Origin of the sequence: Vibrio hepatarius (assembly GCF_011806575.1) — a bacterium.
In the GTDB taxonomy this organism is placed as follows: domain Bacteria; phylum Pseudomonadota; class Gammaproteobacteria; order Enterobacterales; family Vibrionaceae; genus Vibrio; species Vibrio hepatarius_A.
The window spans coordinates 1-55,916 of record NZ_JAATOO010000028.1 but is presented as its reverse complement, the minus strand read 5'-3'; the positions used below and the strand labels follow the sequence as shown (position 1 = coordinate 55,916).

General features: G+C 44.7%; 60 protein-coding genes. 24 read left to right on the top strand and 36 right to left on the bottom strand.

Annotated features, from left to right (window positions below):
• Positions 1-867 precede the first annotated feature (867 nt).
• From HCZ42_RS18475 to HCZ42_RS18385, 17 genes are all read right to left on the bottom strand, one after another.
• Positions 868-1,350 (bottom strand): MazG-related protein, encoded by a 483-nt coding sequence (locus HCZ42_RS18475; protein ID WP_167422222.1) that lies wholly within the window; start codon positions 1,348-1,350, stop codon positions 868-870.
• Positions 1,351-1,706: 356 nt separating this feature from the next.
• Entirely contained in the window at positions 1,707-1,943 is a 237-nt protein-coding gene (locus HCZ42_RS21905) for a hypothetical protein (protein ID WP_254868989.1), read from the bottom strand.
• Between the two features lie 171 nt (positions 1,944-2,114).
• A complete protein-coding gene (locus HCZ42_RS18465; protein ID WP_167422221.1) occupies positions 2,115-2,483 on the bottom strand; it encodes a VOC family protein in 369 nt (122 codons plus the stop codon).
• Positions 2,484-2,639: 156 nt separating this feature from the next.
• On the bottom strand, positions 2,640-3,005 hold the full coding sequence (locus HCZ42_RS18460; protein ID WP_029807180.1) for a DUF6404 family protein: 366 nt from the start codon (positions 3,003-3,005) through the stop codon (positions 2,640-2,642).
• Positions 3,006-3,197: 192 nt separating this feature from the next.
• Positions 3,198-3,605, bottom strand: coding sequence for a bleomycin resistance protein (locus HCZ42_RS18455; RefSeq protein WP_046265392.1), 408 nt, complete (start codon positions 3,603-3,605; stop codon positions 3,198-3,200).
• Between the two features lie 121 nt (positions 3,606-3,726).
• The gene (locus HCZ42_RS18450) at positions 3,727-4,080 is read right to left on the bottom strand and encodes a DUF1428 domain-containing protein (protein WP_167422220.1); all 354 of its coding nucleotides are present in this window, start codon (positions 4,078-4,080) and stop codon (positions 3,727-3,729) included.
• A 185-nt stretch (positions 4,081-4,265) separates the two neighbouring features.
• Complete coding sequence (locus HCZ42_RS18445; protein WP_167422219.1) at positions 4,266-5,003, bottom strand: HNH endonuclease; 738 nt, start codon at positions 5,001-5,003, stop codon at positions 4,266-4,268.
• A 116-nt stretch (positions 5,004-5,119) separates the two neighbouring features.
• The gene (locus HCZ42_RS18440; RefSeq protein WP_167422218.1) at positions 5,120-6,169 is read right to left on the bottom strand and encodes a hypothetical protein; all 1,050 of its coding nucleotides are present in this window, start codon (positions 6,167-6,169) and stop codon (positions 5,120-5,122) included.
• 693 nt (positions 6,170-6,862) lie between these two features.
• Positions 6,863-7,261, bottom strand: a complete 399-nt coding sequence (locus HCZ42_RS18430; protein WP_167422217.1) for a hypothetical protein — start codon at positions 7,259-7,261, stop codon at positions 6,863-6,865.
• A 146-nt stretch (positions 7,262-7,407) separates the two neighbouring features.
• Entirely contained in the window at positions 7,408-7,869 is a 462-nt protein-coding gene (locus HCZ42_RS18425) for a HEAT repeat domain-containing protein (RefSeq protein WP_167422216.1), read from the bottom strand.
• 259 nt (positions 7,870-8,128) lie between these two features.
• Entirely contained in the window at positions 8,129-8,338 is a 210-nt protein-coding gene (locus HCZ42_RS18420; RefSeq protein ID WP_167422215.1) for a hypothetical protein, read from the bottom strand.
• A gap of 653 nt (positions 8,339-8,991) precedes the next feature.
• Positions 8,992-9,414 carry a GNAT family N-acetyltransferase gene (locus HCZ42_RS18415; protein ID WP_167422214.1) on the bottom strand — a complete coding sequence of 141 codons (423 nt, stop codon included), beginning with the start codon at positions 9,412-9,414 and terminating at the stop codon, positions 8,992-8,994.
• 632 nt (positions 9,415-10,046) lie between these two features.
• A complete protein-coding gene (locus HCZ42_RS18405; protein ID WP_167422213.1) occupies positions 10,047-10,769 on the bottom strand; it encodes a hypothetical protein in 723 nt (240 codons plus the stop codon).
• A 3-nt stretch (positions 10,770-10,772) separates the two neighbouring features.
• On the bottom strand, positions 10,773-11,135 hold the full coding sequence (locus tag HCZ42_RS18400) for a hypothetical protein (protein ID WP_167422212.1): 363 nt from the start codon (positions 11,133-11,135) through the stop codon (positions 10,773-10,775).
• A 184-nt stretch (positions 11,136-11,319) separates the two neighbouring features.
• Positions 11,320-11,874 (bottom strand): hypothetical protein, encoded by a 555-nt coding sequence (locus HCZ42_RS18395; RefSeq protein WP_217702301.1) that lies wholly within the window; start codon positions 11,872-11,874, stop codon positions 11,320-11,322.
• 163 nt (positions 11,875-12,037) lie between these two features.
• Entirely contained in the window at positions 12,038-12,397 is a 360-nt protein-coding gene (locus tag HCZ42_RS18390) for a VOC family protein (protein ID WP_167422211.1), read from the bottom strand.
• Positions 12,398-12,551: 154 nt separating this feature from the next.
• Positions 12,552-13,007, bottom strand: coding sequence for a DUF6998 domain-containing protein (locus HCZ42_RS18385; protein ID WP_069507772.1), 456 nt, complete (start codon positions 13,005-13,007; stop codon positions 12,552-12,554).
• 249 nt (positions 13,008-13,256) lie between these two features.
• Here HCZ42_RS18385 and HCZ42_RS18380 point away from each other — a divergent pair, with 249 nt between their 5' ends.
• Complete coding sequence (locus HCZ42_RS18380; RefSeq protein WP_167422210.1) at positions 13,257-14,219, top strand: integron integrase; 963 nt, start codon at positions 13,257-13,259, stop codon at positions 14,217-14,219.
• A 58-nt stretch (positions 14,220-14,277) separates the two neighbouring features.
• On the opposite strand, the gene rplT is transcribed toward HCZ42_RS18380, so the two are convergent.
• The 6 genes from rplT to HCZ42_RS18350 all read right to left on the bottom strand — a co-directional run bounded on the left by rplT (position 14,278) and on the right by HCZ42_RS18350 (position 19,775).
• Positions 14,278-14,631, bottom strand: coding sequence for a 50S ribosomal protein L20 (gene rplT / locus HCZ42_RS18375; protein ID WP_004401084.1), 354 nt, complete (start codon positions 14,629-14,631; stop codon positions 14,278-14,280).
• 41 nt (positions 14,632-14,672) lie between these two features.
• Complete coding sequence (rpmI, locus tag HCZ42_RS18370) at positions 14,673-14,867, bottom strand: 50S ribosomal protein L35 (protein ID WP_005377932.1); 195 nt, start codon at positions 14,865-14,867, stop codon at positions 14,673-14,675.
• A 109-nt stretch (positions 14,868-14,976) separates the two neighbouring features.
• Positions 14,977-15,528 carry a translation initiation factor IF-3 gene (infC, locus tag HCZ42_RS18365; RefSeq protein ID WP_167422223.1) on the bottom strand — a complete coding sequence of 184 codons (552 nt, stop codon included), beginning with the start codon at positions 15,526-15,528 and terminating at the stop codon, positions 14,977-14,979.
• Positions 15,529-15,531: 3 nt separating this feature from the next.
• Positions 15,532-17,460, bottom strand: a complete 1,929-nt coding sequence (thrS, locus tag HCZ42_RS18360; RefSeq protein ID WP_167422209.1) for a threonine--tRNA ligase — start codon at positions 17,458-17,460, stop codon at positions 15,532-15,534.
• 222 nt (positions 17,461-17,682) lie between these two features.
• Entirely contained in the window at positions 17,683-19,173 is a 1,491-nt protein-coding gene (locus HCZ42_RS18355) for an NAD(P)H-hydrate dehydratase (RefSeq protein WP_167422208.1), read from the bottom strand.
• A 143-nt stretch (positions 19,174-19,316) separates the two neighbouring features.
• Positions 19,317-19,775: a TetR/AcrR family transcriptional regulator gene (locus HCZ42_RS18350; RefSeq protein WP_167422207.1), complete on the bottom strand. Its 459-nt coding sequence runs from the start codon at positions 19,773-19,775 to the stop codon at positions 19,317-19,319.
• Positions 19,776-20,268: 493 nt separating this feature from the next.
• Here HCZ42_RS18350 and HCZ42_RS18345 point away from each other — a divergent pair, with 493 nt between their 5' ends.
• The gene (locus HCZ42_RS18345; protein WP_167422206.1) at positions 20,269-20,559 is read left to right on the top strand and encodes a YfcZ/YiiS family protein; all 291 of its coding nucleotides are present in this window, start codon (positions 20,269-20,271) and stop codon (positions 20,557-20,559) included.
• Positions 20,560-20,695: 136 nt separating this feature from the next.
• Positions 20,696-21,295 (top strand): hypothetical protein, encoded by a 600-nt coding sequence (locus HCZ42_RS18340; RefSeq protein ID WP_167422205.1) that lies wholly within the window; start codon positions 20,696-20,698, stop codon positions 21,293-21,295.
• A 49-nt stretch (positions 21,296-21,344) separates the two neighbouring features.
• Here the strand turns inward: HCZ42_RS18340 and HCZ42_RS18335 are convergent, their stop codons facing one another.
• Complete coding sequence (locus HCZ42_RS18335) at positions 21,345-22,445, bottom strand: 1-acyl-sn-glycerol-3-phosphate acyltransferase (protein ID WP_167422204.1); 1,101 nt, start codon at positions 22,443-22,445, stop codon at positions 21,345-21,347.
• Between the two features lie 176 nt (positions 22,446-22,621).
• Here HCZ42_RS18335 and HCZ42_RS18330 point away from each other — a divergent pair, with 176 nt between their 5' ends.
• Positions 22,622-23,227: an AraC family transcriptional regulator gene (locus HCZ42_RS18330; RefSeq protein WP_167422203.1), complete on the top strand. Its 606-nt coding sequence runs from the start codon at positions 22,622-22,624 to the stop codon at positions 23,225-23,227.
• Between the two features lie 56 nt (positions 23,228-23,283).
• Here HCZ42_RS18330 and HCZ42_RS18325 read toward each other — a convergent pair whose 3' ends face one another.
• Positions 23,284-24,639: an alpha-amylase family protein gene (locus HCZ42_RS18325; protein WP_167422202.1), complete on the bottom strand. Its 1,356-nt coding sequence runs from the start codon at positions 24,637-24,639 to the stop codon at positions 23,284-23,286.
• A gap of 211 nt (positions 24,640-24,850) precedes the next feature.
• Between HCZ42_RS18325 and HCZ42_RS18320 the strand changes: the two genes are divergently transcribed.
• Positions 24,851-25,498 carry a DsbA family oxidoreductase gene (locus tag HCZ42_RS18320; protein ID WP_167422201.1) on the top strand — a complete coding sequence of 216 codons (648 nt, stop codon included), beginning with the start codon at positions 24,851-24,853 and terminating at the stop codon, positions 25,496-25,498.
• A gap of 26 nt (positions 25,499-25,524) precedes the next feature.
• Here the strand turns inward: HCZ42_RS18320 and HCZ42_RS18315 are convergent, their stop codons facing one another.
• Entirely contained in the window at positions 25,525-26,433 is a 909-nt protein-coding gene (locus HCZ42_RS18315) for a DUF808 domain-containing protein (RefSeq protein ID WP_167422200.1), read from the bottom strand.
• A gap of 179 nt (positions 26,434-26,612) precedes the next feature.
• Between HCZ42_RS18315 and HCZ42_RS18310 the strand changes: the two genes are divergently transcribed.
• Complete coding sequence (locus tag HCZ42_RS18310; protein WP_167422199.1) at positions 26,613-27,527, top strand: M14 family metallopeptidase; 915 nt, start codon at positions 26,613-26,615, stop codon at positions 27,525-27,527.
• Here the strand turns inward: HCZ42_RS18310 and HCZ42_RS18305 are convergent.
• A complete protein-coding gene (locus HCZ42_RS18305; protein ID WP_167422198.1) occupies positions 27,522-28,310 on the bottom strand; it encodes an AraC family transcriptional regulator in 789 nt (262 codons plus the stop codon). The genes HCZ42_RS18310 and HCZ42_RS18305 overlap by 6 nt on opposite strands.
• A 100-nt stretch (positions 28,311-28,410) precedes the next feature.
• Here HCZ42_RS18305 and HCZ42_RS18300 point away from each other — a divergent pair, with 100 nt between their 5' ends.
• Positions 28,411-29,310: a DMT family transporter gene (locus HCZ42_RS18300; RefSeq protein ID WP_167422197.1), complete on the top strand. Its 900-nt coding sequence runs from the start codon at positions 28,411-28,413 to the stop codon at positions 29,308-29,310.
• Between the two features lie 173 nt (positions 29,311-29,483).
• Positions 29,484-30,398: a sensor domain-containing diguanylate cyclase gene (locus HCZ42_RS18295; RefSeq protein ID WP_167422196.1), complete on the top strand. Its 915-nt coding sequence runs from the start codon at positions 29,484-29,486 to the stop codon at positions 30,396-30,398.
• Between the two features lie 35 nt (positions 30,399-30,433).
• On the opposite strand, the gene HCZ42_RS18290 is transcribed toward HCZ42_RS18295, so the two are convergent.
• Complete coding sequence (locus HCZ42_RS18290) at positions 30,434-32,251, bottom strand: hybrid-cluster NAD(P)-dependent oxidoreductase (RefSeq protein WP_167422195.1); 1,818 nt, start codon at positions 32,249-32,251, stop codon at positions 30,434-30,436.
• A gap of 224 nt (positions 32,252-32,475) precedes the next feature.
• Here HCZ42_RS18290 and HCZ42_RS18285 point away from each other — a divergent pair, with 224 nt between their 5' ends.
• From HCZ42_RS18285 to HCZ42_RS18265, 5 genes are all read left to right on the top strand, one after another.
• On the top strand, positions 32,476-32,634 hold the full coding sequence (locus tag HCZ42_RS18285; RefSeq protein ID WP_072161425.1) for a YqaE/Pmp3 family membrane protein: 159 nt from the start codon (positions 32,476-32,478) through the stop codon (positions 32,632-32,634).
• 161 nt (positions 32,635-32,795) lie between these two features.
• On the top strand, positions 32,796-33,824 hold the full coding sequence (gene pyrC / locus HCZ42_RS18280) for a dihydroorotase (protein ID WP_167422194.1): 1,029 nt from the start codon (positions 32,796-32,798) through the stop codon (positions 33,822-33,824).
• Positions 33,825-34,301: 477 nt separating this feature from the next.
• Positions 34,302-35,660 carry a diguanylate cyclase gene (locus tag HCZ42_RS18275; RefSeq protein WP_167422193.1) on the top strand — a complete coding sequence of 453 codons (1,359 nt, stop codon included), beginning with the start codon at positions 34,302-34,304 and terminating at the stop codon, positions 35,658-35,660.
• On the top strand, positions 35,647-36,963 hold the full coding sequence (locus tag HCZ42_RS18270; protein WP_167422192.1) for a glycosyltransferase family 2 protein: 1,317 nt from the start codon (positions 35,647-35,649) through the stop codon (positions 36,961-36,963). Before HCZ42_RS18275 ends, HCZ42_RS18270 begins: the two co-directional genes overlap by 14 nt.
• A 1-nt stretch (position 36,964) precedes the next feature.
• Entirely contained in the window at positions 36,965-38,008 is a 1,044-nt protein-coding gene (locus HCZ42_RS18265; protein WP_167422191.1) for an HlyD family secretion protein, read from the top strand.
• A gap of 244 nt (positions 38,009-38,252) precedes the next feature.
• On the opposite strand, the gene HCZ42_RS18260 is transcribed toward HCZ42_RS18265, so the two are convergent.
• Complete coding sequence (locus HCZ42_RS18260) at positions 38,253-38,453, bottom strand: restriction endonuclease subunit S (RefSeq protein ID WP_167422190.1); 201 nt, start codon at positions 38,451-38,453, stop codon at positions 38,253-38,255.
• A 306-nt stretch (positions 38,454-38,759) separates the two neighbouring features.
• On the opposite strand from HCZ42_RS18260, the gene HCZ42_RS18255 reads away from it, so the two are divergent.
• The 6 genes from HCZ42_RS18255 to HCZ42_RS18230 are packed head-to-tail and all read left to right on the top strand — an operon-like array spanning position 38,760 to position 45,553.
• Positions 38,760-39,716: an AAA family ATPase gene (locus HCZ42_RS18255; protein WP_167422189.1), complete on the top strand. Its 957-nt coding sequence runs from the start codon at positions 38,760-38,762 to the stop codon at positions 39,714-39,716.
• Between the two features lie 10 nt (positions 39,717-39,726).
• Positions 39,727-40,647 carry a DUF58 domain-containing protein gene (locus HCZ42_RS18250; RefSeq protein ID WP_167422188.1) on the top strand — a complete coding sequence of 307 codons (921 nt, stop codon included), beginning with the start codon at positions 39,727-39,729 and terminating at the stop codon, positions 40,645-40,647.
• A complete protein-coding gene (locus tag HCZ42_RS18245) occupies positions 40,648-41,112 on the top strand; it encodes a DUF4381 domain-containing protein (RefSeq protein ID WP_167422187.1) in 465 nt (154 codons plus the stop codon). It abuts the gene before it with no gap.
• Between the two features lies 1 nt (position 41,113).
• Positions 41,114-42,082 carry a vWA domain-containing protein gene (locus HCZ42_RS18240; protein ID WP_167422186.1) on the top strand — a complete coding sequence of 323 codons (969 nt, stop codon included), beginning with the start codon at positions 41,114-41,116 and terminating at the stop codon, positions 42,080-42,082.
• Positions 42,075-43,919, top strand: a complete 1,845-nt coding sequence (locus HCZ42_RS18235; protein ID WP_167422185.1) for a vWA domain-containing protein — start codon at positions 42,075-42,077, stop codon at positions 43,917-43,919. Before HCZ42_RS18240 ends, HCZ42_RS18235 begins: the two co-directional genes overlap by 8 nt.
• Positions 43,913-45,553: a BatD family protein gene (locus HCZ42_RS18230; RefSeq protein WP_167422184.1), complete on the top strand. Its 1,641-nt coding sequence runs from the start codon at positions 43,913-43,915 to the stop codon at positions 45,551-45,553. Before HCZ42_RS18235 ends, HCZ42_RS18230 begins: the two co-directional genes overlap by 7 nt.
• Positions 45,554-45,596: 43 nt before the next feature.
• On the opposite strand, the gene HCZ42_RS18225 is transcribed toward HCZ42_RS18230, so the two are convergent.
• Positions 45,597-47,720 (bottom strand): sensor domain-containing diguanylate cyclase, encoded by a 2,124-nt coding sequence (locus tag HCZ42_RS18225; RefSeq protein WP_167422183.1) that lies wholly within the window; start codon positions 47,718-47,720, stop codon positions 45,597-45,599.
• 289 nt (positions 47,721-48,009) lie between these two features.
• On the opposite strand from HCZ42_RS18225, the gene HCZ42_RS18220 reads away from it, so the two are divergent.
• Positions 48,010-48,489, top strand: coding sequence for a L,D-transpeptidase family protein (locus HCZ42_RS18220; protein ID WP_167422182.1), 480 nt, complete (start codon positions 48,010-48,012; stop codon positions 48,487-48,489).
• A gap of 20 nt (positions 48,490-48,509) precedes the next feature.
• Here HCZ42_RS18220 and yddG read toward each other — a convergent pair whose 3' ends face one another.
• The 6 genes from yddG to HCZ42_RS18190 form a co-directional block, all read right to left on the bottom strand.
• A complete protein-coding gene (gene yddG, locus HCZ42_RS18215) occupies positions 48,510-49,391 on the bottom strand; it encodes an aromatic amino acid DMT transporter YddG (protein ID WP_167422181.1) in 882 nt (293 codons plus the stop codon).
• Between the two features lie 122 nt (positions 49,392-49,513).
• Positions 49,514-49,912, bottom strand: a complete 399-nt coding sequence (locus HCZ42_RS18210) for an OsmC family protein (RefSeq protein ID WP_167422180.1) — start codon at positions 49,910-49,912, stop codon at positions 49,514-49,516.
• A gap of 12 nt (positions 49,913-49,924) precedes the next feature.
• Complete coding sequence (locus HCZ42_RS18205) at positions 49,925-50,902, bottom strand: Gfo/Idh/MocA family protein (protein ID WP_167422179.1); 978 nt, start codon at positions 50,900-50,902, stop codon at positions 49,925-49,927.
• A gap of 82 nt (positions 50,903-50,984) precedes the next feature.
• Positions 50,985-51,599: a LysE family translocator gene (locus tag HCZ42_RS18200; RefSeq protein WP_167422178.1), complete on the bottom strand. Its 615-nt coding sequence runs from the start codon at positions 51,597-51,599 to the stop codon at positions 50,985-50,987.
• 89 nt (positions 51,600-51,688) lie between these two features.
• Positions 51,689-52,612 carry a LysR family transcriptional regulator gene (locus tag HCZ42_RS18195; RefSeq protein WP_167422177.1) on the bottom strand — a complete coding sequence of 308 codons (924 nt, stop codon included), beginning with the start codon at positions 52,610-52,612 and terminating at the stop codon, positions 51,689-51,691.
• Positions 52,602-53,051, bottom strand: coding sequence for an Lrp/AsnC family transcriptional regulator (locus HCZ42_RS18190; RefSeq protein ID WP_167422176.1), 450 nt, complete (start codon positions 53,049-53,051; stop codon positions 52,602-52,604). The genes HCZ42_RS18195 and HCZ42_RS18190 overlap by 11 nt, the downstream gene beginning before the upstream one ends.
• A 265-nt stretch (positions 53,052-53,316) precedes the next feature.
• Here HCZ42_RS18190 and HCZ42_RS18185 point away from each other — a divergent pair, with 265 nt between their 5' ends.
• The 4 genes from HCZ42_RS18185 to HCZ42_RS18175 all read left to right on the top strand — a co-directional run.
• Positions 53,317-54,366, top strand: coding sequence for an ethylbenzene dehydrogenase-related protein (locus HCZ42_RS18185; protein ID WP_167422175.1), 1,050 nt, complete (start codon positions 53,317-53,319; stop codon positions 54,364-54,366).
• Positions 54,367-54,420: 54 nt separating this feature from the next.
• On the top strand, positions 54,421-55,020 hold the full coding sequence (locus tag HCZ42_RS22200) for a cytochrome C (RefSeq protein ID WP_439849005.1): 600 nt from the start codon (positions 54,421-54,423) through the stop codon (positions 55,018-55,020).
• Positions 55,017-55,457: a cytochrome c3 family protein gene (locus HCZ42_RS18180; RefSeq protein WP_167422174.1), complete on the top strand. Its 441-nt coding sequence runs from the start codon at positions 55,017-55,019 to the stop codon at positions 55,455-55,457. Before HCZ42_RS22200 ends, HCZ42_RS18180 begins: the two co-directional genes overlap by 4 nt.
• Positions 55,458-55,604: 147 nt before the next feature.
• The coding region (locus tag HCZ42_RS18175; protein ID WP_167422173.1) for an amino acid permease at positions 55,605-55,916 on the top strand (312 nt) is incomplete at its 3' end.

Sequence of the window (55,916 nt, the reverse complement as noted above, 5' to 3'; positions counted from 1 at the left end):
AGCTCATTTGAGAATGACAATATTGCAAAGCTGACTTTCAACAAGTAAATCGGTTTCTGAAATAGAAAGACCGAACCGCACAAAAAACCAAAGCACGATTTTCACAAGCCCAAATAACTAGAAATTGAAATAAGAAAACCTAGCCAAAAACACACGGACATTAGCCCTAAACATTCTGATTTAGCTGCGCTTTTCTCGTTGGCAACTAACGCCCAGTTAAGGGGTGAAGCACGCAATGACCAAGCCCCCGCATTGCACTTCAACACCAAAACCACCGTATACCAAAAATGCCACGCGTGCTGAATCCCACTTGAACTGTTTGTTAGCACGCTGCCCTTAAAGCCTTTGGTACACGCCAAGATATTGAAATATAGCACGAAACTCATGACTTAAAACACTGAAACCAAACAGACAGCTGCCAAACTGAAAACTAACTTTAAGCGCAAGTTGGCAAGAAGAAAAACATGCAAAACTGCCCGATTTTAGCAGTATTAAAATTTGCAAAGGATTCGATCATCGGACTTCAACAACCACGACAAATAGCCAAATTTAAGGCAAGAAATCAACCGCATCAAAGAAACCGAGCCAGTGAAATAGCCCGAAAGTTAGAAACCGTAAACGGTGAAATCCAAGCGAAAACTATACATCTAGTGCCACCGGAGCGAACGTGAGAGGCACATTTGATCAGGTGTAAATCTAGGAAAGAAACCAATAACATCAAAACTTTTGACCTTTGATTCCAACCCAGTGCTAACGCCCAATTAAGGTGTGAAGCACGCAATACCTATGCTGCTGCATGGTACTTCAACACAGAAACCACCGCATACCAAAAATGCCACGCGTGCTGAATCACTCTTAAATTGTTTGTTATGGCGCTCCACTCAACGTTAGCTCTTGTATGTCAATTTGGTCTACTTCCCTACCCAATATCCGCTTGTACTCGACTAAACGATGAACTGGGATAACTGGCAACTCGATACCTTGATAATCTTTAATAACTGATTCTGAAAAGTAGATTTCAAGCTGGTGCCAAGAGCCATCTTGATGTGATTGTATCTTAGTATGTTCAGACAAACCGATTTCAATTTTTTGATTTTGGTAAACCAATTGGAAATACTCTAGGTCCCAACCATATTCGGCATAATGAGTTAACGGTTTGGATATGTATTTTGCTACATGCGATAGCACTTTGTCTGCGTCTGAGTTTCGAATATAAAGATCTATATCTGCGATTTCCCGACTTCCACCATGAATAGTTGCCGCTAATCCACCTACTATTTGATACTCCACAACCTCTGCATCCAAGATCTCTTTGAGCCACTGTAAGGCTACTTTAACTTTATCACTCATCTAGTTCCCTTAGCTGAATTTTGCCCTGCGCCATAACGCCGCGTTAAGGGGCGACAACGCTGCCACCCAAACTCAAACATTGTGCCATAAACACAGAAGCCAAACTTTGAACTAAAGTCGCCAAGCGTTGGGAGTCCCTCTTAAACGCTTTGTTAAGCTACTTTACCCAAATGAGCGGAATCCGAACACGAACACAGAGATCGCCCAAAATGCATACCCCATTAGAAACATGGGTGTGGACCTGTAGATTGACTTTAAGCCGAGTAAGTTATTGTTTATCTCTTCAAGTTCGTGAAGCCTTGCTTTTTTAGAGTCACCTTCCAAAATAAACCCTTCAATATCATTGCGGATATCTTTTACATTCTGGCAAACGTGGTGTCGTACTTTTGGTCCTTCGCAACTTTTGCAGAAAAGAATACCAATACAAGTAAAATGGCTAGCATTTGGACATATTTCTGATCAACACTCCAACACCCTAGAGTCGCAACAAACAGCCATATAGCCTCTAAGTTTAAAATATTGTAACGCGATGATATTTGCGACTTTAAATCCTCAATCCTTTTTATAAACTCCCGCCTCACATCTTCTGGCATTTATTCTTTCCTCAAATTTTCAATAAGTTGCTTAACGCCGCGTTAAGGGGCGATAACGCGATACCACCTAAGCTTAAACATTGTGTCATAAACACTTAAGCTGAACTTTGAGCTAGAACCGCCAAGCGTTAGGAGTCCCTCTTAAACGCTTTGTTATATGCGTACTCGAAGTTACATTGAAACTGCTTCGATTTTGTTTCCATCTAAGTCACGAACAAATGCTGCATAGTAAGTTTCACCATACTCAGGTCTTAGGCCTGGCTTACCTGCACATGAACCACCCAATTCAATGGCTGTAGAATAAAACTGGTCAACAGCTTCTTTTGAAGGCGCATTGAAAGCAATATGAGCACCATTACTTGATTTAGCTTTTCCTTCACAAGGGCTTCCGACCCAAAATTCAAAGTTTTCACCATAAGCCGCTGCGATATTTTCTATATAGTGAGCACGTTTAATAAACAACGTAGAAAGAACTGAGTCATAAAAACCAACCGCTTTTGCCACATCAGAAACGCCAACTGAGACGTGATTTAAAATCATTTTTAAGTCCTTTTATTGTTTGAAACTTGAAAGCATATAACGCCGCGTTAAGTAGTGAGCAACGCTAACCACCCAACCTAAAACCTCACACCGTAGACACAAATGCTGAGTCGAAGTGAAACCGCCAAGCGTTGTGAATCTGCCTTAAACGCTTTGTTATGGTGCTGACTCGTAGTTTGCCTTACACCATTCCCCCCAACCAAGAGGACCAAGTTTTTTCTTGGCTTTGTGTACACGCCAAGCCGTAACGAGCCCCATACTCAAACCAAAAGCAATTGATAAAATGACATAGATTGGCCATCCCTCTGGGCGTAAATGCCAAACTATAAACCACATAAATCCCCCCCAAATCACGCTCTCATATAATGCATCAAGAACAAACAGTTTTATTGGCGATTGAAAGACCAGAGGTTTACCTTTGGACTTAAAAAGCTTTGCCCAAAGAAAAGGCCAAGGATAGACTAGATCTGTGGGGACTCCTTTTTCAATAAGGTGCTGCCGAATGAAAACGACTTTGTCCACGTTAACCTCCCTGTAATTCATTTCTGACTAGATGACTGTGGTTCTATGGCTGCGCCATAACGCCGCATTAAGGGGTGAACAACGCAGGCCACCCAAACTAAACCATTGTGCCATAAACACTTCAACTGAACTTTGAACTGAAACCGCCAAGCGTTGAGAATCCCTCTTAAATGCTTTGTTATGTGAATTTTGTCAACGGACGTCCTGACAAAACCTAAACAAGTACCCGTCTGGTGATTGCACGATAAACTGCTTTTGAACGACGGACTTAGTACCACATTCATACGATTTAGATTCGAGCGCTAGATAAATTGACTCATTAGATTTCGAGCACACTTCACGATATAAGCGTTCAATGTCATTAACGTCCCACTGAAAGTTCATACCACGGCCCAGCGGGAATTCTGGGTTACCAGTGATCCACTTACGGCTTTGACTGGATAAACCTTCTAACATTAAATCGACACCATCGAGTGTTAAATATACAAACTGTTCTTCTGGCCTTTCGTATTTGATGGCAAAACCAAGAATATCTGTGAAGAAAGTCTTACTTACATTTATATCGAAACAATACAATTCTGGAACTACTCGTAATGTCATGATTTTCCCTATTCACATAACGCCGCATTAAGGTGTGAGCGGCGCTTGCCTATACTTTGAGCGAAGCGAAAACGGCAAGCGTTGCGAATCACTCTTAAATGCTTTGTTATGTGCGTATCCGCTATTTGTCCAAAATGACATCAAAGCCACCATAGATAATCCGCTTACCATCAAATGGCATGGGATTATTTTCCGGGTTCATTCGAGGGTCTTCCTCTATTTGGGGCCAAGCAGAGTCTCGTACTTCTTTTGAAGGCCAAACAACCCATGAGAACACCACAGTTTCATTCACTTCAGCTTTTACTGCCATTGGAAAAGAGGTAGTTTCACCATCAGGCACTTCATTCCCCCATGCTTCTACAACTTGTAACGCACCGTAATCTTTAAACATTTCGGCTGCAATTTCGATGTGAGCCAGATATTCCATTTTATTCGCAGTTGGGACTGCGGCTACAAATCCATCGACAAATGACATAAGTAATCTCCTTTATATGGAGTATTGATCTTAGTACAGCCGCGCAAAAGCACATAACGCTGCATTAAGGTGTGAGCAACGCTATCACAAAACCTCACCATGCCACCGTAAACACAAAACCCAACGATGGAATGAAAAATGCCAAGCGTTGGGAATCACTCTTAAATGCTTTGTTAGCTTTTTGTTCAACTTTCCTTTTGTAAACCTACTGCCACAAGTTCATCGTATATCGTACATACTCTCCGAGCTTGTAAATCTAGAGCACCAACTTCTTCATCGAAATGGTCTGATGAATACTCACTAGGAACTTCGTAGTGACGGTTATGAATGTCACCACCTCTAGCAGGGTATGTCTTCTGTGCAACAACTCGTGACAAGCTCTCAAATTCACTAATTAATGCCTCTAATAGTTTATTTAATTCGCTATCAGCAAAGCGTAAGGGCGAATGTTCTAAAGATTCTGAAAAGTAATGAATATAATCGTTGTACCTTTTTTCATGAGGGGTTGCGAAACTGTAGTTTTTCAGAAAATATATAATATTCCCTGTCATTTCTAAGTTCATAACTTTATCCAATAAGGCTTGATCTCTCTTAGAAATTCCCTGCTGCCCAATATGTTTGACAGGTGTTCCCTTCGCAGTCCAAATAGGATTATCACGTAAAAAACTATAAAATTCGTCTCGACGCTGTTTTAGTTCTTTGTGCGTATACTTTGAACCCTTAGGATGATTTTTGTCATAACTTCGCATGTCCCCATGACAGTCAAAGCATAAAGGGATCGCATTATCAAACGTATCAGTTCCCCCTTCACTTCTTTGAACGATATGATGCACTTCCATCTTGATATCTTTGAATAGATAACATAAGCAGCAATGCCTCCGACAAGCTACTAAAGCTTCCTCTTTAACCTGTTTCCAACCCACAAAAAACTCCTAATTATCCTTTAAAAGCTAACGCCGCATTAAGGTGTGAGCGGCGCTTGGCTATTCTTGAGCGAAGCGAAACTGCCAAGCGTTGCGAATCACTCTTAAATGCTTTGTTAAACGGCAAGATCGTACTCACTAATTCCCAACTGATTGAGCAGTTTACACCTCGGGTCACCGAACTGCTTTGACACAACCCTGATATACTCAGCTAACTTCCTATCTTCTTCATCAACACCAGGCCACATGAAAGGAATAGCCTGATTAGTTAAGCTTTCAATGAACGTCAAATGGGTCAACGCTAAAAATAGTCGAACAAAGTTAGCGGGTTCATTGAAATCGTTTTGCAACAAATGAACAATTAAATGGCGGTTGAACCCTTGAGTGGACCCTTTGCTAGGCACATATAAAGTATCTCTGAAAAAGATCCTAAAAGAATTAATTACATCACACTGTGGATTCATATGAGTGAAGAAGTCGATTTCTACAGTGGTCACCCCATTGCAACCCGGATACCAGATATAACGTTCTAACTGCTTGCGTCCCCATAAAAGCAAGATATCCCTCAAGCCTTTTTCGAAATTCTTAGCACTAACGGTATCGTGATTTTTGTTGAGCATCATAACTTGTATATTTCTCAAACCACCCTCAAATACAGGAAGTAAACTCATAATCGCAATATGATCCATTCCTAGGTAGAACGCTTCAATTGACTCAAATATAATCGTTTTATACTGACCTAGCGCTCGACTCTTTCGGATAAACTTATTGAAGTATGTAATGGCTATTTCTGGAGAAAAAACTGATAAAACCCAACTATCTATTTCTTTTTTATATTCCGACGTTCCTTTTAACTTGGATATCTCATACTGCTGATTTATTACATTACCCATACCTAAGTTCAAAGGAAATGGACAAGAAAAATCATGTATCCTTTCTTGGTTACCAGTGATTCTAAATTGCTTTTTGTTATAACGGGCTACCGGAAATTCGGGCAAAAAGGCAATACCAATATCAGTCGTAACCTCAAAGCCATTACATTGCCCAATATACTTTGCCACAACGACTACATCGAGACTCTCATGCTTCTTAAAGAACTCAATTATCATCTTATCGGTTAACTTGTTTTGTTGAGAAAGCTTCCGTAAAGTTTTTTCGTACTTCAATTTACCTCCTGCCGTTTAACGCCCAGTTAAGGGGTGAAGCACGCAATGACCAAGCCCCCGCATTGCACTTCAACACCAAAACCACCGTATACCAAAAATGCCACGCGTGCTGAATCCCACTTGAACTGTTTGTTAGCACGCTGCCCTTAAAGCCTTTGGTACACGCCAAGATATTGAAATATAGCACGAAACTCATGACTTAAAACACTGAAACCAAACAGACAGCTGCCAAACTGAAAACTAACTTTAAGCGCAAGTTGGCAAGAAGAAAAACATGCAAAACTGCCCGATTTTAGCAGTATTAAAATTTGCAAAGGATTCGATCATCGGACTTCAACAACCACGACAAATAGCCAAATTTAAGGCAAGAAATCAACCGCATCAAAGAAACCGAGCCAGTGAAATAGCCCGAAAGTTAGAAACCGTAAACGGTGAAATCCAAGCGAAAACTATACATCTAGTGCCACCGGAGCGAACGTGAGAGGCACATTTGATCAGGTGTAAATCTGGGAAAGAAACCAATAAACATAAAAACTTTTGACCTTTGATTCCAACCCAGTGCTAACGCCGCATTAAGGTGTGAGCAACGCTACAACGAAACCTAACCATACCACCGTAAACACAAAACCCAGCGATGGAATGAAAAATGCCAAGCGTTGGGAATCACTCTTAAATGCTTTGTTAGCAGAATGACTAGCGCCTATATTTTTCATATAACGAAGCTACCGAATAATCAAAAAGCTCTTTTATTTTCACTTTAGCTTCTGATATTGATACAACATCAAAATCTTTTGAAATAGATTTTCGACCAAAGATATTCAAAAAACCTGGAGCCATTACTAAGTCAAAAAACAGAAAACCCTTTTCATAATCAATAGGTGTAAACTGATAGCACGCATAAACTCGCTCATCTCCGAGAATAAACTGAAAGCCTCCCCCGACACCTAGCTTTTCAGTCAGTTCTATTTCTGTTTCCCAAGGATATTGATCGATGACTTCACAAGCTTCTCTATATAGACGGATACTTTTTTCATAAACGACCAACTCTTCTCCGTCTGCCCTATGGTCATAAAACACTTTAACTAAACTCATCACTGTACTCTTAATTCTGCTAACGCCCGCTTAAGTGGTGAGCAACGCAATACGGTGTTTCTGCACTTCACCATAATCACTAAAATCAACGCATGGCAAAAATGCCACGCGTTGCGAATCCGTCTTAAAGCGTTTGTTAGCAATGTTTAGCCCTGCTTTGGCTTGGGTAATGATTGGAACGAGTTCTCAAGCCAAGCATCAAATTTGTTTCCTTTTTCATATAGCATTACATCGAACATTTCAGGGGCAACAATTTCAAAATGCTCACGAAACAGGCTTAAATTGAACTCCTCCATTTTTTTCTCACGCTTAATACGCTGAAAAATTTTAGTGAAGTCTTTTGGCTTATATCCGATGTTTTTTCGTCCCAACTTTATTGGCTGTCCATTTTTAGTAAAGCCTAAACTTTGAGCAACTCGAAATGCTTCCTCTTTTACCTTGTAAACTTTGTCATGAAGAGCTAAGCGGACAACCACATCTTCTCTTTCACGGCAGTCTATAGATTTGATTTCTTGTAATGCAGAAAGCCTCTTTTTCCAACTGGTTTTGCAATTCGCTGCTTTAACTAAGCCTTTAATTTTACTTTCTAAGCCACTGTTTTCTGACATTTCATATCCTCATTTTTTAATACTATGAAGTTGAATAATATTGCTAACGCCGCGTTAAGGGGTGAGCAACGCCACCACCCAACCTAAGCCATTGTTCCGTAAACACTAAAGCCGAATCAAACCAAAAATGCCAAGCGTTGGGAATCCCTCTTAAACGCTTTGTTGTGTGTCATTTTCGATGTATTTTAGATTTACCTAGTAACAACATTCAACTTCTTAAACTGGGTAGCCAAAGAGACCTTTCGTGAAAATTGACGAACTAACTATTATCGTGATTCTTGCGCAAAAATTTTTCTAACTCGAATCGTTTGCTCTCCCAAAAATCAAGTCTCATACTCGCTTGATTGGATTTAACCTTTGAGCCTGACTTTAGATCTAGCAACAAGCTTTCAATGGTCGAGTCTATAAATTTGGCATGATCAGAAAGCTCCTGTTTATTCATTTTTTCGAACTCACTTGTACCACTCATAATTTCATTTCCTCCAACATGGAATTTTTGCGTCCTCGAACTGACACACAACGCCGCATTAAGGGGTGAACAACGCCACCACCTAACCTAAACCATTGTGCCGTAAACACTAAAGCTAGTTCAAACCAAAACTGCCTAGCGTTGTGAATCCCTCTTAAATGCTTTGTTAGTTGCCAAACCTAAAGCTTTGATTTGGTGCTAATTACCGCTTTGCCAACACCAGTTTTACGTGTTTTAAGAAACTTAAATCAAGCGCAATTTCAAAGCGCCTGTCACTGAAACCACTTGGAACGCGCAGCGCCGTAGAAAACGGACTAACAACACCAAAAAGCTCATTTGAGAATGACAATATTGCAAAGCTGACTTTCAACAAGTAAATCGGTTTCTGAAATAGAAAGACCGAACCACACAAAAACCGAAGCACGATTTTCACAAGCCCAAATAACTAGAAATTGAAATACGAAAATCTAACCAAAAACACACGAATATTAGCCCTAAACATTCTGCTTTAGCTGCATTTTTCTCCTTGGCAACTAACGCCGCGTTAAGTGGTGAGCAACGCCAACCACAAAACTAAAACCATTGTACCTTAAACACTTAAGCTGACTTGAACCGAGATCGCCAAGCGTTGTGAATCCGCCTTAAACGCCTTGTTATGTTTGTGGTTCTTGCTCCCACGAAACAGACATTTTGAAGTACGCTACATTTGATTTGTGAAACTCTTCACCTTCAACACACAACCCAAACTTCTGATAGAAAGACAATGCTGAAGTTCGTGCGTCACACCAAAAATAACTAACATTTTCTCGCTTCAAATCACGCACCAGACTCTCGATAACCTTAGTGCCGATTCCTTGCCCTTGGTATTCAGGCAGAGTAGCAAATTTTCTGAGCCTAGCTTCATGACCATTATTATAAACAGATGCTACGCATACCAGTTTCCCGCCAGCATACGCGCCATAGTGAGTAGCAGAGTCATCCCCTTCGACTTCGCAGAATGAAGGCGATTTATTAGGCCATAAAACAAGATGCCTAATGGGTAAAACCTCTGCTGTGGTAACCTTTCGTATGTCCATATTTCCTCAAAAAACATAACGCCTTGTTAAGGGGTGAGCAACGCAATGCCGATGCTGCCGCATACCGCCTTAATCACTAAAAACAACGCATAGTAAAAATGCCACGCGTTGCGAATCCCTCTTGAACAATTTGTTAGTTGCCACTTCCAATACGCTGATTTTATGTCAGTTTAAACTTTGCAAACAACAAACTTAATGGGCTTTTATGTACTCAAGTCAGGCGTAGTGCCAAAGCGCCTGTCACTGAAACCACTTGGAACTCAAAACGCCGTAGAAAACGGACTAACAACACCAAAAAGCTCATTTGAGAATGACAATATTACAAAGCTGACTTTCAACAAGTAAATCGGTTTCCGAAATAGAAAGACTGAACAGCACAAAAAACCGAAGAACGATTTTCACAAGCCCAAATAACTAGAAATTGAAATAAGAAAACCTAGCCAAAAACACACGGACATTAGCCCTAAACATTCTGATTTAGCTGCGCTTTTCTCATTGGCAACTAACGCCGCATTAAGGTGTGAGCAACGCTACCACGAAACTAAACCATACCACCATAAACACAAAACCCAACGATTAGCATCGAAAATGCCAAGCGTTGGGAATCACTCTTAAATGCTTTGTTATACATTTTATGCACGGATTGTGTTTGCTATCGCCAGCCTTAGCTTGTTGCTTAATTCCGAGCTTTCCTTGTACACCAAAATCTGCTTACTTCTCAAATCAAATGGAATATCATCAATACCTTTACTGATAATTATCACAGGCTTACCTAAAGCATGAGCAAGACCTAACTCATAGAATACGTTGGGATTTCTACCAGTAATGTTTGCTATGATTAATTCTGACTCACAGATGCGCTTTAGAATATGGGCTAAAATATCACCTTTAATATAGTTTTCATCACCTCTAGCAACATCAAAACCATATTCCAAACAAGTTTTTTCAATAGTGTAATAATCTTTATCAAACATCTCATGAAAAGGAGTCAAGATAAAAACCTGATCTCTTTTAACAACTAAATCTTCCTGATAAACACCCATTGATGACAAAAATTTATCCGGATTTACTACTGAACTATCAAAGTAATGTTCATTTTTGTTTATTGATGACTTAACCAACAAGTGATTAGAGTCCATCCACCTATCTTCACGAGCAACCAATCTCTCATTCAATGAATAGATCTTTGACTCGAAATTAGCACGTAACATTTCTAACTCAGCTTTGTTTTTTTCTTCATTGTATCGCTGAGCCATTTTATTTGATTGATAGTTAGATAGTAACGCTACCAGTACCGCGACAATCGAAATAGCAGGTAACAAAACTGCTGTAATTTCACCTATAGTTATACTCATAACTTACACCAATACAATAGATTTATATAACGCAAACAGGCAGATGCAGTAGTTTGCAAAGGTCAAGCCTACAGTCACTTTATGTTTCTCTGCTTCAAATGATTTACAGCTTTTTCTCCACAGAATAACTGTGACTACAACTAAAGCAATATAAATTGAGAAAAACGAAATGCCTTTTTCGAACTTTTCAGGGTTAGCGATTGTAAATGCAGCTACAAATGATGTAGCTAAAACAAAAACATCGACAGGAAGCTCTAATACAGCATAGATTGATGTGGGTATGTCTACCTCTCGATCTATACACATTTTGAGCAAAAACGACAGCATCAATATAATGCTTGGCAATAAAAACTCTGTGTATTCCATTGTTTTTTCATATAATAAAGTGATGACGCATTATAAGGCACAACGTACCATAGTCAACAAAATGTATAACGCCCAATTAAGTAGTGAGCAACGCGACCACCACACTTAAGCCATTGTGCCATAAACACTAAAACTGAAGTAGAAACAAAAGTGCCAAGCGTTGTGAATCTGCTTAAATTGCTTGTTATGTGCGTATTGGTTGAACATGATGAGCAATTAGAGAACGACCATTAGCTTGTAATTCAGGAGTGATTTCATATTTTCCTTTAATCTCAAAATCATAATCCCAACGACCAACCTCTTTTTTATATGACTTAGCCTCAATGCGCCCTTTAGGTAAACGCTTAACAACACCTTCTTTGACTAATTGGAAGCAGAAACCTTCATTTGCCTCTCCTGATTCAACAATTCTTTCAACCTTTGCTATGTCAGCAAGCATATCAGTACAATCTTCACTGCTTGCACCTTTGAAATACTTCAACTCTATAACAATTACATTGGTTGGAGTTTGGATATACAAGTCCACCCTGCTTTTTCGATTGTTATTCGAACGACCTCGCAAACGATACGATTGATAATCCTTCTGCAGAATATGTTCAAAGCGGATAATAGCCTCTGGTAAAGCTTTATACAGCTCACCAAATAATACGGATTGAAAATCGACTTCTCTGTTTATAGGATAAGAATTATCAATTCTTTTCATCGAACACTCTAATGCTTCTAATATTTCTTTTTTCATGATTTTTTATTTTTCTAATCGACTAATTTAAACACCTAGGTACATAACGCCGCATTAAGGGGTGAACAACGCCACCACCTACCTAAAACATTGTGTCATAAACACTTAAGCTAAACTTTGAACCGAAACCGCCAAGCGTTGTGAATCCCTCTTAAATGCTTTGTTATACGCGGGCTTCCGACCACGCTGCGAACTCATTGCCACTTGGTTCTAGAAAATGAAAACGGCAACCACCAGGGAATTCGAATATAGGGCGAATGATTTCACCACCACTTTGAACGACTTTATTTAGAGTATCTTCAATGTCAGAGCTGTAGAATACCAAAAGTGCTCCACCGGTATTAGTTTGGCTGCAACAATTGGCTTTGAAGAAACCACCGTCTAATCCCTGATTTGAAAAAGCTGTATATTCAGGTCCGTAGTCGACAAACTCCCAACCGAAAACTGAAGAGAAGAATGATTTTGTCGACTCTAAGTCTTTTGCGCCAAACTCAACATAATTAAGTTTCTCATGCTGATTCATTTCCTTGCTCCTTTTTGATTGTCCTGATAAGCGTATAACGCCCAATTAAGGGGTGAGCAACGCTACCACCCAAACCAAAGCATTGTGCTATAAACACTTAATTTGAAGTAGAAGCAAAAATGCCAAGCGTTGGGAATCCCTCTTAAATTGTTTGTTATACCCGTTTTTGAATTCGTTCGCCTAGAGGAACTTCTGACGACAGTTCTTTTAGACGCTTATTTGGAAACGATAAGAGCTTTTCACCAAATCCCTTTCGATGAGAGTACTCTCTAGCGATATATGATCCAGGACCATTGAATATTTCTGTATAGGAGCCATCCTGAGAAATTTTGATACCAATGTAGTAATCAGAGACTTTCTTAAAAGTTAGCGAGTCTTTAAATGTTGCTTTTATCTGCACTTTACGCCCACATGGTGTTTCACCGTCATAATCTTTTTCCATGCCAGAATACAGCCAAAGATCATAATCTCTTTCAACAATCGTTTCACCAATATCCCCAACCAAACGACCATCAATTGTAAACTCTTTCTTCGGTTGAGCTTTTCTCAGGAGCTCTATCCCCGAGAAGATTTCTTTTAAAGCAGCCTCAATTAGCTCTTGTTTCGCCATGCTTTCTCCCAAAGGGTATAACGCCTTCTATCCAACAAACTGTCGGTATAGTTTCTTTCAAGCGTTATTTTAAACCTACCACAACTTATCAGATCCTATCACACAACTTTATGAAACTTATAGATTAGTCATAACCATTGTCGCGCTACTCATCTCAGTTAGCATGCAAAGTGTGCACTAATTCTTGAGTTTGTAGAAAAACAGTTAAACTGTATATATATACAGCTTAATTTTATCAAGGATAGTAATATGAAAAGCCAGTTTTTGCTTAGCGTTAAAGAACACATGTATGCTAGGCACTATGCGCCTAAAACCGTCAAAGCATATATATTGTGGATTACTAAATACATTGCGTTTCACAACATGCAACACCCGTCGAAACTCGATGAATCACATGTCGAAGCATTTCTTACTCACTTGGCCGTGCACGACAAAGTCGCTGCAAAAACTCAAGCACTCGCGCTCAACGCAATCAGTTTCCTCTACCGCGAATACTTTAGAACCCCACTTTCGATGGAAATGAAGTTTCAAAAATCGTTATTAGATCGCAAGCTGCCAGTAGTACTGACGCGAGAGGAACTTCGCCAGTTCTTAACTCACATAGATCCACGATATAAGCTTCATATTATGTTGCTATATGGTTCTGGGCTGCGTGTAATGGAATGTGTAAGGTTACGAGTTCAGGATATAGACTACCACTACAACGCAGTACGAATTTGGCAAGGTAAAGGTGGTAAAAATAGAGTTGTCACATTGGCAAAAGAAGCGATTCCACTTTTAAAAGAGCAAGAAGCGTTAGCACTCAGGTATTACAAAAAAGACATGAATTACCCTGGCTATGCGGGTGTTTGGATTCGGCCTTCGCTACAGAAAAAATACCAAGGTGCGGAAATGGATTTTAATTGGCATTATCTGTTTCCATCCATGCGGTTATCTCAAGATCTAGATTCTGGACTGACTAGAAGGCACCATATTAATGAGGCCGCCTTACAAAGGGCGGTTAAGCGGGCGACACAAGATGCCGGGATAAAGAAGAATGTCACATGCCATACGCTAAGGCATAGCTTCGCGACGCACTTACTTGAGGCGGGAGCTGATATTCGTACCGTACAGGAGCAATTAGGCCACAGTGATGTAAAGACTACACAAATCTACACTCACGTGTTGGAGCGGGGCGCGGCTGGTGTGATTAGCCCTCTTTCGAGATTGTGAATTTCAGATATAAAAAAGGAGAGCCGGAGCTCCCCTTTTCTTAAACCTAAACTGCTAATTAAAGAGCAGCTTTTGCTTTTTCAACTAGAACTGCAAATGCAGCTTTGTCGAATACCGCGATATCAGCAAGGATCTTACGGTCGATCTCGATAGATGCTTTCTTAAGACCGTTGATGAAACGGCTGTAAGATAGACCATTTTGACGAGATGCAGCGTTGATACGTGCAATCCATAGTTGACGGAATTGACGTTTCTTGTTGCGACGGTCACGGTAAGCGTATTGACCAGCTTTAGTAACTGCTTGGAAAGCTACGCGGTAAACACGTGAACGTGCACCGTAGTAACCTTTAGCTTGTTTTAGAACTTTCTTATGACGTGCACGAGCTTGTACACCACGTTTTACGCGAGGCATTATGCTTCTCCTAAACTAAACGATTGATAAACTAAAAAGAATTAAGCGTATGGCAACATACGAATAACTGCAGCCACTTCACATTTAGGAAGGATTGCGTTAGGACGTAGTTGACGCTTGTTCTTAGTAGTACGCTTAGTCAGGATGTGACGTTTTGTAGCGTGCTTGTACTTAATACCACCAGCAGTTTTCTTAAAACGCTTAGCAGCACCTTTGTTGGTTTTCATCTTAGGCATGATGAATAACTCCGCATTGTTGAGTTGTATAAACAATAGTAATTAGGGCGAACAAACCCCGCCGCTTCCTAAAAGGAACGGCAGGGTCAATTACTTGCAAAGCCGTTAATTACTTCTTCTTAGGGGCAAGAACCATGATCATCTGGCGACCTTCAATGCGGCTTGGAAATGATTCCACTACAGCAAGTTCTGCAGTATCTTCTTTCAAGCGTTTAAGAACGTCGACACCGATGTCTTGGTGTGCCATTTCTCGGCCACGGAAGCGAATTGTTACTTTCACTTTGTTGCCTTCTTCAAGGAAACGCGTCAGGTTGCGTAGTTTTACCTGATAGTCTCCAATATCAGTTCCAGGACGGAATTTTACTTCCTTAATCTGAACCTGTTTTTGCTTCTTCTTCTGCTCTTTAGCAGATTTGCTCTTCTCAAAGAGGAATTTGCCGTAGTCCATCACACGACAGACTGGTGGCTCAGCGTTAGGACTGATCTCTACGAGATCCATACCTGCTTCTTCAGCCGCTGCGACCGCTTCTTGAATCGATACAACACCGACTGATTCACCGTCAGCGCCTGTTAGTCGAACCTCACGAACGCCACGAATTTCACCGTTTAAACGGTGTGGGTTTTGTTTTACCGGCTGTTGGCCGCGTCTTCCGCCTTTAATAGCTTATTCCTCCAGATTGAGCTTACGGCTAGAGATCTCGTCTTGGATGTATGAAATAAAGTCATCCACTTTAAACTTGCCGAGATCTTTACCTTTACGAGTTCGTACTGCGATTTCACCGGCTTCCATTTCTTGGTCACCACAAACCAGCATATACGGTACACGCTTTAAAGTATGTTCGCGAATTTTAAAGCCAATCTTCTCATTTCTCAAGTCCGCTTTTGCTCTAATTCCAACTTTTTGTAGTTTTCGAGCAACTTCCTGAGCGTAATCAGACTGTTTGTCAGTAATATTCATGACAACCGCTTGCTCTGGTGATAACCACGTTGGGAAGAAACCAAAGTACTCTTCGATCAAGATACCGATGAAACGTTCAAGAGAGCCTAGAATCGCACGGTGGATCATCACTGGAACTTGACGTTCGTTGTTTTCATCTACGTAAGATGCGCCTAGACGACCCGGTAGGTTGAAGTCTAGCTGAACGGTACCACATTGCCATGCACGGTCTAAGCAGTCGTACAGGGTAAATTCAATTTTAGGACCGTAGAATGCGCCTTCGCCTTCTTGAATTTCGTATGGAATATCCATTGCTTCAAGAGATTGCTTAAGTGCTTCTTCAGATTGGTCCCAAATTTCGTCTGAACCAACACGCTTTTCAGGGCGAGTGGATAGCTTAACCACGATGTTTTCGAAACCGAAAGTTTGGTACGTATCGTATACCATCTTGATACAGCCAGTCACTTCCTCTTGGATTTGGCTCTCTGTACAGAAGATATGTGCGTCATCCTGAGTAAAGCCACGTACACGCATGATACCGTGCAGTGCACCTGACGGTTCGTTACGGTGACATGAACCAAACTCCGCCATACGTAGCGGTAGATCGCGGTACGATTTTAGACCTTGGTTAAAGATCTGTACGTGACCAGGACAGTTCATTGGTTTCAGTGCGTAATCGCGGTTCTCAGAAGCCGTTGTGAACATCGCATCTGCGTACTTGTCCCAGTGACCAGAACGTTCCCAAAGCACGCGGTCCATGATTAACGGACCTTTCACTTCTTGGTATTCGTACTCTGTTAATTTCTCACGAACGAACACTTCTAGATCTCGGAAAATCGACCAACCGTTGTGGTGCCAGAACACCATACCCGGTGCTTCTTGCTGCATATGGAATAGGTCGAGCTGTTTACCGATTTTACGGTGGTCACGCTTCGCCGCTTCTTCTAGACGCGTTAGGTGCGCTTTTAGTGCTTTCTTATCGTGGAAAGCCGTACCGTAGATACGTTGCAGCATCTTATTATCGCTGTTACCGCGCCAGTACGCGCCTGCAACGTTCAATAGCGTAAAGTGCTGACAGAAGCCCATGTGCGGTACGTGTGGGCCACGACACATATCGATGTATTCTTCGTGGTGGTATAGACCCGGACGATCGTCGCGAGCAACGTTTTCGTCCAAGATTTCGATCTTGTAAGATTCGCCACGTGACTCAAAGGTGTCACGCGCTTCCTGCCAGCTTACCTTTTTCTTGATAACTTGGTATTTGGTCTTAGCCAGTTCTTTCATACGCTTTTCGATCTTTTCAAGATCTTCTTGCGTTAGAGACTGCTCTAGATCGATATCGTAGTAAAAACCGCTGTCGATTGTCGGACCAATCGCCATTTTAGCTTCAGGGTAAAGCTGTTTAATCGCATGACCTAAAAGGTGAGCACACGAGTGACGAACGATTTCTAGGCCATCAACTTCATCTTTTACTGTAATGATTTCAAGACTGGCATCTTCTTCGATAAGATCACAAGCATCAACACGGTTGCCGTTTACACGACCAGCGATGGTGGCTTTAGCCAGACCAGGACCGATAGATTGAGCGACTTCAAGAGTAGAGACTGGGTTGTCAAATTGACGCTGACTGCCGTCAGGAAGAGTAATAATTGGCATTTAAATATCCTTACAGTGGTGTTGCACACCAAGCAACACATGCAATTCAAAACGAGTCTTTAACATTTAAAATCAGAGCGTTAAAGACGAGAATATCTGTCCTTTTATATGCAAATACGGATGCACAACTGAGGAACGAACGAGCATTGTAACTAAATCGCTCAAAATAACAATCAAAGTCACAAAAAAGCACTCAGAAATCCTTGTCTCAGCATAGGCAATTTATGCAGAAAAATTCAGCAGTTGGCGCACTTTACCAATCACATCGCTGGCGAGCAGACCAATCATTCCTTCCTCTGCGGCGACTGAATCAGCCGCTTGGCTATGAAGTTGCACACCGAGCCTTGCCGCAGCAGAAAGTTCTACACCTTGGGCAATTAAGGCGGCGATAATACCGGTCAATACATCGCCCATTCCGCCTGTTGCCATGCCTGGATTTCCAGCCAAACACACATAGGTGCGGCGACCATCACAAACCAAGCTTCCAGCTCCTTTGAGCACCACGACACCACCAAATTTGTCTTGTAGCCGTTTTACCGCCGCATATCGGTTTGATTCAATTTTTGCCACACTGCAGTTCAGCAACCTCGCCGCTTCTCCAGGATGTGGTGTGATCACTCTGTTTGCATCGACATTAGGACTTTGGGCAAGAAGATTGAGGCCATCGGCGTCCACCACCTTATTGATAGACAAAGACTGAACATGGTGAAACAGTATTTGTGCCCAAGAATCCGTCCCTAAGCCAGGTCCGAATGCTAAAACATCTTGTGCTGCCGATTTGGAAGCAAGCAGCTCAAGGTCGTCTTGCCAACCGATGGTCATCACTTCTGGGCAAGCGACCATCAAAGGTAAACTTGAAACAGGATGACAAACACAGCTGACCAATCCCGCCCCACTTCTGACCGCAGCTTGTGCGCACATACGAATCGCACCGCCATAGCCTTGATTGCCACCAATACAAAGCAGTCTTCCATGTTTACCTTTATGAGCGGTCGCGCAGCGCTTAGGAAACTCGCCCAGCAACCCATCCAAACTCAGTATATCGACATCTGAAGCGACCAATTCAGCAAACTGGCTTTGGACGTTTAAGCCAGAAAAATGTAGCTTGCCGACGACGTCACGCGCCTGACCAGTTAACAGACCTTGTTTAATGGCGATAAACGTCACGGTATGCTGAGCACAGATAGCGTCCCCCAAAACCGTGCCAGTATCCGAGCACAGACCAGACGGAATATCGATCGCAATCACGGGTTTCTCGCACTGGTTGACGCTCTCGATCATAGCGCGCGTATCTTCACGCACCATGCCGCTTAATCCGGTTCCGAGTAAACCATCAACAATCACATCTGCGGCCGTTAAACAGTCGCTGAGCGCTTCTTGAGATAAAATTGAGCCACCACTTTTCAGCCAAGATTGTTTTGCCTGCAGCGCGTCACCAACATAACGAGACTCATCCACGTTACTAATCAACTGCACAGCCAAACCAGCTTGTTTCGCCAAGCGTGCCACGACAAAGCCATCCCCACCGTTGTTACCTCCGCCACACAAAACGGTAACGTTCTGCGCTCGAGGGTATTCTTCTTCCAGCACACGAAAGACCGACTCACCTGCCATTTCCATGAGTTGATAAAGTGAGTAGCCCGCATTTTTTGCCGCTTGCGCTTCGCCTTGTTTGACTTGATCGCCAGTGTATAGCTGCTTTGGTAAGCTCATAAGCAATGATGATATCCGTGGTTGAATATCAATAGTGTAACAGGCATGAGAGATGCGATGTGTGGAGTGGATTTAACTCTTGCTTTGCGCCAATAAAAAGAGCCTTCCGAGGAAGGCTCATATCAATGAGGTTGGTAATACAATTACACCATGCGAACCAATGACTTACCGATAAGCCATTCCAACTCTTTAGAGCTTGATCCGCCAAACTGCGACTCTGTCATTTTGTACAGACGGTCAATGCCGTTAATCGCAAACTCATGCGTATTTTGCGTGGTCACAATATGGTGGAACAGTAAACGCAAAATAGCGCGGAACTCTTCATTATCTAACGCGGTCACCCAACTGCTAGAAAATGAATCCAGTCCATTGTCAAAATCGACATGTTCAACAAACATCTTGAAAATACGGCTATCAAGCGCGGCTGTGAAGTCTGTCTTTTTTGGGAAATGGTGGCTAATACCAGTTCTAGATACGCCAGTTTGCTGACTTAGAGTTGTGTATGACATCTTGTCATAACCCAGTCGCAACAGCTGATCAACAACGGCATCCATGATTTTCTGAATAGTGATTTCGGTATCTTCTTTACTACGCTTTGGCATGTTCTGGCTCTTCTTTTTGTAAACCCGCCTAACTCAAACAGAGTTAGCTAATGAAACCTAATCGAATAGCTCCAAGACAGTACAAGCAACAAGACAAAAGAACTGCTTAATCAAAAGTCGGTACTGCATCGTAGTCAAACTTGGTAGGTCAAAAAATTGTGACCATTAAGCTAAACCTTCACAAACACACATCACATGAATCTATGAAATGAATAGGCAATGTTTTTATGTTTATATTAATTGTGCTTGCCGATATTCTTATAAATTAGAGCCCCTTACAACTGACAGAATTCCATTCCGACAATAAAATGACACTTCTTTTCGCATTTTAGTGACATAGATCTCATTACTATTCGTGTGGATTAGCGTTCGCTTGACAACTTATGACAGCAGAATGGCGTACTTCCCTTATTGCAACAGGTCTCATGTAAGATATGGATTAAAGACTTAATACTGGTTAGAATGCCCCTATATTTTGTAAGAGGATATTGAGATGAGCACTGAAAAAGAAGTATGTGAAGCCTGTGGCTGCGCTGGTGAAATGGGCTTTTTCATCAGAGAAGGCGACAATGTCGCGGAAGTGATCATTAACGGTAATGATAAATCTTTACTTCAGGCTGAACTAGACAAGTACATCGAACTCGCCAAACAAGTCTCGGCGGAAGTAAAGTATGAAGCGTCAGAAATCGAAGATGGTTCGACACAATTGACCGCTCGTTTTCAGTTTGAAGTGAGTGCGGAAAAACTTATCTTTGAACTCAAAACACGTTCTCTAGCGCGCTAAAAATGTGGTTTAAAACACATCAAAGCGTCAAAAAACGGGCATCTTGCCCGTTTTTCTATACCCTCAATCAACAAACATTGACCTTACCTAACCTACTCATTAATACTTAAACGCAAACTCACTCTAATGCTTCCTTATGAGACGAATTTTTCTCGCCACACTGCTATCGCTGACTGCTGTTCATGGGGTTGCTCAACCGCTTGATCAGTTCCGTATTCTAAATCACTTGGATAACTACGGGAATTTGGATCTGCGCAACAAACCTTATAGCGAGTTGCCATCCGGTTTGGTGATAAAAGGCAATCTCAACATCGCCAAAACCACGATAAAAAAGCTGCCCGCAGGCGTGCAAATCTTAGGCAGTCTAGAAGCGTCCAATAGTGAACTTAAAAGCCTCGGCAAAGGGGTGAGCATTAAAGGTTACGCCAACTTACTCGGTTCTAAAATCACTCGTTGGCCGTCAAAGATCAAATTGGGAGGCTACCTGAACCTCACCGATACGCCATTAACCTTTCTGCCTCCAAGGTTACGAGTGAAAGGCGATCTTAGTGTGATTCGCACGCCATTGACCGCACTGCCTGAGGGTTTAACCGTCGACGGCAACTTATACATTGGTGGTTCAGGGTTGACAGAGTTTCCCGATACGATGACGGTGAAAGGTAATATTTATCTGGGCGGCAACCGAATCACAAAGTGGCCGAGTAACTTAACGCTTGGTGGAGCGGTCGCTCCTTAGGGGAAAGATTAAAATAGAAAAAGGGATGCTTGGCACATCCCTTTTTACGTTATTTCTGGTTGTTGACCGGATTAGCGTAGCTGGCAATCAGATAAGGTCTCGCGCCTTCTGGTAACTGCATCAACTTATCTTCCAGTACCGCTTTTACGTTTTCGCTTACTGACTCATCGCCTGCTGCCAACTTGTTAATTGGGAACAGTTTGTAGTGCAGATGGATCTGACGGTCGATTTCTTCCGCTAGCGCTTCTGGCGTATCGAAGTCTTGCTCAATCACATCACCAAACGCCACATGAACATGGCCTTTGTCACCGACGATACCTTGAATGATGCTTTCGATATCTTCGAACTCACCTTTTTCGTAACTGCCTTTTTCTGCTTTCGCCCAAAGCTCTTTGGCTTTAGCGATGTCACACGGGTCATTCTCATAAGAGATCGACACCGGAACAATTTTCAGCGATTTAATGTACTCGGCAAAGTCAACTTTTTGCTTACGTCCTTCAACGTGGAACATCTTAAGAATCGCAGGATCGGTATAATCATTGCCGTCTTTCGCGCGACCTTCTTTCTGTGCAATCCAAATAGAATGACCAGTATCCAACGAATGCTTGATGTACGCCGACAGCGTACCCAGTGCTTTCATCATTTCACGCGGGCCTTTCGCCGAGCGTTTTACGATGAAGCTCTTGTTCAGGCGCATCAGCTCAGTCGCACAAGGTTTTTTCAGCAAGTTATCACCAATCGCGATACGCACTGTTTTGTGATCGCTCTGGTGAAGACCATAGTTAACCAACGCCGGATCCATCGCGATATCGCGGTGGTTCGAGACAAACAAGTAAGATGTTTGTTTGTCTAGCTTATCCAAACCGCTATAGGTGACGCCTTTGGTGGTCGTCGCTAAGGTTTGCTCAAGGTACTTCTTTACTTCAAGCTGAATCGTTTCGACTGAGTTCAACTTGGACCATTTCATTTTCAGGTACACCTTTACTAAAGGTGACATGATCGCCTTAAACCAACCTGCATGGTTAGAAAAGCGGTGCTGAAGAATGGCACTAATAAATTCTTCGTCGTTTACCAAGCGGTCAATCGCCGCTGGAATCTCGTCATCATTATATGGACGGATATCAATAAATGGATCGTTAGTTATAGTCATTGTTATATTCATAATTCAAAAAGCTGGCTCATTCTACGCATAGTTAGCATTCTTATCAGCTATACTTCTCTCAGATTTGAAAAGGTCAGACCACGTAATCGTACTATATAGAATTGATATTGGCTTTTTTTGCCAGAAAAGTTACCCTTAGCGCCCCAATAGATACGAGTATTTTCATGCACTACGCCATCTCACATCAATTACTGCGACAAGATTTTCTCCACAGCACTCCAAGACGCAAATTATTGAAACACACCCTGCTGTACGTGCGTGATGGTTTGGTGCTAGCAAAACTGGGTAAACAAGAGTACGCGGTTGAGGCCGGTCATACGTTTTGGTTACCATTTGATACGTTATGCTCAATCACTTATTTCCCAAATACCACGGTTCAGTTAGTAGAAGTTTCTTGCCGTGTCACTTCGCCACTGCCAAAACAAGGCGGCTATGTCGCGCTGAATGAGTTAAGCCAAGCGCTGATCAATCGACTCCATGATATCGACAATGATAACGAAATACTCAACGACCAACTCAGAGTCATGCGCCACGAATTGAGCACAATGCAGCCAAAGTTGAAAGAAAGCCAGTTAACCCGCAACATCAACCAATGGCATAGGGATTGCCGTGACTCTGCACTTTCCAGCGAACAACAACTGGTACTCAAAGTTCGTGAAGCCAACAAGATGATGTTATCGGGTAAAAAACGGGCGCAAGTGATTGAGCTGTTGTTTAACGGTGACGATAGCGCGTATGGCCAGCTTGAAGCATTGTTGTTGGGTAAATAAGCCAGCACCCACAGCACCGCAATAGCAAATAGAGCGCACGCTAGGTGCGCTTTATTTTATTTGGCGGCAATCAACATCATACTGCTCACAGGAGCGATATTCAGTTTAAGAATCTCTGCCTCACCCACATGCACTTTACCCGTCAATACATCTTTCCAATTGTGCGTCGTTTTCACCTCAAAGGTTTGACTTCGCTTTGACTTGTTGATGATTACGATCCCTTCCTCACCACGACTAAACGCAAGCAAATCATCAGACGCCTCAAGTATATTCATCGGTTTGGCGTGCATCTTGTTGTGAAAACCAATCGCTTTCACCATCTTAGGCTCGTTCCAAGCGTTGAGCCATCGCGCTTGACCGTGTTTATCAGTCAAGCCGCAGGTGTCCAAGTCGGTGTATATCAGCGGCACGCCGCCGTCTCGACCAAGTACATAAGTATATGCGAGCCATTCCAGCTCTTCGTCCATCACCAAATCGGCAAACACATCGTTGTTAGGAATATCGTGGGTAATCGCAAATATCACCGCGCGGTTTTCAGACAACGCCTGACCAAAACAGTATGGGTCCACCAGCTCTTTCAAGCTGCCATTTTCTGCTAATGCGTCGTACGTCATTTGGAACAATGGAAAGTCGTACGCGCCAAACTTAGTGTTAGCAAGAAACGGCTCTAAAAACAGCTCGTATTCCGGTTTGCTCACGCCACCATTCGTGATGATCTCACCAAAGATATGCACGCCTTCACAAATATCATCGGTCCAAACCCGCTTTAAGTGCTCGATACTCATGTGTTTAGCCGCGTCAATGCGAAAGCCTTTAATACCAATCGACTTAAGCGCAAACAGATAGTTGCGCTGCTGTTCAATAACGTAGTCACAAACTCGCAGCGTCGGTAGGCCCGGATCGCTCGCTCCGCCCGTTATTCGACCATTTTGTACCTGCCATTGATCTTGCCAATCTTCGATACCAAAAGCTTCGACAAAATGGTTGTGGTAAAACAGCGGCTTGGATAAATCACCAAACAACTTTTGCTGTAAGAAATAATCGTCCTTCTCGGCGTAAGCTTTTAGATCCTTAAAACTTGGGTAGTAAAGGTCGCTACGAATCGATGACTCATTCGCCATATGATTAAACACAACATCGGCGTATACGCCCACACCGTATTTTTTTAGCTCAGCAACCATCTCTCTCACATCTGTGGTATTGCCGAGTTGATTATCAATCACACGATAGTCTTGTGGTTGATAACGCTGCCACCATTGTGTCCCTTGAGCGGACTTAAACGATTTCATCGGTGGCGAGATCAAAACATGCTTGTAACCGGCGCGAGCGATTTGTTCCGCCCTTTGAGTCACTAACGAATACGGCCAGTCAAAAGCATGCAGAATTACATCTGTTGCGTTAGAGGTAAACATGACAATGTCCTTATACCTATTATTCAGTTGCTACTTCAGATAGCTCAAACTGATCCCATATTACCAAATCTGTTTTTTATTACTTATCCCCCTTACCCATGCTTTTCAAGTAGTAGTGGTTAGGCGTAGAAATCACAGAACCGCGAATCACTTAGCGGATTTTCACACTACTGAGACTATACTCACCGTATTACATTCAGTAGGAGGAAACATGGAAAAGGTTCAAATCGATATCGTGTCTGATGTGGTCTGCCCTTGGTGCATCATAGGCTACAAGCGTTTAGAGTTAGCACTGAAAGCGCTCTCAGGCAAAGTTGACGCTGAGATTCAGTGGCACCCATTTGAACTCAACCCTGCAATGGGTGAGCAGGGGCAAAACCTACGTGAACACCTACACGAAAAATACGGCACCACCACCGAAGCGAGTGTCGCGGCAAGAAAAAACTTGACCAAGCTAGGCGAAGAAGTTGGCTTTGTATTCAACTTTTCCGACGATATGCGTATTTATAATACCCGCAAAGCGCACCAACTGATTATGTGGGCATCGAGCGAAAATAAGCAATTCGACTTAGAAATGCGCTTGTTCCACGCTTACTTTAGTGAAAACCAGAACATCAGTAACGAACAAATCCTAGTTCAATGTGCCCAAGACGTTGGCTTGGACCCAGAAGTCGCGAGCATGGTAATACAAGATCCGAGTTGGGCGGAAACCGTTGCACACACCGAACACCAGTGGCTTGAGGCGGGGATCAACGCCGTACCCGCGATCATCATCAATCAAAAACATCTGATTTCGGGCGCGCAAACACCAGAACTGTTGGTTTCTGCCTTAGAACAAATCATTGCGAATCCGCGCTAGGACACTAACCTAGCGCGATATTCAGATTAGCTTTGCTTGATCTTAGCAATGATCGAGAAAATAGCCACTACAACCAAGCCAGATACCGCACCAATCAAGCCGTTCATCAAGGTGGGAAACAGCGCTTGAGCCAAGGAAATATCCGGAATGCTCATGATGATCGGCTCCACCCAATGATGAATCATGGGTACGTTGTGCACAACGATGCCGCCACCGACCAAGAACATTGCTGCAGTGCCAATCACGGTCAGCGCTTTCATCAGTTTAGGTGCAAAAGCGATTAAGCCCTGCCCAATAGAAAACAGCAGCCCTTTACCCTGACTGCGCTTTTCAAGATAAAAACCTAAGTCATCCAGTTTAACAATACCCGCAACCAGACCGTACACACCGATGGTCATCAGCACGGCGATTAAGCTCACAACTAAGATTTGCGTGCTCGTCGACGCCCCTTGTACCGTACCCAATGCAATTACGATGATCTCAGCAGATAAGATAAAGTCGGTGCGGATCGCACCTGCGATTTTTTTCTTTTCATACTCTTCAATCGAATCGCTGATCGCTTCTAACTCTGCACTATCCGTTTGCGGGTGCTCTTCACCATGAAACAATTTCTCGAGCACCTTTTCAGCGCCCTCGTAACAGAGGAAAAGTCCACCCATCAACAATAGTGGCATGATTAACCAAGGGATAAAGGAACTGATCAACAGCGCAGCCGGCACCAATATCAACTTGTTGCGAAACGAGCCTTTAGCCACACTCCAAACCACTGGGATCTCACGTTCTGCCGTCACACCAGACACTTGCTGTGCGTTGAGTGCTAAGTCGTCGCCCAACACACCCGCGGTTTTCTTTGCGGCGACTTTTGACATCACCGCGACATCATCCAATACGCTCGCTATATCGTCGAGCAGTGTAAGTAAACTTGCTCCCGCCATAAATACGCTCTTGTTTGCATTACTATCGATGTAAGCAAATGTAACACCCCACGTTGAGACTACAAACTGAAATATCACTCATAAGTCAAACTTCCGTGCGTTAGCCAGACAAACATTGCTTGCTCTTCTGGCGCGCTTTATCCTGTGCGAGTATTTTCAAAAACAATAAAGGCAAGGTAATGCTCAGTTCTTATCCAATCGGTACCCTCGGCCAAAAGTGGGGCGACGCAGAACGTGTCGCGTGGCGTGAACAAACCACCATCAAACGTGAATATCAGCAAGAAGTTGTGCCTAAGATTCAATCACTGGCGCAGCAGTTTACTGTCGAGCAATACGGAGCCTTGTCGTATGATCCAGAGCGCTATCCGCTGTTTTGCATCAAGAGCAAATCATGGGATGCAAACAAGCCCGTCGTGCTTGTCACTGGCGGCGTTCACGGTTATGAGACCAGCGGTGTCCACGGAGCCCTGAAATTTGCTGCAAACGAAATGGAACGCTACAGCGAGCAGTTCAACATCATCATCGCACCATGTGTGAGTCCTTGGGGATACGAAACGATCAACCGCTGGAACCCGTTAGCACTCGATCCAAACCGTTCATTCTATGCCAATAGTCCTGCGGAAGAATCGGCCAACCTGATCAAGTTAGTCGCGTCGATTAAAGAAGAGATTTTAGTGCACATCGATTTGCATGAGACGACTGACACAGACGAAAGCGAATTTCGTCCAGCTCTCGCGGCACGTGATGGGGTTGAGTATGTTCCAGGTTCAATTCCAGATGGTTTTTACACCGTCGGTGACAGTGAAAACCCACAACCTGAATTTCAAAAAGCCGTGATTGAGTCGGTAAGCAAAGTCACTCACATTGCGCCAGCTGACGAAAATGGCGAGATCATCGGCTCCCCCGTTACCCAACACGGCGTGATTAACTACCCGATGGTAAAACTCGGCCTCTGTGGCGGCGTAACACAGTGTCAGTATGGCACCACAACTGAAGTGTACCCAGACAGCCCGAAAGTCACGGATGAAGAGTGTAACAACGCGCAAGTTGCGGCAATCGTTGGTGCGCTTGATTACGTGATTCAAACGCTATAGTAATTTGTTTTTATATTGCTCCGGGGTCTGCCCGGAGTATTTTTTGAACATCGCAATAAACGGACTCGCCTGGTTGTACCCGAGCGTCAGCGCCACTTCTTTTACCGAATGTCCCTTTCTTAATAAGTCCATCGAATAAAGATAGCGAACTCGCAAACGCCATTCGGTGAAGCTCATCCCCAGTTCAGACTGACAGTGACGCGCCAAAGTGCGCTCTGTCGTGTGCACTCGCGCTGCCCACTCAGAAAGGCTGGTGTTATCAATCGGATTTTCTTCCACTGCCGCCAGTATCTTCGCTAGATATTTGTGATCCGTCGACGGCAGGAAATGGTGTTGAGTATCACGCGTCGCCAGTTGGTCAAGAAGCACCTGCACTAAGCGCTTATCTTGCTCGCTCTCAGCAACATTGATATCGCGTTGCCTGAAATCGTCGATGATGGCGGACACAATTGGCGTCACTTTGATGAGGCTAGTGCAATCAGGAAAATTCGTCGTCAGCCCTTTCGCTATATTGAGCGAGCAATACGACAGTGGCTTTCGGTTGTAACTGGTGTGCTTAACCCCTGCCGGCACCCAAATCGCTAAGTGTGGTGGTGCGAGAAAACGGGTGCCTTCCGCTTCCATCTCCAAAATGCCGCCGCTAATTAACTGCACTTGCCCCCAAGGGTGACTGTGCATACGGGTTTCGGTGTTTGACAAAAACGCTTCGAAATTCATAAACACGTCAGATGGTGCTTTATCGATTGATAACGATGGATGAAGGTGTTTCGCTGACTTTCTCAAACTTTGTCTTCCTATAGCTCGCGATGTCTTTTTGGAGATATTTGTAATTATAACGACCTGTCACACTAGTCGCTACTCTTAATATTGCGGTGGAGCTCACATGGTGTACCTATTACCTTTCATTACTGTCTGCATCTGGGGCGGAAATACCATTATTAACAAAATGGCGTCTGAGGTGATCGAACCAAGTGCGATGAGCTTCTATCGATGGTTCTTGGCGGTTGTTGTGCTCACACCATTCTGCCTACCAAGCGCGCTCAAGCAGTGGCACCTTATCAAACCTAACTTATCGAAAATTGGCTGTCTCGCGCTACTTGGCATGGTACTCAACCAATCCTTGGGTTACTACGCCGGTTTGACCACAACCGCGTCCAACATGGCACTGATCACTTCATTAGTCCCTTTGATGAGTGTCTTTATGAGCGTTCCATTACTGGGCAAATCAATCTCCCTCAATAGCATTGTCGGCGGCATCATAGCCTTGACAGGACTGGCTTTTATGCTTGGCCAAGGCGATATGACCTTCTTTATTCACAGCAGTATTACCACTGGCGATGGTCTGATGGTGTTAACTTCGGTCTGCTACGCAGCGTACTGCGTGCTACTCAAACGCTGGAAAATGCCTTTATCTAACTGGGTGATGGTCTACAGCCAAGGCGTGTTAGCGCTAATAATGTTGGTCCCGCTATGGCTATCAAGCGAGCAGCTCGCACCACCTAGCGAATCTTTACCTTTAATTGCTTACGCTGGATTGGCGGCGTCTGTTGCTGCGCCGTGGATGTGGGTCAAAGCGATTGACTTAATTGGCGCAGATTCTAGCGCCATGTTTATGAACTTGATGCCAGTTGTTGCGATTACGCTTGCCGCTGCTTTACTAGGGGAAAAGGTTCATATGTATCACTTGGTCGGCGGTACCTTGGTGATCGGTGGGGTTATCTTGTCACAGGTTAAGCTTCACAAAAAATCAATTCAGCCAGTACAAAACGTAGAGCAAGTCTAGGTGAAAGTGGGAAATTAGGTATATGTTTATAGGTGGGATTTATATAACACCGCTCTTTAATCACCGAATACGACATCTGGATAAGTTCATGCTCGCGGGCTTGTTCAGATAAGGACAAACACCACACTTATAACGTCAGTCTACGGCTAGGCCTCATAACATGTGGAGGTCAGATGATTGAACTAGAACGAATAGAAGACATATACGACCACGAACACTTTACATTGCACGAAGTAGTTTTAAACGAGATCGGCTCTTTTGTGTTTATCAAAAACCGTCAAGGTGAGTACTTGTACGCTAACAAACTCACCTTGAAGCTGTTCAACACCACACTGGACCACCTAAGAGGCAAAACCGACCACGAGTTTTTCCAACCGGAAATGCTCAAGGATATACTCGACAGTGATCAAAAGGTCTTTGAATCCGGACATTCGGTTGTCACCGAAGAGCACGCAGTAGCGATTCAGGATGGCAAACTCAAGGTCTACCGTGCCATCAAAAATCCGATTTTCAGCTCAGTGACCAAAGAGGTTATTGGTCTGATTGGTGTTTCTACCGATATTACCGATATTGTCGAACTGCGCGAGCAACTGACCGAGCTTGCCAACACCGACGAAATGACCCAACTCTATAATCGCCGTAAGCTTTGGCAAAGTTTCTCTGCTGAGTTTAAACAGGCGATCAAGAACGACACGCCCCTAGCCTGCATTGTCATCGACGTCGACCGATTTAAACTCATCAACGATACCTTTGGTCATGACTTCGGCGACAAGGTCATCGTCAGTTTGGCAAATCTTATCCGCAGCAATTTGCGCAAAGCGGATAGTTGTGGTCGTATCGGCGGAGAAGAATTTCTGATCATCGTTAACCAAACCGACGCTAACGAGGCGTATGAAATTGCTGAACGTCTGCGAATCCAATTCAGCCAATTGCCGTTCAACGATAACCGACAGCCACCGTTGAGTATCAGTTGCGGCGTCACTGAATTAATTCCTGAAGACCATGACTTTTTTGACTTATACCGCCGCGCGGACAAAGCACTCTACGAATCAAAAAATCTCGGTCGAAACATAACGTCGATCAAATAGACAACAGCCCTGATGTGAGTCAGGGCTGTTCATGATTAACTGACCACTTCGATATCGGTTTGCGGCACACTACAACATGCCAATACCATTCCCATATTGCGTTCATGCTCTTGCAATGCTGGCACATCCGGTTGATGCACTTTACCAGATTCAACCGTCACCTTACATGCGCCACACAAGCCAGCACGGCAGCTATTGGCGATCGGTGCGCCTGCGTCTTCTGCTTGCTCCAACAGCGTCTTCTGGTTATCACCGCTAAAGAGGTGACCATTGACGCTAATGGTAATTTGCTTCAATGGTTGCTGGCTGATGTTACTGACACCGAACGCTTCCTGATGGTAATGCTCGTCAGGAAGGCCTTTCTTCAGCAACATGTTTTTCGCTTTCTGCATGAAGCCATCTGGGCCACAGACAAACACTTGTCTTTGCTCGACGTGTTTGATTTTCTTCAGATGTGCAAGTGTCAGGCGACCTTTTAAGCCAAACCAGTCATCCGGCGCTTGCGATAACGAAATCAGCACCGTTAACCCTGCGTGCTTACACTTTAGCTCATCCAATTCCGTTTTGTATGGAATATCTTCCACGCTGCGACACTGGTGATAGAACACCACATCGTCCACTTGGTCGTGGTCAGAGAGATAACGTAACATTGACATCATTGGCGTCACGCCACTGCCTGCTGAAAGCAGCAGAACGGGTTTATCGTTACGCTCTTTGAGATGGAAACTGCCACCGGGCTGTTCACAACTTAACGTTGCACCCACTTCAAGGTTATCCAGCAGCCAGTTAGACACTCGCCCGCTATCGATACGTTTGACTGAAATAGCCAGACGACCCGGACGAGACGGGCTAGAAGACAACGTATAATGACGGCCAACTACGTCACCGTCGATTTCCACACTGATTGGCAAGTGCTGACCCGGCAAATAATCCGGCGCCTGACCTTGGCTTGGTTCCAACCAGAACGTGACAAAATCACGCGCGATTTCTTCGCGCTCCACACACGTCATTAAGTAGCTTTGTGGCGAATTGTCGGGGTAAAACTCTTTGTCTTTATACTCAAGTACTTCGATGACATCACCTTGTCGAATCATGCCTTCATTTTTTGCTACTAAATTCTGACCAAAGAACACTCCACCTCGTTCGTTAGCACGAAACTGAGATAAGGTGTTCAGCGGCTCTTTGCTCGCGCGAAACGCGCCCTTTGTGACATCAACAGTAGTCAACACGCAGCGCTCACAAGGCTTGACCGCCTCAAACTCTACCTCACCAACTCGGATACGCTTCCAACTGTCTTCGGCAAAAGGTTCGGTGCCCGCTGCGACTAAGTTGGTTCTGAATTGATCCATCGAGTGCGTTTCTGGGCTACGACGGTTTAGTTCAGCAAGCGACGCCTCACTGATCACTAGCAGCGGATAGCCGTCGGCAAAACTCACGTTGTGGCCTAGTTTTTCTCGAACTCGGTTTGACTGCTCACCGCAATACAGCAATTCCACTCGTTGTCCCAATACTTGGCTAAACCAATCGTCGGCTTCATCTGTGGTGGTATAAGCAATAAAATTATCTTTCCATACCTGAGCTGGTGCTTCCTGCAGCTTAAAATCGGCGTAGCAAATACGTAACGACGCGTGGCCTTCTGCGCTAAAAATCAATCCATCGGGTGTCAAACTGGATCGCACCTTAACCATTTGCGGGTATTTTCGTGCGGTGACCATGGAGCCATCGGAGAAAGCGAGCATAAAGCGACGGTCAAAGGTGAGACCTTGCTTTTCGACCCACGCTGTCGATAGAGCAATTCCACCGACAGATTTGACTGGAAAGACGTTTATTTGAGACAGAGTTGGAGCTGACATTGCTAATCCTAGGCATCGATTATTGTGCAACTATTATACTCAACCCGATAGCCATGTCTTGAAGATGTTTAAATTCTCATTTTGTCTCGTTCATGTAACATTCACCCCAAACATCGGAAAATGCCTAAATTATTGCTTTACTAAAGAAAAGCGCTCATGAAAACTTCACTTTTAGGCCGTTTTAAGTTTGCGCTTATTAACGCTTGCATTACGAGGAGTAAACAATGAATAAACTGATCATGATCCTACTGTGTATTTTTATCCCACCAGTAGCGGTATTCATCGACCGAGGTTTAGGTAAGGACTTCATTATCAACCTGATCCTTACGCTGATTTTCTTCCTGCCGGGAAGCATTCACGCCCTATGGTTGACGCTGAAATAGTTAACGTACCTAAGCTGGTTTCCTACCCACCAAATAAAAAAGGGATGAAATAGTCCACGCTTTGCTCTATCATCCTGTCGCCTAAGCGTAAGCGTTTGCTTTTTGAGTTAAACGCTTGGCTTGGGCTCCAACGGATAACTTAATTTATGGTGGGAGCAACAATGACAACACTTACGATCACACGTCCTGACGACTGGCATGTACATCTACGTGATGGTGACGTTCTAAAGGATACGGTGCGTGATATTAGCCGCTACAATGGACGAGCGCTAATCATGCCAAATACAATCCCACCTGTAACAACCACAGAAATGGCGCTAGCTTACAGAGAGCGCATCATGGCAGAGCAGCCTGCTGAGCAATTCGAGCCACTCATGGCCCTCTACCTCACTGACAACACTACTCCCGATGAAATTCGTAAATCGAAAGCATCAGGTCACGTTGTCGCAGCAAAGCTATACCCAGCGGGCGCAACAACCAACTCTGATTCTGGTGTGACTTCTGCAAAAAACATCTACCACGTATTAGAAGCAATGCAGGAAGTGGGTATGTTGTTGCTTGTACACGGCGAGGTGACCACTCACGATGTCGATATCTTTGATCGTGAGAAAGAGTTCTTGAATACGGTACTTGCTCCAATTGTTAACGACTTCCCGAACCTTAAAATTGTCCTTGAGCACATTACCACTGCCGATGCTGCAGAGTTTGTTAAAAACGCCAATGACAATGTTGCCGCCACCATCACGGCTCACCACTTGATGTATAACCGTAACCATATGTTAGTTGGTGGCATTAAACCGCACTTCTATTGCCTACCGATTCTAAAGCGTAATACTCACCAAAAAGCATTAGTTGAATCCGCGACCAGTGGCAGTAAAAAGTTCTTTCTAGGGACCGATTCTGCACCTCATGCGAAGGGTAAAAAAGAAGCCGCTTGTGGCTGTGCGGGTTCTTACACCGCACACGCGGCACTAGAGCTCTATGCAGAGGTATTTGAGCAAGAAGGTAAGCTTGAAAACCTAGAAGCGTTTGCGAGTTTTAATGGTCCTGATTTTTACGGAATCGCACGTAATCCAGATACCGTCACGCTGACAAAACAAGAATGGCAGGTCGCGGACAGCATGCCATTTGGCTCAGATATCGTCGTACCTATTCGCGCAGGTGAGACAATCAGCTGGTCTGTGAAATAGTTTCTATTTTTTAAGACTCTGCATAAGTCATTGAATATGAAAAATAAGCCACCTATTCAGGTGGCTTATTTGTTGTTTGACGTTACATACTGAACATCTGATAAGCATCACATTACTCATAAATATAACAATAAGTCTCACTACTGAGACATCCTTTCTGACTAAACTATCATAAAGATCAGGCTGCCGTACCAAATAAAACATGTCCATGATCTACTATTATAATTATGTTGGCTTTTTAAACACTTTGTTTAGCTTGCGGGAAAGAATGTCGTCATCAATCATGCAGTTTTATCAGGGTAGATCTATCTGCATAACACGTCACTGCTCAGCCTTTAACGGTTGTGTCTGATGGTGTTAATTTGGCCCAAAATCGCCCTTCGTTAAGCTTAAACTTAAGTACTAAATTGACACTAAGAACGAACTTTGCATCAACATCAATAAAGCAAAGCGTTTTTCTATTGCGAGTGCTTGCGAATGCTTACTTCGAACAGCCACTTTTTTTGGGTTGGCAACCCGGCAGATGATTCTCAAATAAATGAGAAATTTACCCAGCTTGAAAACATCGCGGGGCTACCACGTGCGCTCGGCGGTTTAGTTTGTATTAACCACGATAACGCAGAAGAAATTGATGCGTCACTTAAGGCGTTTTACTCCCGACCAGGAAGCTGGAGCTGGTGCATATTTGTCACTAAAGCCACTGCGCTGTCAGAATGCGTCACCGATGGTGTTTACGACCATCAGCTCGCTTCATCCACTTGGGATGCAATGAGAAGTCGATTGGAAACAATGAAACACCGCTCAACGGTTGATCCTTTAGTCGGCTGGTTGGGTGTCAACCGTGAACGCCGCGTCAAGCCGCTCAAGTCGATTACCTCGACGTCCATTTATAGCTACCCGATTATCGACCTGTTCTTCCCAGATCTCAGCTCAACATACCGCTACGTGCTCGCAGAGCAGAAGCAAGGTGTGCTGGAAAACGATCAACTCATTGACCGTATCCGAGTTTGCTCGAAATGTAACAGTGGCCATTTAAACTACATCGAAGTCTGCCCAAGCTGCAGCAGTATTGATATCGAGTCTCAAAGCTCATTGCACTGCTTCACCTGTGGCCATGTTGGTGATCAACAGAGCTTTCTGCGTCGAGGCAAGCTGGAATGTCCTAAGTGCCTGACCCAACTTAGACATATTGGTGTTGATTACGACCGCCCGTTGGAAAACCACGTTTGTAACAGTTGCAGCCACCTATTCGTTGAAGCCTCTACGGTCAGCCACTGCTTGAGCTGTTCTAGCCAGATCGCGGTCGAAGATTTGGTGGTACGCAAGATTTACAAAATGTCACTGGGTGAGACCGGTGAATATACCTTTCAGCACGGCAAGATTGCCCAAGCCCCAACCCTCTCAATCAAGGGCAAAGTGGATGTAAGTTATTTCCAGAACCTGCTTACGTGGGTCAATAAAGTTGCGCTAAGGCACGGTGAAAAACACTTGTTGCTCGGTCTGCACCTTCCATCATTGGACGACTACGGCAAGCAATACGGCGACGCGCGATTGTTTGCTTTGATGGACCAACTAACCACTCGTCTGGGTGGATTGTTCCGCGACACAGATATTTGCTGCCAGTACCGTCAAGACGTGCTGTTGGTGCTGATGCCCAACACTAAAGAATCAAGTCTTGCGGTATTGCGCTCCAAGCTTAAAGAACTCAGCGGCTTGATTGATGAAGAAGATTTCGTTCTCAATGCGTTTGCGTGGACTCTGCCAAACAAAGAGTTAGATGCAGACATCGATATTTGGTTAGAGAGCATCACTGGGGAAATCTATGCTGCAAGATAGCTTAGCGCTACTTGAATACCTGCAAGGCATGATCTTCAACAACACCGAGCTGTGGTTGTTGTTGTTCCCAATCATGATAGGCATTGAGTTGCCTCTCTACTTGCTGGTACTGACCGGGATCTTTCGTTGGTCTTATGTTGAACATGAGCCAGTGATGACCCATTTCCCATCGATCAGCTTCGTCATCACTTGTTACGGCGAAGGAGATGCGATTGGTATCACCATCGACACTCTAGTTGAGCAAGTTTATCCGGGCAGTATCGAGATCCTTGCCGTCGTCGACGGGGCGGTGCAAAACCAGCAAACCTACCAAGCCGCATTAGACGGTGAAAAGCGCCATGCACATGTCAAAAACCGCAATGTACGCGTGATCCCTAAATGGCAGCGCGGTGGACGAGTCTCGACCTTGAACGCTGGCCTGTCCGTGGCAAGTGGGGAAATCGTGATCAACGTTGATGGGGATACCTCATTCGACAACGATATGGTGTTCAACATGATGAAGCAGTTTGCCAATCCTGACGTTATTGCCAGCGGTGGAGCACTGCGAGTGCGCAATCACGACAAGAATATTTTCACAAAAATGCAGTCGCTTGAGTACATGCTATCAATGCAGGCAGGTAAAACAGGCATGGCACGCTGGGGCGTACTCAATAATATCTCTGGGGCATTTGGGGCATTTCGCAAAAATTTGCTCAAACAGGTCGGCGGCTGGGATACTCATACCGCAGAAGATCTGGACTTAACCATGCGTCTTAAGCAGTACAAACGCCGTTACCCAAACAACAAGCTTGCCTTTGCGACCAACGCGGTCGGCCACACTGACGTTCCAGACACATTAAAAGGCTTGATCCTCCAGCGTTTACGCTGGGATGGTGACTTGTTGTTCCTGTTTCTACGCAAACATAACGAAGGTCTGTCACCAACGCTACTTGGCTGGGGCAACTTTATTTTCACTCTGACTTACGGTGTGGTGCAGAACGTACTCTTACCAATTCTAGTGGTCATCTTCAGCGTGTACATGCTGATCACTTACCCGTTAAAGTTTGTACTCGCACTGACGCTGCTGCTGTATATCGTCTATTTCACGCTATCCCTATTGCTGTTTATCGTCTATTTAGGACTCGTATCCGAACGTAAGAATGAAGATTTAAAAGCCATTATTTGGCTTCCACTCTATCCAATTTACCAATTTTTAATGAGGCTCATCACCGCCTTTTCCATGGTTAACGAAGTTGTACGCCGCAGCCATGAAGAATCCAGCATGGCTCCTTGGTGGGTTTTGAAACGAGGAAAGAAGTTTTAATATGAAGATTAACTTTCACTTAGATAAAAAGAATAAGCCTCAGCATGAAAGTGGTATGAAGGTCGTCTATGGTCACGCTAAGCGCGGCGGCTATCGCCTGCGTTGGTATTTGATCCTCGCATTAGTGATTAGCCCAGTAATCGTGATGTCTTACTACCTGTTTCGCTCTCAGGTCTTAGTTACCGCACCGGGAATCATTACCTCTCACCCATTAGTTATCACGGCCAAAGAAGCAGGTATCATCGCTCCGCTACCAATTAATGTTGGCGAGCAGATCAAGGCTGACCAGTCATTGCTGTTGATAAACGACAACATTCTAAATAAAGAAGTCGACTTTTTAGAAAACGAAATGGCGCAGCTCGAAGAACACCTTAAGCAAGACCGCAGTTCGGAAGCGATTTACCAACGCGCCATTTCGACAACACAGTCGGACGTGAACAAAGTCGGAAAGATCCTCGACAAATACGAAACCTATCGCGCTAAGGGTCAAGTCTCTGAGGTGGATTACGCGGCGGTGGTCAACGTCAACAACGCGCTGAACAACCAGCTTAGCGGACAGAAAATTGCGTATATAGAGTCACAGCGCCGCTCAAAAGAGTTGGAACTGGCGGGCGCCATCACGCAGCAATATCGTTCGCTAAAAAAAGAGCTGGTAGCAAAAAAAGCGCAGCAAGACAATCTTAATATCCGCGCGCCTTATGATGGCCGAGTGATCGACATCCACGTGCGTGAAGGTCAACGCGTGTCAGAAAACTGTCCGCTAGTGACGATATCAAAGAACATCACCCCGGATATCACAACATTCTTGGATCCTAAATATCTTAAATATGGAGAGATTGGTGTCAAGGCGGACGTGAAGTTCCCAGATGGTAAAGTCTACTCAGCAACGGTGTATAGCCCGGTAGAAGTGGTAAATAAGTTGCCATCTGAGCTGCAAAAGCCGTTTGAAGGTCAACCTGCGTATCTGAAAGTCACTCTGAGCTTTGATGAACCGATTGAAACCAAGCGCTGGATTGAGGGTGTCGAAGTGGAAGTTATCTTCTAATATTCCTACCCCTTCTTCACAACAAAAAAGAGCCGCCTTATCTTAAGGCGGCTCTTTTACTAGAGCTTAAGTAAGCGCGCGACCCAAGTGATTTCACCAAAAGCGATTAAGTCGTAGATGGTGAAAAATATTGCGCAGATTACCGCTAATTTGATCAGTCGAATAACAATTAACATATCCATTCCTAAATACAAACAAAGCCGCATGGTGCGGCTTTGCAAGCGAATCTTGTTTGGCTAAGCGATCAATGAACCGGCGGGTTCGTCTTTGCGTAGAATTTGCCAAAGTGCTGCTCCAACACTTCTGGAGTTAGCTTGCCTTCCGCTTCCAGTTTTTTCAACTCAGCAGCAATCGCTTTTTGCTCTTCAAGCGTTGGAAGCGCCGTCTCAGGCTCATCACCCATCTCTTGAGACATCTGCTCTAAGTCTTTTTCAAAATCACTCATGGTTCACTTACCTTACAAATAGAAACTGCCCTTAAGTTTACCTACTTACTCCTTGTTATTCTAGTTGGTGATCACCATCACGACTCTCACCCACTGTGGATCTGCGAAAAGCAGGATTTCAATTTTGAAAGATTGCATCTGGTAAATTCAGCCCCATATCCTAACTAATCAGAGAAAGCGCTGAAAAATCATCGGCAAAGGCTGTTTTTAGCCGACACTGTTCGTTTTATAAACAACTGACGCTAAATCAAGGAACTTTTTTGCTTTCTCACTCCACTAAGTGGAAAAATAAGGAGAATTAGATCAATGCAATCGCACGCTCTACTGCAACTCAGAGAATACTTAAATAGCCAAGTAATTGGCCAAGAAGAACTGGTCAATCAATTGCTGGTCGCCTTGCTCGCCGATGGTCATATTTTGGTTGAAGGACCACCCGGGCTAGCGAAAACCCGTGCGGTAAAATCGCTTGCTGATTGTATTGAAGGTGACTTTCACCGTATTCAGTTTACACCTGACTTGCTCCCTGCGGATCTAACGGGTACTGATATCTTCCGCCCTGAAACTGGCGAATTCACTTTTCAAGCGGGCCCAATTTTTAACTCCTTAGTATTGGCTGATGAGATCAACCGTGCTCCAGCGAAAGTCCAGGCGGCCATGCTGGAAGCGATGGCAGAGAAGCAAATCACGGCTGGCCGTAAGACTTACCACCTACCAAAGCTGTTCTTAGTGATGGCGACACAAAACCCTATCGAGCAAGAGGGGACCTACCCACTGCCAGAAGCGCAACTCGACCGTTTTCTACTGCATTTAGACGTTGACTACCCAGATGCTCAGAGTGAACTGGAAATTCTGCGCCTAAATCGTGGTGAAGCCAAAGGCGACAATTCAGCAGTGCCACCACTGCTCAGTCAAGACGACATTTTTGCCGCGCGCCAAGAAGTGCTGAACATCCATATGGCCGAAGGCGTTGAGCACTACATCGTCCGTCTAGTGATGACGACTCGTGAACCGAAGAAATACGATGACACCCTCAGCGGCTGGTTAGAAATGGGCGTCAGCCCGCGTGCAACGATTGCCCTTGACCGCTGTGCTCGCGCTCATGCCTGGTTAAACGGTCGTGATTTTGTCTCGCCAGAAGACGTTCAGGCAATGGCTTTCCCAGTATTGCGTCACCGTTTACTGCTAAGTTACCAAGCCCAAGCAGAAGGCATTCACCCAAATCAGGTGATCAACAAACTGCTCTCTTTGGTCGGTAGCGCATAAGGCGACGCAGATGGAAAACGTATTACCGCCCGCTTGCGATGGGGTCAATCTCAGTCTGGATGAGTTGATTTACTACAAGCAGCATAGCGTGAAATGGTTGCCGCCCGCCAAAAGCCTCTGGTCGCAAATGCTCGGGCAGCATCAAAGTCGCCAACTTGGTCGAGGAATGGACTTTAGCGAAGTCCGCCAGTACCAAGCGGGTGACGACATTCGAGCGATAGACTGGCGCGTCACGGCACGCACTGGCAAACCTCATACTAAGTTATTTAGCGAAGAGCGAGAAAAGCCGATTGTGCTCTATCTCGACCTGAGCGCTAGTATGTTTTTTGGCTCTCAGTTGATGCTGAAATCGGTTTTGATGGCGCATATGGCGAGCTTGATTACTTGGCTCAGTGTTGCCCAGCAAGACCGGGTTGGCGCGATCATCGACACCGGTAAGCAGCTCATCGAGTTAAAGCCCGTCGCGCGCAATAAAGGCGCACTCGCCATTGCTCAGGCATTGGTGACGCAACACAACAACCAATTACAGTCACCACTAACCAGCAATGATTCCATGAATGATGGCCTACACGCGTTAGCAAGAATGTGTCCTAAAGGCAGTGAGATCATCCTACTAAGCGATTTCGTCCGGCTCAATCAGGATGCTAGTCTGATGTTGAGAAAACTAGGGCAACACAACCGAGTGCGCTTAGTACAAATCTATGACCCATTGGAAAAAGGCATCACCAATTACAGAGGTACTGAACAAGTTTCAAACAAACACACTACCCGCTGGCTCGACTTTTCATCGACCAAGACTCGTCAAGGTATCGAATCAGTCTTTACTCAGCATCAACAACAGCTAACCCAACTGGCTCACAGCCTCGGTATGAGTTTCTCTACGCTCTGTAGCGATACGGCACTCTCACAACAATTACATGGATTTGAATAAATGAGCAATGAAACTCAAACCTCGACGTTACCGCTTCAACCAATGCATTTGCCAGATATGCCTAGCTGGTTTCCGCTCGCTTGGGGCTGGTGGGCATTGATTGCGGGTGCCATTCTTTTGATTTTGATCGTTATCCTAACGTGGCGTTGGAACAAAAAGCGCTTAGCTCCAAAGAAAACCGCGCTGCGCTTGTTAGAGAGAACCTTAAAGCCATCTGAAGCGATGGAACTACTAAGACAAGCCGCGCTGTGCTACTACCCAAGAGCCGATATTGCGCAGCTCACTGGCAACAAATGGTACGAGTTTTTGGACGCACAAATTGACTCAACGCACTTTGTGTCAAACCAGAACACATGGCAACAGGTGCTGTACAGCAAACAAACCAGTGAGAATGACCAGGAGTTAATCCAGCACTGTATTGAGTGGGTGGAGCGCGCCCTACCGGCGAAAAAGAGGAGGAATTAACTTGGCGAACTTTGAGTTAGTTTGGTGGTGGAGTTTATTTCTGTTGCCATTACCCATCATTGTCTACCTGTTAGTTCCACCAGCATCGCAGTCGGCGCCAATCCAACTGCCTTACGTTCCTGAGGCTGGTAGTAGTATTACGCCGAGTAACCGTATCGCGAAGCTCTTGGCGTGTCTGGTTTGGATTGCCTTGGTTATCGCAATAGCAAGGCCAGTTTGGTACGGTGAGCCCGTCACCACTCAACCCAAACACCGTGACCTGATGCTGGTACTCGACCTTTCTTACTCAATGAGTAAAGAAGACATGAACGACGGTAGCGACTACATCGACCGACTGTCTGCGGTGAAAAATGTTGTTAGTGACTTTGCGCAAAAACGCGAAGGAGACAGACTTGGTTTAGTGGTATTTGCAGACCACGCATACCTGCAAACCCCATTAACGCTTGACCGTACAACCATCTCACAACAAGTTGACCAACTGGTCCTGCGTTTAATTGGGGAAAAAACCGCAATCGGTGAAGGTATCGGTTTAGCCACTAAGACCTTTATTGATAGTGATGCGCCGCAGCGGGTGATGATTCTGCTAAGCGATGGCAGCAATACTTCAGGCGTGCTCGACCCAATTGAAGCGGCGAACATCGCGAAGAAATACAACGCAACCATTTACACCATTGGCGTGGGTGCGGGAGAGATGATGGTCAAAGACTTCTTTATGACCCGTAAAGTCAATACCGCTCAAGACCTAGACGAAAAGACGCTGATGAAGATCGCCGATATCACTGGCGGCCAATACTTCCGCGCACGCAATGCCGACGAACTGGCAACCATTTATGACACCATTAACAGCCTAGAGCCGATTTCCAAGGCAACACAAACATGGCGACCTCAGATCGAATGGTTTGGTGTTCCCCTTAGCGTGGCTCTGCTCGGTTTTATCGTTTTAATTATTCTGCGGAGGAATCATGTCTGAATTTACTTTCCTCTACCCACTTTGGCTACTCGGCTTCATTCCATGGTTAGCCTTGCTACTGTGGCTGAGTAAACGCCAAAAGAGCCAAACATTGATTGCACCTCACCTTGCGAAAGCAATGGGCTTGCAAGTTAAACGCTCCAAGTCGACAATTCTGAGTATTATCACAGTGGCTGGGGCTATCACGCTGGTCGCATTGGCTGGTCCTAGCTTCTCGTCTCAAGAGCGCCCTAGCTTTGCCAATACCAGTGCTCGCGTCGTGGTGATGGATATGTCGATGTCGATGTACGCAACCGACATTAAGCCAAACAGACTAACCCAAGCACAATACAAAGTCACAGACCTACTCAATAGTTGGCAAGACGGCACGACCGCGTTAGTCGCTTACGCTGGTGACGCATACGTTGTAAGCCCGATGACCAGTGACACGCGCACCATCACGAACCTAATACCGAGTCTATCGCCGGAAATCATGCCTTATCCCGGCGCGAATGCCGCTAAAGGTGTCGAGCTCGCAGTGGAAATTATGCAAAACACTGGCGCAGGATCTGGCAATATTGTATTGGTTACTGATGATATTGATGCCAAGGAAAAGCAAGACGTCGAATCGTTACTCAGTGGTAGCAACTGGCGCCTGACTATTCTTGGTTTAGGTTCACGTGCTGGCGCGCCGATTCGGCTCCAAGACGGTACGCTAATGACCATGGACAATGGGCAACCTGTTGTCGCTAAGTCTGATTTTTCCGCAATGCAATCGCTCGCTTCAGCGGTAAATGGACAGTTTATCCCGGTGCAACTGACCAACCGCGATGTAGAACACATTGTTAGTCTGACCTCTCAGGTTGACGACACTTCATTAAACAACAAGCAACACAAGGTCGAAGAGCGTATCAATCAGGGTTTCTGGCTGCTTCCCCTACTCCTCATCCCGGCGCTATTTATGTTTCGCAAAGGCGTATTCTTCAGCGCATTGCTGCTCATTCTGCCACTTACCAAACCAACACCTGCGCAGGCCAGCCCTTGGCTGACGCAGAACCAACAGGCGATGCAGCAATACAACGCCGGCGAATACGAGCAAGCCGCTGAACAATTCAACGATCCTAACTGGAAAGGTATCGCACAGTATCAAGCGGGCAACTATCAGGCCGCGATTGATAGTCTGCAATCTGACACTTCATTAGAAGGCAAATACAATCTTGCGAACGCTTATGCTCAAGCACAAGACTTTGCTAAAGCGACTGAGCTGTATCAACAGGTGCTTGAACAAAACCCGCAACATCAAGATGCGAAAGCGAATTTAGAGGTGGTAAAACAAGCCCAACAGCAACAGCAACAGCAACAGCAACAGCAACAGCAACAGCAACAGCAACAGCAACAGCAACAGCAACAGCAACAGCAAGGCGATTCTGGACAATCGAGCGATCAAAAGCCAAACGAAAAAAATGCGTCTGAGTCACAAAACCAGACAAACAGCCAAGATCAGAAAAATGGCCAAAGTCAGCAAAACGATAGTACGAAAAATCGCGACTCTTCCGAGCAAGAACAAGCTCAAACCGAAGAAAATAAGGACGAGCAACAAAGCTCCAGCGACCAGCAAGCTGAGCAAGACTCCCAGCAAACACAGCAAAGTACTGAACAACCTGCTGATGACCGTCAGGAATCCGCTCAGCAAATGCCTACCGTCGCTAGACAAGATAACCAGCAAAAGGTTGACCCTCAATTAAGAAAGCTTGAACAGGTTGAAAGTGCTCGAGATCCAAGCCGCCTGCTTCGTGCACAACTTATGCTGCAAGCACAACAGAAACAACCGCCGCAACAGTCAGGTAAACAATGGTGATGATTAAATATCTCAAATCATATATAGCGTTTATACTCGCGATCTTAAGTTTAGTCGCGAGTTCGACAGCGTTCGCCACGACCATTCAGGCTACAGTAAGCAAGAATAAAGTGGTGAAAAATGAAGTCTTCCAGCTCAAAGTCGTGGTAGACCAAAAGGTATCTTCTGACGATATCGACTTCTCGGTGCTGGAGAAGGATTTCTATTTAGGCCGACCAAGTTTCGGTACGTCGATCAACATCATCAACGGTAAGCGTACATCGTACAGTGAGTGGAACATCTCCATCGCTGCACAACGTATCGGCGTCAGTACCATTCCTGCATTTACTGTCGATGGCGCAACTTCACAGCCAATTGCGATACAAGTCGGGGTTGATAACGACCAACCGAATGTCGATGATTTGGTCGAAGTACAAAGCCACCTAACTAAAACACAGCTCTACCCCAATGAAAGCGCATTACTCAAAACACGCTTGATCATTAAAGCGGATCCACGTCGTTTACAAAACCCACAAATTATTCCGCCTATCGCACAAGGCTTAACGTTGGCTGCGGAGGGTGAAGCGTCACAGTACCAAAGTGTGAGGGATGGAATGGAAGTAACCGTGGTCGATCAAGATTTTCGCGTTACTGCAGATCAAGCGGGCGAGTTTTCTGTCTCCGGTATCGGCTTTAAAGGCAGCGTCGTGTACGGCAATAATCGCAGCGGTACTACCCGCTTGATTGACGCATCAACCCCCGCAGAACAATTTAAACTGGTGGTTCATCCCATTCCTGACAATTACCAAGGCAACTGGCTACCCGCTTCTAAGCTGTCGCTCGACCAGCGCTGGACGGACTCCAGTGGCAAACCAATCTCTGGCGAAAGATATGAAACCAAAGTGGGAGAATCAATCACAAGGGAAATCACACTAGATATTGACGGAATTACAGCCGAGCGTTTCCCGAATATCAACGTCAACTACCCTAACTCGATTCGTATCTACCAAGAGAAACCGCAGTTTAGTGATCTTGGCAAAGGCACAACCAGAATGACGCTAACCCAAGTATTGATCCCACAACAAGAGGGAGAGATCGCGCTGAATGACATCAGCATCAATTGGTGGAACAGTACCGAGAAGCAGCAACAAACCGCCACAATAAAAGGAATAACATTGTCAGTCACTGCTGGTGAAGCATTAAATACTAGCGAGCCTGTGGTTTTAAATACTCTTCCAAGCACGGCAGAAACGATTACCGTTAAAGACTCAGGGGTGTGGCCTTATTTAACCGCGCTATTCGCAGCCCTTTGGTTGATAACCCTAGTGTTATTGTTCAAAGCAACAAGTGCAAAAGCCCAACGTAAACTTGAGACGACAGTGCCGAGTAAAAAGAGCGAAGCGCTTATTCACGCACTAACCAAAGGCGATATGCTCCAAGCAAGCTTTCTTGGTAAGCAATGGCTAAACGAAACACAATTCAACGACGATCAGCTTAAGCAACAAGTCAAAGATGAGTTGGAGGCAATGAATGCTAGCGTGTATGCGACAGAGAAACGTCATTGGGACAGCAAAAAGCTGATAAAGCTAATCAAAAAGCTCGATAAACAGTCAACCAAGATAAAACCGAGTTCAGGGCAGCTTGAACCGTTGTAGCAACGAACACAACAAGGGCATCCAGATTGGATGCCCTTGTTGTTTATTCTGCGGTGACAAGCAGTGGATCATTACCCACCACCCTATTCCTACCCTGTTCTTTGGCTTTGTATAGCGCCCTGTCCGCTTCACAGTACAGGGTGTCAAAGTTAAACTCACTTTGCTCCAGCTCAACCACCGCATAGCCAACCGACACGGTAAGATGTTCGCCAGAAGAACTCAGCTCATGCGGTATCCGCTCGTCTTCAATACATTTTCGGATGCACTCTGCAAGCTTTGATACACGTTCCGCGTCATAATCTGAGACCAGCAAGGCAAACTCTTCGCCACCGATGCGACAGAAGACTTCATTATCAAACTGAATATGATGTTGAAGAATGTTGCCTACTCGCATCAACGCAATATCACCCTGCATGTGACCGTAGTGGTTGTTGTATTGTCCAAAGTGGTCAATATCGACAAGGATCAAACCGTATTGGTTGCGTTTTGACTCTCCGCTTAAACACATTTCTTCCAACAACGCTTCAAGCATTCGACGATTACCCAAGCGGGTCAGCGGATCCATCTTTGATAGTAGCTCTAACTGTTCATTGGCTTTTTGCAACTCGCGCGTTCTTACTTTTACCTCTTGCTCCAAAGTGTCGTTCATTTGATGAACCGCTTCTTGGGCACGGGTGCGCAACAGTACTTCAGTCAAGTTAGACGCAAACATGCGAATCATTTCACGCAGCTGATGGGTTAATGGTGAGCGTCTAAGCAGGTTATCTGCAGCGATAAACGCAACTGGGTCACCATTGTTGTCTACCAATAACGTCATCGCTGTCCAGCCAAAGCCGACGATATGAAAATCATGGTAAATCGGTACCGACTCTTCAAACACTACATCATTGGGGTTGATACGCGCGGCGTTAACGATGGAACGATCCACGGTGTCAGAACGATAGTAAGATTCATCAACCACGTTACCTTGTATATCCGTTCCCCATGTTCCCTGCATGTGAGTACACTGCTTGTCGGTGAGGAACACCGCAAAACGGTCGATCCCGAGGCGGTTAATCGCGAAAGTCACCGCTGATTTGCACACTTCACTGACCGTCATGCAGCGTGATAGTTCTACCATACTGGCGTGCAGCATGCGTACATTCTGTTCCTGACGTTTGCGAATATAGATTTGCGACAGCAACGAGCCAAACGATTCCAGCATCTGGTGTTGATAAGAAGTCAGTGGTGCTCGATTGATGTAGTTGTCTAACGCAATCCAGCCGATGATTTCCTCATCATCGCGCAGAATAAGCATCCCATTCCAGCCTTGACCGATAACATTACCCGCAGTGTATAAAGGTGCATTGTCAACGATGACTAAACTATCATTGCCCTCAAATAAGGCATTGATATAAGTTTCTTCTAGTTGGTGTAGGTCGTACTGTGTGTGATGCTCACTGACGGTATTCCCGTGTTCGTCAGTACCATACGTACCACTAAAACAGCGTTTTTTAATATCGAGTAACATAAATACCGCGCGGTCAAAGCCAAGTTTATTCCGCACCGCTTCAACCGCCATTCGATACAACTCATCTAGATTCTTCGGGTTTGAGATTTCAACCGCCGCTTGCTGTACTAACCTCATGCTCTCGATAAACAACTCTCGCTGCTTGATGACATCAAGGTACTTGGCTTCTTTCATATCGCGCTGTTTGAACTCTTTTGCCGCTTCGGTTTCAGCGCGCAAGCACTGCCAGCGCGCGGCTATGATCTGCAGCGCATCCAATTCATTGTTGTGGTTAGCTTTATCCGCTAGCGATACATTAATGTTCTCGAGTACCAAATAGGTACGTATCTCAGGGTGATTATCCAACATGAACACATAACTGTCGGTTGCCATTACTTGTTGGTAGTCCCACTGACAGGTATTCATCGCCAACGGAATCAAACCATCAGAGGTATCAAATTGAGCAATCCACGACCAAAAAGTGCTCGGGTATTTATCTAACGATACTGGATGACCATGCTGATAGATAAAGTCTTGCGCACCGCCATGAGTCGGTTCGTAGAAAACACTAATGTGTTCAGCTTCCAATAAGTCATCAATGTAAGAAAACAATGAATTGACTAAAAACCGCTGATTTCTGGCTGATAAAATATTTTTAAGAAGAATTCGCGGGAACATAATCCTAGCCTGCGCTTTTGATAATCACCTTTTTTCGTATAAAAAATTAGCAGCTAGTCCTGACCATGCAAACCGCAATAAAAGGCCTATGTTAAGTTACTCGCAATTCGACATATCCTTATTTCGTAGATATGATGCCTCATACATTTTTATGATCTTATTTCCAAAAATTGCATTGGCCATTGTAAATATTCAGCCGACAACACAGCTTAGATTCGCTACGCTTTAGTTACGCAGTTTTTGTTATATAAACTTTCCAACCAATTAAGAACTCGAAGAGGACAGTTCTGTGAAGAGTAAGCTGCTACTGCTTCTCGCAGCGATAGTTTGCACGCCTAGTTTTGCCACTGTGGACCTGATAAAAGTAGACAAATCCAAACGCCGAATGTATTTGGTCAAGGAAAACGAAATCATACGTGAGTTTAGAGTCGCACTAGGCAAGCAGCCAAAAGGTCACAAAGCGCAAGAAGGTGATCAGCGTACGCCAGAAGGGCTATATTACTTAGACTTCATTTTGGAAGATTCGCAGTATTACCGCTCGGTTCACATTACCTACCCCAACGACCAAGATATCGAAAATGCCAGAAGACATAACCTTAACCCTGGTGGCAATATTAAGATTCATGGACTAAAGAACGGGGAAACCAAATCCGCAAGCTATATTCAGAGCTTTGATTGGACTGACGGCTGTATTGCGCTGAGCAACCAAGAAATGGATGAGTTTATCCAGCTCGTCGATGTTGGCACCCCAATTGAAATCTATTGGTGACCATTAGTTGTAATGGCAGGCTAGTCGTCTCTGGTCACCCACCAGCACATCAACGAACCGACCGTCACCATGATCACGCCTTGTAAAAAGCTTTGTGTTATCGCGATTCCGAGGATAAATGACGATATGATGGTCGATAACACAGGTGTGAAATAAGACAGCGTCGCCAGTAGCACCATGTTTCCGCCAATAATAGCGTAGTTCCACAGCGCATAACCACTTCCCATCGCAATGCCCGAAATCAACAGCAATCCACTCGCCTCCCAAGTGAACGTCATACCCGTTTCGTTACTTAGGGCATACTTAATCCACAATGTTGCCGCCGTCATAATAAAAAACAAGGTAATCGCGTTTTGACCATTGGATATACGCTTAGTGAGATTGCAGTAGATCGCCCAAAGAAACGCGCCAACAAACGCCATTGCGTAAGTGACAGGGTTGGTCGCGACATTAGCGACAATCTGCGCGAAAGACAAACCTTGGTCACCCGTGACACTCCATGCAACTCCGAGAAAGGCGATGGCGATGCTTGGGTAAACCCACAAACTAGTCTTCTTTTGGCTGACAATCACCGCAAGTAAAACCGTCAACGCAGGCCAGAGATAGTTAATGACCAACATCTCGATCGCTTGGGTACGCGAATTCGCCATTCCTAACGCCAGTGCAAGGCAAATCTCGTACGCGACAAACAATCCGCCACAGATAAACACGTAACGAAGCGAGTAATTTTTTACTTTAGGTACACCCATTACCAGCACCAAAAACACCGATGCAACGGTATAAATGGACGCCGCGCCACCAATTGGGCCCAGCAACTCTGCTACGTTTCGCGCAAAACCCATCACGCTACTCCACAACAAAATGGCGACCACACCACAAATAGTAAACTTATGTTGGTTCACGTATTCGCCCTATGACAAAAGCCTTCACTTTGCGTAGCGAAAAACACTACTCCCAAGAGTTGGCTTACTTAAATAAAAAAGCCGGACCATATTCAGTCCGGCTCGATAAGGTAAGCCGATGCTTAGATAATTTCCCAGCTATGGGTCATTTCTACGCCTTTGCCTAGCATTAAACAGACAGAGCAATATTTCTCTAGAGAATCCGCTGCGACTTTAGCCACCACGTCCGCATCCAGCTCTTCACCGGATACTTCAAAGTGGATATTCACTTTGGTAAATATACGCGGCGCTGTGTCACGGCGTTCTGTAGTTAGCTTAGCGGTACACGTTTGTACTTTTTGACCCGCTTCTTTTAAGCCGTCAACCACGTCAACAGAGCTACAACCGCCTGCTGCCATCAAGACCATTTCCATCGGGCTTGGCGCGGTTGCACCGCCATTTCCATCCATCACGACCGAGTGACCAGATTGAGATTGACCCAAAAACTTAAAATCTTCGATCCATTTAACTTCAGCTTGCATTGTTGTATCTCTTTAGACATCCATAGGGAAAACCACGCCTGTTTGGCGACGGATTTCTGTTAGTAATTTTGCGACAATCAGTGAGCGCGTTTTGCACTCTTGATCGAGTGTGTTTGCTTTTAGCTGTTCCGCAAAGGCTTTCGCTTCATAGTACATTGGGTTGGAATCTTGCTTCACGCTCAAGTCTACACCCACACCACCGCGGTTAATCTTGGTGAGCTTCTTCGCTGTAGAAATCATTTCCATTAACAGCGCACCGTTTTCACCTTGAATTTCGCTTGGTAAGTAAGAGTCACTGGTTTTCGAGTGTTGCAGTACCACATCAAAACCTTGGTAACCCAGAATCACACTGCCACTGCCGTCGACACCCGAATCAAGCAACTGCGCTTCCGCTTTAACGGAAACTGGCTCACCAAACAATTCGACCGCAGAACCTAAGCAGTAGTAACCAATGTCCATGATTGAGCCATTGGCAAAGTCTGGATTGAAGGTGTTTGGATTTTCACCCGCAAGATACTTCGGGTAACGCGATGAGTATTGGCAGTAGGTAATAAACGCTTTGCGAATCTTGCCAATACTGCCCAAGTTACTCTTGAGGAGTTTAAAGTTTGGCGCATGAGGTGACATAAACGCTTCAAACAGCACCACACCACTTTCTTCAGCAACTTGGTACATTTGCTTGGCAAGCGTCTCATTGGCCGCCATCGGTTTTTCACAAATCACGTGTTTGCCAGCTTTCATCATCTGCATCGCTTGCGGTGCATGCAGTGAGTTAGGGCTAGCGATGTATACCGCGTCAAACACATCGGATTTCGCGAACTGCGTTAAATCATCAAACAGTTCTACCGAGCCATATGCCTTAGCAAATTCCGCGGCTTTCTCTTTTGAACGCGAATACACAGCGCAAAGTTCATACTCGCCCGTTTTGAGTGCAGCATCGACAAACTGACCAGTAATCCAGTTTGTTCCTATTACAGCAAGTTTAATCATAACTGGGTCCCTTACTACGAAAGGAGCCGAGTAGGCTCCAATCAGAAACGAATCTTAAATTTTAATTGTTATTACGTTGTCGTTATACAGTTAACACGACTCTGACTGCTAAGAGAATCAAAACTACGCCAGAAAGTCTATCGATAAGTTGCGCTTTCGCGCGAATCTTGTCCAATAAGCGCGGACTTGATAACAATAGCGTAATTAAGGTGTACCACAAACCGTCAACCACAAGTGGAGTCAGGACAATCAACGACTTAGCGCCAACACTGTCGCCAACCGCGATAAACTGACTGAATAGTGCGGTGAAAAAAAGTGCAATCTTAGGGCTGAGCAGCGAAATCAAAAAGCCTTCTTTCGCCGACTGCCAAACGCTGCTCTGTTCACCCGCTTCCAATTTTGCTGCCACTCCACCTTTTGAGCGAAGCGCGTTGTAACCGAGATACGCTAGGTACGCCGCACCCGCATAACTGATCGCCTTAAACACCAAAGGGGATTGCTGCAACACAACCGCAAGGCCAATCAAGGTAATGAATGCGTAGATACCGATGCCGAGTGCGTGCGCCCACGCGGTCGCCAAGCCATTAGATCGCCCGCCTGCTAAACTGTGCTTTGCCACCATTGCCAAGCTTGGTCCGGGTGACATCGCACCAAGCAAACATATTGTGAATAGGGATAGCCAAATCGTCAGAGTCATTATTATTGTCCTGTTGTGTTGCCGATAGACTTAACTTAATCCAGCCAAAGAATGATTTGAAATCAAAGTTTAGAATACTTGCTATGATTTCAAATCATACCAATTGAATAGCGGGAGGTACGCATCGCATGCAACACCAATTCTCGCATCCATTGATGGGCTTTATCTTGGTCATATTTGGGATGCCACATCAGCCAGTATTGATGCAATTGGGTATCAAACGGCAACGACCGATAGGCAAGCGGGTAATCATTGGAGAGATTGGCAGCGATGTGCTCTGGCACGATCATCAAATAATCACTCGATGTCAGTGCGTTGATTGCAGCCGAGAAAAACGGCACTTTTAACGCCACACGGCGTGAATACCCCAGCTCAGCAAGAACAACATCAGCACTGGCGTCTTTGTCGCCACCTCCAGTCACTTTAAGGTGTGGATACGCGGTTAGTCGCTCACAACATAAAGAGGGTTCTTCAAGTAATGGATGCCCTTTGCGCATCAAACACACCGACTTGTCTTCACCAATTTTGATGCTGCTAATATTTTCAGGCTGCTCCGGTAGCATGGTCGACGCCAAATCAATCCCACTGGCATTAAATTGGTTAAGGTAATCTGGCTGCCAGAGACGATACGCAATATTAACCTTTGGGGCTTGCTCGACCATCACGGAGATCACGTTGGGTAAAATATACTGCGCCACATAGTCGCTCGAGGAAATCACAAACTCCTGTTGCCAAGTTTTCGGGTCAAACACGTCGTCACTAAGTAGGCTTTCGAATTCCCCCAACAAATCGTCTAGGCGCCCCTGTATCGCGAGTGCACGAGGCGTGGGCACCAACCTATTGCCATCACGCACCAGTAAAGGGTCGCCGCATAGCTCGCGCAATTGAGACAACTGTCGACTGACCGCAGATTGGGTAATGTTCAGACGTTCAGCCGCTCGGCTCACATGACATTCATCAAGCAAGACTTGCAACGAGCGCAGTAAGTTGAGGTTAATTTGGCTAAGAAGCATGTTTGGTATTAAAAAACTCGGTCAACACTGTGTGTGTCATTAGATGGCGCAGTTCAGGAATGGTTTGTAGTTCATCCCTAATCGCGTTAAGCCTTTGCATGCTCGGCACTTCAACAAACAACATCATGTCGGTTTCGCCACTGATCGCATGGCACCACTTCACTCCATCAATCTGGTAGATTCTGCTCGCGTACGTTTCACAATAATGTGTGGTCGCCGACATATCAAACTTCAGCGCCATGTAGGCTTGGATCATCGGCAGATTCTGTGGCGGCGCCAGTTGAGCGTGGTAACCCAGAATGACCTTATCGGCCTCAAGTTTTTGTATCCGAGCCGTCACGGCAGAACGGGAAAGGTTCACTTCTCGGGCAATATGACTCACAGAGGCGCGAGCCTGATGTTTTAGTATCTCTACTATTTGACGATCAAACTTATCCATATTACTTCCTGTCATAGCTCAACTTATCCTGTTGATTACAGGTAATGTGACACAAATACGTTCACCGATAAAGCCATCCGTTTGCTTTACGTTCTATGAACTCGAGCAGGAGTTCAGCATTTACTAATGTTTAATCCGAATCTGATAACTTCATCACTCCTCACCACATAACCATGCAAATAGTGTGACTTTATTCAAACTGACGCTCAATGAGTATGCCTACTCTTAATTACAAAACACACCAAAACATAGCCAAGGAGTTGATATGAAATTGTCGCCAATCATTATTGGTATTACAGCCGTTACGGCTATTGCACCACTGAGTGTTGCCAATGCAAAAAAAGACATGGTTTTAGAAAGCACTAAAGCACCCTCCACGATAAATATTGATGGTATACCAGACTCTGCGTGGGATGCTGCAAAAGCGCTTAGCGTGAAACTAAAGAAGCTCCCCTATAAACCAGCTAATGGCTACAAAGGAATAAAAAGGACAGACGTATTAATTAAGTCGCTCTATGACGATGAATACGTATATTTTCTTATTCAATACGACGACCCGACAAAAAGTATTGACCGTTTCCCTTGGATGAAGCAAGCGGATGGTTCGTGGAAGCAATCAATGAATAAAGACCAAACGGGCCATGAGAATACATACTATGAAGACAAGTTTGCCGTGCTCTGGGATATCAACACTGACGACTTTGCAGAAAAAGGATGTAATGCCGCCTGTCACCGAGCAAAAGATGGAAAAATTGGTGGCAGAAACGACAAAAACCCGGCCAGAAAATACACCAAAGAAGGCCAGTTTATAGATATGTGGCACTGGAAAGGTGTAAGAACAGCCGCGCATAATCAACTGGACGATCAATATATTGATAGCAATACAGACCCAAAACTTAATAAGGGCTGGGGACGTAAAGGTGATGACAAAATAGGTGGAGGCTACGTAAATAACATTAAAGACGATCAACCTGCTTTCGTGAGTGCGAACCTCTCTGATGATACGTTACTAATTCCTGAGAGTGAGAAAGTTCCTTTTACCCAAGACTACAGCAAAACAAATCGTATTCCTGGGCTCACTGGGGCTCCTTTCCAAGGCTCCCGTGGTGACATAGAAGTAGGTTCAAATTGGAAAGACGGCGTTTGGACGCTTGAAATGAAACGAAAACTTGTCACAGACGGATCTAATGCGAAGACACAAGACGTTCAATTTGATGACATGTCTAAGACTTACCCGTTCGGTATTGCCGTTTTCGACAACAGTCAAATTAACCACGTATACCATAGAGATGTTCTAAACATGGTATTTAAATAATCGCTTCTATTAACGTTGGGCGGTGCTTATGCCCAACGTATCGCTACTTAACTTATGTTATTGAGGGGAGCTATGCTGACTTTTTTCCTAATTCGTGCACTGTATCTCCCTGGTTTAAAATGGGGGGGTGGCCTTTTTTTATTACTCATAACTCTAACTGCTGCTGCTGACATCAGTCCTAGTTTTGATCAGCAAATAACGCCTCAGCAAACCATTGAAGTGATAACAAAAGAAAATAAGAGATGTATCCGATGCCACCAAAAGCAACGCTTAATCAAGAACATTGACGCCATTACCTCGGTAGGTCGGCACGCAAGCCGCCTATATTATGACAATTGCACTGCATGTCATGGAAACAAAGGAGATCATCCTAAAGATGATCACGCCATCATTGGGTTTAATGACACAAATAGATCAACGATATTTGAGCAAAACCAGCAGTGCATCACTTGCCACCAGCCACAAGTGCTCAGAGCAGCGGAGTGGACGCATGATCTCCACGTAAAAAAAATGTTTTGTGCAACATGCCACTCTCTGCATCAGCCTAGCGATCCTATTATCGGTATCGCAAAGAAATTTCGAGTTGGATTGTGTGTCTTCTGCCATGACAAAAGATCTGAAGATACTGCCAAGGATAAGGAGCCAATGCGATGAGCAAATTACTATTTACGCTTTTATTGATAATAGTGCCAATCACTTATGCAGATGATCTTCCCAATCCGGATGAGAACACACTTGCCAATTTCCATTTAAAAGATGAGACCTGTTCAGGACAATGCCATGAAAATGAGTCCGTTTCAGATGATTTAATCTTTGAATATCGCAGTTGTATTGAATGTCATGATGACTTTGGTTTATTGCGTGGCAAAAGTCACACCTTAAAGCACAAGGAAAGCGAACAAATGGAGTGTGTAGAATGCCATCTCCCCCATGAAGAACTCGATCCCAAAGACATTTGCTTAGACTGCCATGATGAAGGCGATAGCGAAATTGAAAACATTTATTCCCACCGTTTAGAACGCTTTATGAATCATTTTGTATTCATAACTCCTAGTAAGGCTTTGTCAATTAGCCCTTCTATTCATGATTAAGCAGAGATATCACTAACACGCCATAGCGTCAATTCGCTTAAGCCCCGAGGAAATTCCGTCAATTTGACGGATATCTACGACGAAATGATGGCTGCTTATCCTGAGGTTATTGAGTAAGCTACAGCTATATCTCAAGGAATGGATACTATGGGCGAATTAAAAAAAGAAATAACCCTTATTTCAGGAATAGGACAACTCTCAACAACGTTACTAGGGACTGGGCTGTTTATGGTTCCCGCAATTGCTGCAGGAATCGCAGGGCACTATTCACTCTGGGCTTGGGGCGTATTGTTTATCGCGATTTGCCCGATAGCACTTACCTTCGCACAATTAGGGAAACGTTACCCAAGCGCAGGCGGTACAGCGTATTTTGTCCGTCAGGCGTTCAATAAACGTTTAGAGCGCAGCGTTGCTTGGCTGTTCGTGAGCGTTATCCCCATTGGCGTACCCGCCGCAATC

Coding starts and splice junctions, on each gene's coding strand:
- HCZ42_RS18455 (WP_046265392.1), bottom strand. CDS start 3,605: ATGACATTACGAGTAGTTCCAGAATTGTATTGTTTCGATATAAATGTA.
- HCZ42_RS18350 (WP_167422207.1), bottom strand. CDS start 19,775: ATGCCAAAGCGTAGTAAAGAAGATACCGAAATCACTATTCAGAAAATC.
- HCZ42_RS18465 (WP_167422221.1), bottom strand. CDS start 2,483: ATGATTTTAAATCACGTCTCAGTTGGCGTTTCTGATGTGGCAAAAGCG.
- HCZ42_RS18315 (WP_167422200.1), bottom strand. CDS start 26,433: ATGGCGGGAGCAAGTTTACTTACACTGCTCGACGATATAGCGAGCGTA.
- HCZ42_RS18395 (WP_217702301.1), bottom strand. CDS start 11,874: ATGAAAAAAGAAATATTAGAAGCATTAGAGTGTTCGATGAAAAGAATT.
- HCZ42_RS18400 (WP_167422212.1), bottom strand. CDS start 11,135: ATGGAATACACAGAGTTTTTATTGCCAAGCATTATATTGATGCTGTCG.
- HCZ42_RS18185 (WP_167422175.1), top strand. CDS start 53,317: ATGAAATTGTCGCCAATCATTATTGGTATTACAGCCGTTACGGCTATT.
- HCZ42_RS18390 (WP_167422211.1), bottom strand. CDS start 12,397: ATGAATCAGCATGAGAAACTTAATTATGTTGAGTTTGGCGCAAAAGAC.
- HCZ42_RS18420 (WP_167422215.1), bottom strand. CDS start 8,338: ATGAGTGGTACAAGTGAGTTCGAAAAAATGAATAAACAGGAGCTTTCT.
- HCZ42_RS18295 (WP_167422196.1), top strand. CDS start 29,484: ATGATTGAACTAGAACGAATAGAAGACATATACGACCACGAACACTTT.
- HCZ42_RS18180 (WP_167422174.1), top strand. CDS start 55,017: ATGAGCAAATTACTATTTACGCTTTTATTGATAATAGTGCCAATCACT.
- HCZ42_RS18405 (WP_167422213.1), bottom strand. CDS start 10,769: ATGAGTATAACTATAGGTGAAATTACAGCAGTTTTGTTACCTGCTATT.
- HCZ42_RS18385 (WP_069507772.1), bottom strand. CDS start 13,007: ATGGCGAAACAAGAGCTAATTGAGGCTGCTTTAAAAGAAATCTTCTCG.
- HCZ42_RS18230 (WP_167422184.1), top strand. CDS start 43,913: ATGGTGATGATTAAATATCTCAAATCATATATAGCGTTTATACTCGCG.
- HCZ42_RS18310 (WP_167422199.1), top strand. CDS start 26,613: ATGCTCAGTTCTTATCCAATCGGTACCCTCGGCCAAAAGTGGGGCGAC.
- pyrC (WP_167422194.1), top strand. CDS start 32,796: ATGACAACACTTACGATCACACGTCCTGACGACTGGCATGTACATCTA.
- HCZ42_RS18430 (WP_167422217.1), bottom strand. CDS start 7,261: ATGAGTTTAGTTAAAGTGTTTTATGACCATAGGGCAGACGGAGAAGAG.
- HCZ42_RS18255 (WP_167422189.1), top strand. CDS start 38,760: ATGCAATCGCACGCTCTACTGCAACTCAGAGAATACTTAAATAGCCAA.
- HCZ42_RS18325 (WP_167422202.1), bottom strand. CDS start 24,639: ATGTTTACCTCTAACGCAACAGATGTAATTCTGCATGCTTTTGACTGG.
- HCZ42_RS18300 (WP_167422197.1), top strand. CDS start 28,411: ATGGTGTACCTATTACCTTTCATTACTGTCTGCATCTGGGGCGGAAAT.
- HCZ42_RS18345 (WP_167422206.1), top strand. CDS start 20,269: ATGAGCACTGAAAAAGAAGTATGTGAAGCCTGTGGCTGCGCTGGTGAA.
- HCZ42_RS18355 (WP_167422208.1), bottom strand. CDS start 19,173: ATGAGCTTACCAAAGCAGCTATACACTGGCGATCAAGTCAAACAAGGC.
- HCZ42_RS18290 (WP_167422195.1), bottom strand. CDS start 32,251: ATGTCAGCTCCAACTCTGTCTCAAATAAACGTCTTTCCAGTCAAATCT.
- HCZ42_RS18285 (WP_072161425.1), top strand. CDS start 32,476: ATGAATAAACTGATCATGATCCTACTGTGTATTTTTATCCCACCAGTA.
- HCZ42_RS18275 (WP_167422193.1), top strand. CDS start 34,302: ATGCTTACTTCGAACAGCCACTTTTTTTGGGTTGGCAACCCGGCAGAT.
- HCZ42_RS18200 (WP_167422178.1), bottom strand. CDS start 51,599: ATGACTCTGACGATTTGGCTATCCCTATTCACAATATGTTTGCTTGGT.
- HCZ42_RS22200 (WP_439849005.1), top strand. CDS start 54,421: ATGTTATTGAGGGGAGCTATGCTGACTTTTTTCCTAATTCGTGCACTG.
- HCZ42_RS18340 (WP_167422205.1), top strand. CDS start 20,696: ATGAGACGAATTTTTCTCGCCACACTGCTATCGCTGACTGCTGTTCAT.
- HCZ42_RS18380 (WP_167422210.1), top strand. CDS start 13,257: ATGAAAAGCCAGTTTTTGCTTAGCGTTAAAGAACACATGTATGCTAGG.
- HCZ42_RS18330 (WP_167422203.1), top strand. CDS start 22,622: ATGCACTACGCCATCTCACATCAATTACTGCGACAAGATTTTCTCCAC.
- HCZ42_RS18450 (WP_167422220.1), bottom strand. CDS start 4,080: ATGTCATTTGTCGATGGATTTGTAGCCGCAGTCCCAACTGCGAATAAA.
- HCZ42_RS18265 (WP_167422191.1), top strand. CDS start 36,965: ATGAAGATTAACTTTCACTTAGATAAAAAGAATAAGCCTCAGCATGAA.
- HCZ42_RS18235 (WP_167422185.1), top strand. CDS start 42,075: ATGTCTGAATTTACTTTCCTCTACCCACTTTGGCTACTCGGCTTCATT.
- HCZ42_RS18190 (WP_167422176.1), bottom strand. CDS start 53,051: ATGGATAAGTTTGATCGTCAAATAGTAGAGATACTAAAACATCAGGCT.
- HCZ42_RS18335 (WP_167422204.1), bottom strand. CDS start 22,445: ATGACTATAACTAACGATCCATTTATTGATATCCGTCCATATAATGAT.
- HCZ42_RS18260 (WP_167422190.1), bottom strand. CDS start 38,453: ATGAGTGATTTTGAAAAAGACTTAGAGCAGATGTCTCAAGAGATGGGT.
- HCZ42_RS18320 (WP_167422201.1), top strand. CDS start 24,851: ATGGAAAAGGTTCAAATCGATATCGTGTCTGATGTGGTCTGCCCTTGG.
- HCZ42_RS18475 (WP_167422222.1), bottom strand. CDS start 1,350: ATGAGTGATAAAGTTAAAGTAGCCTTACAGTGGCTCAAAGAGATCTTG.
- HCZ42_RS18205 (WP_167422179.1), bottom strand. CDS start 50,902: ATGATTAAACTTGCTGTAATAGGAACAAACTGGATTACTGGTCAGTTT.
- thrS (WP_167422209.1), bottom strand. CDS start 17,460: ATGCCAATTATTACTCTTCCTGACGGCAGTCAGCGTCAATTTGACAAC.
- HCZ42_RS18195 (WP_167422177.1), bottom strand. CDS start 52,612: ATGCTTCTTAGCCAAATTAACCTCAACTTACTGCGCTCGTTGCAAGTC.
- HCZ42_RS18225 (WP_167422183.1), bottom strand. CDS start 47,720: ATGTTCCCGCGAATTCTTCTTAAAAATATTTTATCAGCCAGAAATCAG.
- HCZ42_RS18270 (WP_167422192.1), top strand. CDS start 35,647: ATGCTGCAAGATAGCTTAGCGCTACTTGAATACCTGCAAGGCATGATC.
- HCZ42_RS18245 (WP_167422187.1), top strand. CDS start 40,648: ATGAGCAATGAAACTCAAACCTCGACGTTACCGCTTCAACCAATGCAT.
- HCZ42_RS18425 (WP_167422216.1), bottom strand. CDS start 7,869: ATGTCAGAAAACAGTGGCTTAGAAAGTAAAATTAAAGGCTTAGTTAAA.
- rplT (WP_004401084.1), bottom strand. CDS start 14,631: ATGCCTCGCGTAAAACGTGGTGTACAAGCTCGTGCACGTCATAAGAAA.
- HCZ42_RS21905 (WP_254868989.1), bottom strand. CDS start 1,943: ATGCCAGAAGATGTGAGGCGGGAGTTTATAAAAAGGATTGAGGATTTA.
- rpmI (WP_005377932.1), bottom strand. CDS start 14,867: ATGCCTAAGATGAAAACCAACAAAGGTGCTGCTAAGCGTTTTAAGAAA.
- HCZ42_RS18415 (WP_167422214.1), bottom strand. CDS start 9,414: ATGGACATACGAAAGGTTACCACAGCAGAGGTTTTACCCATTAGGCAT.
- HCZ42_RS18210 (WP_167422180.1), bottom strand. CDS start 49,912: ATGCAAGCTGAAGTTAAATGGATCGAAGATTTTAAGTTTTTGGGTCAA.
- HCZ42_RS18250 (WP_167422188.1), top strand. CDS start 39,727: ATGGAAAACGTATTACCGCCCGCTTGCGATGGGGTCAATCTCAGTCTG.